53 protein-coding genes and 2 pseudogenes (2 of these 55 only partly in view) are annotated in these 55,816 nt (G+C 72.4%); 21 read left to right on the top strand and 34 right to left on the bottom strand.

Annotated features, from left to right (window positions below):
- Positions 1-260 carry the 3' portion of a beta-glucanase gene (locus AC3ET3_RS13125; protein WP_432135777.1) on the top strand. The gene continues 412 nt to the left of window position 1, outside the view, so the window shows 260 of its 672 coding nt (coding positions 413-672); the start codon falls outside the window, past its left edge; it ends in the stop codon at positions 258-260.
- A gap of 47 nt (positions 261-307) precedes the next feature.
- On the opposite strand, the gene AC3ET3_RS13120 is transcribed toward AC3ET3_RS13125, so the two are convergent.
- From AC3ET3_RS13120 to AC3ET3_RS13050, 15 genes are all read right to left on the bottom strand, one after another.
- Positions 308-1,048, bottom strand: a complete 741-nt coding sequence (locus AC3ET3_RS13120) for a sirohydrochlorin chelatase (protein WP_435612164.1) — start codon at positions 1,046-1,048, stop codon at positions 308-310.
- A gap of 6 nt (positions 1,049-1,054) precedes the next feature.
- Positions 1,055-1,963: an ABC transporter permease gene (locus tag AC3ET3_RS13115; protein ID WP_432135775.1), complete on the bottom strand. Its 909-nt coding sequence runs from the start codon at positions 1,961-1,963 to the stop codon at positions 1,055-1,057.
- A complete protein-coding gene (locus AC3ET3_RS13110; protein ID WP_432135774.1) occupies positions 1,950-2,735 on the bottom strand; it encodes an ABC transporter ATP-binding protein in 786 nt (261 codons plus the stop codon). Before AC3ET3_RS13110 ends, AC3ET3_RS13115 begins: the two co-directional genes overlap by 14 nt.
- A gap of 73 nt (positions 2,736-2,808) precedes the next feature.
- Complete coding sequence (locus AC3ET3_RS13105; RefSeq protein WP_432135773.1) at positions 2,809-3,915, bottom strand: aliphatic sulfonate ABC transporter substrate-binding protein; 1,107 nt, start codon at positions 3,913-3,915, stop codon at positions 2,809-2,811.
- Positions 3,916-4,120: 205 nt separating this feature from the next.
- Entirely contained in the window at positions 4,121-5,455 is a 1,335-nt protein-coding gene (locus tag AC3ET3_RS13100; RefSeq protein WP_432135772.1) for a sulfate adenylyltransferase subunit 1, read from the bottom strand.
- 2 nt (positions 5,456-5,457) lie between these two features.
- On the bottom strand, positions 5,458-6,393 hold the full coding sequence (gene cysD, locus AC3ET3_RS13095) for a sulfate adenylyltransferase subunit CysD (RefSeq protein ID WP_432135771.1): 936 nt from the start codon (positions 6,391-6,393) through the stop codon (positions 5,458-5,460).
- Positions 6,390-6,926 carry an adenylyl-sulfate kinase gene (gene cysC / locus AC3ET3_RS13090; RefSeq protein ID WP_432135770.1) on the bottom strand — a complete coding sequence of 179 codons (537 nt, stop codon included), beginning with the start codon at positions 6,924-6,926 and terminating at the stop codon, positions 6,390-6,392. Before cysC ends, cysD begins: the two co-directional genes overlap by 4 nt.
- Positions 6,927-7,033: 107 nt before the next feature.
- Positions 7,034-7,744: a phosphoadenylyl-sulfate reductase gene (locus tag AC3ET3_RS13085; RefSeq protein ID WP_432135769.1), complete on the bottom strand. Its 711-nt coding sequence runs from the start codon at positions 7,742-7,744 to the stop codon at positions 7,034-7,036.
- Entirely contained in the window at positions 7,741-7,929 is a 189-nt protein-coding gene (locus AC3ET3_RS13080) for a hypothetical protein (protein WP_432135768.1), read from the bottom strand. The genes AC3ET3_RS13085 and AC3ET3_RS13080 overlap by 4 nt, the downstream gene beginning before the upstream one ends.
- Positions 7,926-9,626, bottom strand: coding sequence for a nitrite/sulfite reductase (locus tag AC3ET3_RS13075; protein ID WP_432135767.1), 1,701 nt, complete (start codon positions 9,624-9,626; stop codon positions 7,926-7,928). Before AC3ET3_RS13075 ends, AC3ET3_RS13080 begins: the two co-directional genes overlap by 4 nt.
- Positions 9,627-9,770: 144 nt before the next feature.
- The gene (locus tag AC3ET3_RS13070; RefSeq protein ID WP_310739661.1) at positions 9,771-9,854 is read right to left on the bottom strand and encodes a putative leader peptide; all 84 of its coding nucleotides are present in this window, start codon (positions 9,852-9,854) and stop codon (positions 9,771-9,773) included.
- 151 nt (positions 9,855-10,005) lie between these two features.
- Positions 10,006-10,584, bottom strand: a complete 579-nt coding sequence (locus tag AC3ET3_RS13065) for a GNAT family N-acetyltransferase (RefSeq protein ID WP_432156278.1) — start codon at positions 10,582-10,584, stop codon at positions 10,006-10,008.
- A 17-nt stretch (positions 10,585-10,601) separates the two neighbouring features.
- Positions 10,602-12,032: a hypothetical protein gene (locus AC3ET3_RS13060; RefSeq protein ID WP_435612163.1), complete on the bottom strand. Its 1,431-nt coding sequence runs from the start codon at positions 12,030-12,032 to the stop codon at positions 10,602-10,604.
- Between the two features lie 165 nt (positions 12,033-12,197).
- On the bottom strand, positions 12,198-13,478 hold the full coding sequence (locus AC3ET3_RS13055) for a GAF domain-containing protein (RefSeq protein ID WP_432135764.1): 1,281 nt from the start codon (positions 13,476-13,478) through the stop codon (positions 12,198-12,200).
- Between the two features lie 358 nt (positions 13,479-13,836).
- Positions 13,837-15,483 carry an acyl-CoA dehydrogenase family protein gene (locus AC3ET3_RS13050; RefSeq protein ID WP_432135763.1) on the bottom strand — a complete coding sequence of 549 codons (1,647 nt, stop codon included), beginning with the start codon at positions 15,481-15,483 and terminating at the stop codon, positions 13,837-13,839.
- Between the two features lie 71 nt (positions 15,484-15,554).
- On the opposite strand from AC3ET3_RS13050, the gene AC3ET3_RS13045 reads away from it, so the two are divergent.
- From AC3ET3_RS13045 to AC3ET3_RS13035, 3 genes are all read left to right on the top strand, one after another.
- On the top strand, positions 15,555-16,718 hold the full coding sequence (locus tag AC3ET3_RS13045; protein ID WP_435612162.1) for a YihY/virulence factor BrkB family protein: 1,164 nt from the start codon (positions 15,555-15,557) through the stop codon (positions 16,716-16,718).
- 220 nt (positions 16,719-16,938) lie between these two features.
- Positions 16,939-17,880: an AraC family transcriptional regulator gene (locus AC3ET3_RS13040; RefSeq protein ID WP_432135761.1), complete on the top strand. Its 942-nt coding sequence runs from the start codon at positions 16,939-16,941 to the stop codon at positions 17,878-17,880.
- 120 nt (positions 17,881-18,000) lie between these two features.
- Complete coding sequence (locus AC3ET3_RS13035; protein ID WP_432135760.1) at positions 18,001-18,678, top strand: helix-turn-helix transcriptional regulator; 678 nt, start codon at positions 18,001-18,003, stop codon at positions 18,676-18,678.
- On the opposite strand, the gene AC3ET3_RS13030 is transcribed toward AC3ET3_RS13035, so the two are convergent.
- Positions 18,675-19,229 carry a VOC family protein gene (locus tag AC3ET3_RS13030; protein WP_432135759.1) on the bottom strand — a complete coding sequence of 185 codons (555 nt, stop codon included), beginning with the start codon at positions 19,227-19,229 and terminating at the stop codon, positions 18,675-18,677. The two genes, AC3ET3_RS13035 and AC3ET3_RS13030, sit on opposite strands and share 4 nt — an antisense overlap.
- Before the next feature lie 58 nt (positions 19,230-19,287).
- On the opposite strand from AC3ET3_RS13030, the gene AC3ET3_RS13025 reads away from it, so the two are divergent.
- The 5 genes from AC3ET3_RS13025 (at position 19,288) to AC3ET3_RS13005 (ending at position 22,519) form a co-directional block, all read left to right on the top strand.
- Positions 19,288-19,971: a hypothetical protein gene (locus AC3ET3_RS13025; RefSeq protein WP_435612161.1), complete on the top strand. Its 684-nt coding sequence runs from the start codon at positions 19,288-19,290 to the stop codon at positions 19,969-19,971.
- Positions 19,972-20,056: 85 nt separating this feature from the next.
- Positions 20,057-20,728, top strand: a complete 672-nt coding sequence (locus AC3ET3_RS13020; RefSeq protein WP_432135757.1) for a ThuA domain-containing protein — start codon at positions 20,057-20,059, stop codon at positions 20,726-20,728.
- 305 nt (positions 20,729-21,033) lie between these two features.
- The gene (locus AC3ET3_RS13015; RefSeq protein ID WP_435612160.1) at positions 21,034-21,798 is read left to right on the top strand and encodes a GNAT family N-acetyltransferase; all 765 of its coding nucleotides are present in this window, start codon (positions 21,034-21,036) and stop codon (positions 21,796-21,798) included.
- 123 nt (positions 21,799-21,921) lie between these two features.
- A complete protein-coding gene (gene infA / locus AC3ET3_RS13010; RefSeq protein ID WP_432135755.1) occupies positions 21,922-22,146 on the top strand; it encodes a translation initiation factor IF-1 in 225 nt (74 codons plus the stop codon).
- 172 nt (positions 22,147-22,318) lie between these two features.
- Entirely contained in the window at positions 22,319-22,519 is a 201-nt protein-coding gene (locus tag AC3ET3_RS13005; RefSeq protein WP_432135754.1) for an SCO3870 family protein, read from the top strand.
- Between the two features lie 99 nt (positions 22,520-22,618).
- Here the strand turns inward: AC3ET3_RS13005 and AC3ET3_RS13000 are convergent, their stop codons facing one another.
- A complete protein-coding gene (locus AC3ET3_RS13000) occupies positions 22,619-23,665 on the bottom strand; it encodes a LacI family DNA-binding transcriptional regulator (RefSeq protein ID WP_432135753.1) in 1,047 nt (348 codons plus the stop codon).
- Positions 23,666-23,936: 271 nt separating this feature from the next.
- Complete coding sequence (locus AC3ET3_RS12995; protein ID WP_432135752.1) at positions 23,937-24,950, bottom strand: hydroxyacid dehydrogenase; 1,014 nt, start codon at positions 24,948-24,950, stop codon at positions 23,937-23,939.
- Between the two features lie 470 nt (positions 24,951-25,420).
- Between AC3ET3_RS12995 and AC3ET3_RS12990 the strand changes: the two are divergent.
- Positions 25,421-26,797 (top strand): annotated as a pseudogene (locus AC3ET3_RS12990) (carboxylesterase/lipase family protein); the annotation flags it as partial.
- Positions 26,798-27,612: 815 nt separating this feature from the next.
- On the opposite strand, the gene mmuM reads toward AC3ET3_RS12990, so the two are convergent.
- Together mmuM and AC3ET3_RS12980 are read right to left on the bottom strand one after the other, a co-directional pair.
- The gene (gene mmuM, locus AC3ET3_RS12985) at positions 27,613-28,554 is read right to left on the bottom strand and encodes a homocysteine S-methyltransferase (RefSeq protein ID WP_432135751.1); all 942 of its coding nucleotides are present in this window, start codon (positions 28,552-28,554) and stop codon (positions 27,613-27,615) included.
- A 110-nt stretch (positions 28,555-28,664) separates the two neighbouring features.
- Entirely contained in the window at positions 28,665-30,899 is a 2,235-nt protein-coding gene (locus tag AC3ET3_RS12980; protein WP_435612159.1) for an autotransporter, read from the bottom strand.
- A 212-nt stretch (positions 30,900-31,111) separates the two neighbouring features.
- On the opposite strand from AC3ET3_RS12980, the gene AC3ET3_RS12975 reads away from it, so the two are divergent.
- Both AC3ET3_RS12975 and AC3ET3_RS12970 read left to right on the top strand, forming a co-directional pair.
- Positions 31,112-32,215, top strand: coding sequence for a glycoside hydrolase family 43 protein (locus AC3ET3_RS12975; protein ID WP_432135749.1), 1,104 nt, complete (start codon positions 31,112-31,114; stop codon positions 32,213-32,215).
- Between the two features lies 1 nt (position 32,216).
- Positions 32,217-33,629 (top strand): RICIN domain-containing protein, encoded by a 1,413-nt coding sequence (locus AC3ET3_RS12970; RefSeq protein WP_435612158.1) that lies wholly within the window; start codon positions 32,217-32,219, stop codon positions 33,627-33,629.
- Positions 33,630-33,653: 24 nt separating this feature from the next.
- Here the strand turns inward: AC3ET3_RS12970 and AC3ET3_RS12965 are convergent, their stop codons facing one another.
- Positions 33,654-35,393 carry a rhamnogalacturonan lyase B N-terminal domain-containing protein gene (locus AC3ET3_RS12965; protein WP_435612157.1) on the bottom strand — a complete coding sequence of 580 codons (1,740 nt, stop codon included), beginning with the start codon at positions 35,391-35,393 and terminating at the stop codon, positions 33,654-33,656.
- A gap of 366 nt (positions 35,394-35,759) precedes the next feature.
- Here AC3ET3_RS12965 and AC3ET3_RS12960 point away from each other — a divergent pair, with 366 nt between their 5' ends.
- From AC3ET3_RS12960 to AC3ET3_RS12950, 3 genes are all read left to right on the top strand, one after another.
- A complete protein-coding gene (locus AC3ET3_RS12960; RefSeq protein ID WP_435612156.1) occupies positions 35,760-36,800 on the top strand; it encodes a rhamnogalacturonan acetylesterase in 1,041 nt (346 codons plus the stop codon).
- Between the two features lie 192 nt (positions 36,801-36,992).
- Complete coding sequence (locus AC3ET3_RS12955; protein ID WP_435612155.1) at positions 36,993-38,813, top strand: DUF2264 domain-containing protein; 1,821 nt, start codon at positions 36,993-36,995, stop codon at positions 38,811-38,813.
- Entirely contained in the window at positions 38,810-39,175 is a 366-nt protein-coding gene (locus AC3ET3_RS12950) for a VOC family protein (protein WP_435612154.1), read from the top strand. The genes AC3ET3_RS12955 and AC3ET3_RS12950 overlap by 4 nt, the downstream gene beginning before the upstream one ends.
- A gap of 28 nt (positions 39,176-39,203) precedes the next feature.
- Here AC3ET3_RS12950 and AC3ET3_RS12945 read toward each other — a convergent pair whose 3' ends face one another.
- The 6 genes from AC3ET3_RS12945 to AC3ET3_RS12920 all read right to left on the bottom strand — a co-directional run bounded on the left by AC3ET3_RS12945 (position 39,204) and on the right by AC3ET3_RS12920 (position 43,785).
- Complete coding sequence (locus AC3ET3_RS12945) at positions 39,204-40,004, bottom strand: FkbM family methyltransferase (RefSeq protein ID WP_435612153.1); 801 nt, start codon at positions 40,002-40,004, stop codon at positions 39,204-39,206.
- Positions 39,935-40,954, bottom strand: coding sequence for a phosphotransferase family protein (locus AC3ET3_RS12940; protein ID WP_435612152.1), 1,020 nt, complete (start codon positions 40,952-40,954; stop codon positions 39,935-39,937). The genes AC3ET3_RS12945 and AC3ET3_RS12940 overlap by 70 nt, the downstream gene beginning before the upstream one ends.
- Positions 40,947-41,714, bottom strand: a complete 768-nt coding sequence (locus tag AC3ET3_RS12935) for a hypothetical protein (protein ID WP_435612151.1) — start codon at positions 41,712-41,714, stop codon at positions 40,947-40,949. Before AC3ET3_RS12935 ends, AC3ET3_RS12940 begins: the two co-directional genes overlap by 8 nt.
- Before the next feature lie 47 nt (positions 41,715-41,761).
- Complete coding sequence (locus AC3ET3_RS12930; protein WP_435612150.1) at positions 41,762-42,589, bottom strand: endonuclease/exonuclease/phosphatase family protein; 828 nt, start codon at positions 42,587-42,589, stop codon at positions 41,762-41,764.
- A gap of 75 nt (positions 42,590-42,664) precedes the next feature.
- Positions 42,665-42,814, bottom strand: coding sequence for a hypothetical protein (locus AC3ET3_RS12925; RefSeq protein WP_435612149.1), 150 nt, complete (start codon positions 42,812-42,814; stop codon positions 42,665-42,667).
- Between the two features lie 350 nt (positions 42,815-43,164).
- On the bottom strand, positions 43,165-43,785 hold the full coding sequence (locus AC3ET3_RS12920; RefSeq protein ID WP_435612148.1) for a TetR/AcrR family transcriptional regulator: 621 nt from the start codon (positions 43,783-43,785) through the stop codon (positions 43,165-43,167).
- Positions 43,786-43,872: 87 nt separating this feature from the next.
- On the opposite strand from AC3ET3_RS12920, the gene AC3ET3_RS12915 reads away from it, so the two are divergent.
- The 4 genes from AC3ET3_RS12915 (at position 43,873) to AC3ET3_RS12900 (ending at position 46,467) form a co-directional block, all read left to right on the top strand.
- Positions 43,873-44,364, top strand: a complete 492-nt coding sequence (locus tag AC3ET3_RS12915; RefSeq protein WP_435612147.1) for a nuclear transport factor 2 family protein — start codon at positions 43,873-43,875, stop codon at positions 44,362-44,364.
- On the top strand, positions 44,361-44,582 hold the full coding sequence (locus tag AC3ET3_RS12910) for a heavy-metal-associated domain-containing protein (protein WP_435612146.1): 222 nt from the start codon (positions 44,361-44,363) through the stop codon (positions 44,580-44,582). The genes AC3ET3_RS12915 and AC3ET3_RS12910 overlap by 4 nt, the downstream gene beginning before the upstream one ends.
- A 34-nt stretch (positions 44,583-44,616) precedes the next feature.
- Positions 44,617-45,021 (top strand): tRNA (N6-threonylcarbamoyladenosine(37)-N6)-methyltransferase TrmO, encoded by a 405-nt coding sequence (gene tsaA, locus AC3ET3_RS12905; RefSeq protein ID WP_435612145.1) that lies wholly within the window; start codon positions 44,617-44,619, stop codon positions 45,019-45,021.
- Positions 45,022-45,237: 216 nt separating this feature from the next.
- On the top strand, positions 45,238-46,467 hold the full coding sequence (locus tag AC3ET3_RS12900) for a trypsin-like serine protease (protein WP_435612144.1): 1,230 nt from the start codon (positions 45,238-45,240) through the stop codon (positions 46,465-46,467).
- 162 nt (positions 46,468-46,629) lie between these two features.
- Here the strand turns inward: AC3ET3_RS12900 and AC3ET3_RS12895 are convergent, their stop codons facing one another.
- Together AC3ET3_RS12895 and AC3ET3_RS12890 are read right to left on the bottom strand one after the other, a co-directional pair.
- The gene (locus AC3ET3_RS12895) at positions 46,630-47,217 is read right to left on the bottom strand and encodes a TetR/AcrR family transcriptional regulator (protein ID WP_435612143.1); all 588 of its coding nucleotides are present in this window, start codon (positions 47,215-47,217) and stop codon (positions 46,630-46,632) included.
- A gap of 69 nt (positions 47,218-47,286) precedes the next feature.
- A pseudogene (locus AC3ET3_RS12890) lies at positions 47,287-47,844 on the bottom strand (response regulator); the annotation flags it as partial.
- A 315-nt stretch (positions 47,845-48,159) separates the two neighbouring features.
- Between AC3ET3_RS12890 and AC3ET3_RS12885 the strand changes: the two are divergent.
- Positions 48,160-48,978 carry an ABC transporter permease gene (locus AC3ET3_RS12885; RefSeq protein ID WP_435612142.1) on the top strand — a complete coding sequence of 273 codons (819 nt, stop codon included), beginning with the start codon at positions 48,160-48,162 and terminating at the stop codon, positions 48,976-48,978.
- 160 nt (positions 48,979-49,138) lie between these two features.
- The gene (locus AC3ET3_RS12880; RefSeq protein WP_432136961.1) at positions 49,139-50,008 is read left to right on the top strand and encodes a potassium channel family protein; all 870 of its coding nucleotides are present in this window, start codon (positions 49,139-49,141) and stop codon (positions 50,006-50,008) included.
- A 10-nt stretch (positions 50,009-50,018) separates the two neighbouring features.
- Here AC3ET3_RS12880 and AC3ET3_RS12875 read toward each other — a convergent pair whose 3' ends face one another.
- The 5 genes from AC3ET3_RS12875 to AC3ET3_RS12855 form a co-directional block, all read right to left on the bottom strand.
- On the bottom strand, positions 50,019-50,411 hold the full coding sequence (locus tag AC3ET3_RS12875) for a GntR family transcriptional regulator (protein WP_432136962.1): 393 nt from the start codon (positions 50,409-50,411) through the stop codon (positions 50,019-50,021).
- Positions 50,412-50,413: 2 nt separating this feature from the next.
- Entirely contained in the window at positions 50,414-51,364 is a 951-nt protein-coding gene (locus tag AC3ET3_RS12870; protein WP_432136963.1) for a DUF1648 domain-containing protein, read from the bottom strand.
- 155 nt (positions 51,365-51,519) lie between these two features.
- Entirely contained in the window at positions 51,520-54,393 is a 2,874-nt protein-coding gene (locus tag AC3ET3_RS12865; RefSeq protein ID WP_432156263.1) for a glycoside hydrolase family 2 TIM barrel-domain containing protein, read from the bottom strand.
- A gap of 12 nt (positions 54,394-54,405) precedes the next feature.
- The gene (locus tag AC3ET3_RS12860) at positions 54,406-55,290 is read right to left on the bottom strand and encodes a carbohydrate ABC transporter permease (protein WP_432136965.1); all 885 of its coding nucleotides are present in this window, start codon (positions 55,288-55,290) and stop codon (positions 54,406-54,408) included.
- Positions 55,287-55,816 carry the 3' portion of a carbohydrate ABC transporter permease gene (locus AC3ET3_RS12855; protein WP_432136966.1) on the bottom strand. It continues 436 nt past the right edge of the window, so 530 of the gene's 966 nt are visible here — the last part of the coding sequence; its start codon lies off the right edge, out of view; it ends in the stop codon at positions 55,287-55,289. The genes AC3ET3_RS12860 and AC3ET3_RS12855 overlap by 4 nt, the downstream gene beginning before the upstream one ends.

Raw genomic sequence — 55,816 nt, 5'->3', positions numbered from 1 at the left:
ACGACGCCATCCGTCGCGGAGGCCTCATCGACGTGGGCGTGACCTTCGGCCGGCGCGACGTGGCGTGGTCGCTGAACGGCGAGGAGGTCTTCGCGGACGGGCGCGGCGTGGGCCGCGAATGGCACGCGTACCTCATCGTCAACCTCTCGGTGTCGGCGGGCCGCTACCACCCGCCTCCGGACCCTGACGTGACCGAGCTGTCGTACACGGTGGAGAGCCTCGTCGTGCACCGGCCCACGAGGTGGTGGCCGGCCCGCTGACGCCGTCCGGGCTCCAGAAGGCTCATGAAGATCTCTTCATGAGCCTTCTAGGCGCCGACCGCGGCCGCCAGCGGCAGGCGGGCGGTGTCGTAGCGGCGCAGCAGCAGGCGGGCCACCTCCGGGGCCGGGCCCAGGACCTCGGCCAGGACATCGGCGTCCGCCGCCCCACGCGCGATGCGGTCGGGGAGGAAGCCGGGCGCCAGGACGTACGGCGCCACCGCGACCCGCGCGCAGCCGAGCGCGCGCAGTTCCCGCACCGCGTCCTCGGTGCGCGGCGGGGACGCGGAGGCGAACGCGGGCCGCACGGCGCACCAACCGGTGTGCCGCCACTCCCGCGCGATTGCTGCGATCACCGCGCTCGCCTCCGGGTCGGAGGACCCCGCCGAGGCCAGCACGACCCCGGTCGAGGACTTGTCGGCCGGACTCAGCCCGGCCTCGTACAGGCGGCGCTCCAGAGCGGCCAGCAGCAGCGGCGACGGACCGAGCACCTCGGCCTGCCGGATCCGCAGCCGCGCCGGCGCCTGACGCAGCACCGCCGGGATGTCCGCCTTAGCGTGGAAGGCGCGGGTCAGCAGGAGCGGCAGCGCCACGACGTCCCGCACACCCTCCGCCGCCAGCGACTCCAGCACCCCCGGCACCGACGGCACGTTGAAGTCGAGGAAGCCGGTCTCCACCCGCAGACCCGGGCGCTGCGCGCGGACCCGCTCCACCAGGGCGTGCACGGTCGCGGCGTGCCGCGGGTCACGGCTGCCGTGTGCGACGACGAGAAGAACCGGCTGTCCGAACACGGGCGTTCAGCTCCTCGCCAGCAGACCGCGGCTGCGCAGCACCCACCGCTCCAGCGGACTGAAGATCAGCAGGTCGATCGCGATACCGACGAACAGGATCATGATGATCGCCTGGAACACCATCGCCATGGAACTGGCGTTGCGGCCGTTCTCCAGCAGCGCGCCCAGACCGACGCCCAGGTCGGGCGAGGAGGCGATGATCTCCGCGGCCATCAGGGAGCGCCAGGAGAAGGCCCACCCCTGCTTCAGACCGCCCAGGTACCCCGGCAGCGCGGCCGGCATGACGATGTGCCAGGCGCCCTTCAGCCCCGTCGCGCCCATGGTGCGGCCGGCGCGCAGGAACAGCGGCGGCACCTGGTCGATGCCGGAGACCAGGCCGTTGGCGATGGACGGCACCGCACCGAGCAGGATGACCGCGTACATCATCGAGTTGTTCAGGCCCAGCCAGATCACCGCCGGCGGCACCCACGCCACCGACGGCAGCGACTGCAGACCGGACAGGATCGGCCCGATGGCGGCGCGCACGAACTTCACCCGCGCCACCAGCAGACCCAGCGGCGTGCCGATGGCCAGCGCCAGCAGGAAGCCCAGCAGACCGCGCGAGACGCTGGTCCAGACGAACTCGTGGAGCGTGCCCTCCAGCCACGCCTCGCGGAACTCGGCGCCCACGTCGGCCGGCGAGGGCAGCTTGGTCGGGTCGTCGACGATCTCCAAGGAGATCAGCGCCTGCCAGGCGATCAGGACCACCACGACGGCGACGATCGGCGGCAGCACCTTGTCGATCAGGGTGCGGCGCAGCGGAGTACGGCTCGTCGTCGAGGTCTCCAGGGCGTCCAGGCCCGCCTCCAGACCGCCCAGCTCGCCGCCGCCGTCCTGGTCGCGCGCGGCCGGGTCGGTGGTCTCAGTGCTGGCCATGACGGCGGATCTCCCCACGCAGTACTTCGGTGATCTCTCGGGACAGTTCGGCCACCGGCGCGTCCTCGATCCGCCGCGGCTGCGGGATGTCCACCCGCCACTCACGGGCCACCCGGCCCGGCCGCGAGGACAGCAGCACCACGCGCTGCGCCAGCCGCACCGCCTCGCGCACGTTGTGCGTGACGAACAGCACCGACAGGCCGGTCTCCGCCCAGATCCGGGTCAGCTCGTCGTGCAGCACGTCCCGGGTGATGGCGTCCAGCGCCGCGAACGGCTCGTCCATCAGCAGCAGGTTGCTGTCCTGGGCGAGCGCGCGGGCCATCGCGACCCGCTGCCGCATCCCGCCGGACAGCTCGTGCACCCGCTTGCCGTACGAGCCCCCCAGCCGGACCAGTTCCAGAAGTTCCTCGGCGCGCCCGCGCCGCTCGCCCTTCGCGACCCCCCGGAGCTTCAGGGCGAGTTCGATGTTCTTGCCCGCGGTCAGCCACGGGAACAGGGCGTGCTCCTGGAACATCAGCGCCGGCCGGCCGTCGGTCGTGATGACCCCCGCGGACGGCCTGTCGAGCCCCGCCACCAGGTTCAGCAGCGTCGACTTGCCGCAGCCGGAGGCGCCCAGCAGCGTGACGAACTCGCCCGGCGCGACATCCAGCGAGATGTCGTCCAGGACGAGCTGCTGCCCGGCGGGCCCGGTGAAGGACTTCGATACGTGGTCGATTCGGGCGGCGTGCTCGACGGCCCGGGCGTCCTCGGCCTTGACGGTCGCGATGGCCATGGTCGTCACCTCCTGGGATCTTCGTTGGCTGCAAGCTGGACTGCGGGTCGGTCCGCGGGCTGGTGCACGGGGCTCACCCGGCGCCCAGGCCGGCGTCGTCGACGGCCGGCTCGCCGGCCGCCGCGAGGACCTTGTTGAGCGGCCCGAGGTCGTAGATGCCGGCCAGTTCGGGCCGTTCCAGCAGACCGGCCCGTGCGGCGTGCCGCGCCTGGACGGCGAGCGTCGCGGCCAGCGGGTCGTCGGTGAACCGGATGGACGCCCAGGCCGGGCCGAGCACGTCGGCCGGCAGCGGCTTTCCGGCGTCGGCCTTGAGCTGGGCGTTGGCCGCGGCCTTCGCCTCGTCCGGGTGGGCGTTGATCCACCGGTTGGTCTCGACCGACGCCCTCAGCACCGCCTCGACGGCCTTCGGGTGCTCCGCGAGGAACTTCTGCGACACGATGATGTTCGTGATCACGAACTTCTCGTCCGGCCACAGGTCGGACTCGTCCAGCAGCACCTTCGCGCCCTCGGCCACCAGCTTCGACGCGGTCGGCTCCGGCACCCAGGCACCGTCGACGGAGCCGGACCGGTAGGCGTCGGGCACCACCTTGTTGTCCGTGCGCACCACCGACACGTCGCCCTTGCCGCTCTGGGCGTCGACCGTCCAGCCCTGTTCGGCGATCCAGTCGAGGAGGGCCACGTCCTGGGTGTTGCCGAGCTGCGGGGTGGCGATCCGCCTGCCCTCGACGTCCGCCGGGGTCCTGATCTTCTCCGGGTTCACCACCAGCTTCACCCCGCCCGAGGCGGAACCCCCGATGATGCGCAGGTTGCGGCCCTCGGACCGGGTGTAGCCGTTGACGGCCGGGGACGGCCCGATCCAGCCGATGTCCAGGGAGCCCGAGTTCAGCGCCTCGATCTCGGAGGGTCCCGCGTTGAACACCTGGTACCGCGCCCGGGTGGCGCCGAGGGCCTTCTGGAAGAAGCCCTCGTGGTGCGCGACCAGGGCCGTCCCGTGGGTCAGGTTGCCGAAGTAGCCGATCCTCACGGAGTCGAGTCCGTCGATCTTCTCCGCCCCGGCCGCGATCTGCTGGCGGGCGTCGGCGTCGACGGCCTTGGAGCCGTAACCGCAGGCGGCGAGCAGCAGCAGGGGGAGCACGGCGAGCACCGCGAGCGTGCGGCGGGGCACGGGGGTGGCAGGCACGGGAGGGGTTCCTCTCGGTGGCCCGGCGGTCACGGTCTCAGAGCGTGGCCGGGAGGTCGGCAGGGCGTTTTCGTCGATGACGACGGCTGCGGGTGTACGTCATCGCGCACATCGCGCTACCCCGCCCTGCCCGCAGCCCAGAGCGCCGCTGCCGACGCGGCCGCCCTCCTTGGCGAACGTGGACCAGTAGTCGGTGGGATGCATGTCAGAAGTCCCACCCGTCGTCCTCGGCGCCGTCCCGGACGGGCTCCGGGGCGGCGAAGGACTCGCCGACCATGCCGGCGGTCAGCGTGGTGCCGTCGGCGGGGTCGATCAGGATGAAGGAGCCGGTGCGGCGCGAGTCGGCGTAGGAGTCGACCGGCAGCGGCTCGGCGGTGCGGATCTTCACCCGGCCGATGTCGTTGGCGGCCAGCTGCCCCGGGTGCGGGTGCAGCGACAGGTCGTCCAGCGTGAGCCGGGACGGGATGTCCTTGACGATCGCCTTGACCGTGCGGGTGCCGTGCTTGAGCAGCACCCGGTGGCCGACGGTCAGCGGCTGGTCGGCGACGTGGCAGACGGTGGCCTCGACGTCCTGCGTGGTCGGCGGCGCGTCCTTGCTGGGCACGATCAGGTCGCCGCGCGAGACGTCGACGTCGTCCGCCAGCAGCACCGTCACCGACTGGGTGGTCCAGGCGACGTCGACCGGGCTGCCCAGCAGCTCGATCCCGGCGATCTTCGTGGCGCGGCCGGACGGCAGGATCGTCACGTCCTCGCCGACGTGGAAGGTACCGGCGGCGATCTGGCCGGCGTACCCCCGGTAGTCGGGGTGCTCGGCGGTCTGCGGCCGGATCACGTACTGCACGGGCAGTCGCGCGTGGCAGTGCGCCAGGTCGTGGCTGACCGGGACGGTCTCCAGGTGCTCCAGCACCGTCGGGCCGCCGTACCAGTCCATGTGGGCGGAGGGCTCCACCACGTTGTCGCCCTCCAGCGCCGAGATCGGGATCGCGGTGACCTCGGGAACGCCCAGCTCGGTCGCGTACGCCGTGAACTCCTCGGCGATGGCCGCGAACACGGACTCCTGGTAGCCGACCAGGTCCATCTTGTTCACGGCGAGCACGACGTGCGGGACGCGCAGCAGCGCGGCGATCGCGGCGTGCCGGCGGGTCTGCTCGACGACCCCGTTGCGGGCGTCGACGAGGATCACCGTCAGCTCGGCCGTGGAGGCGCCGGTGACCATGTTCCGGGTGTACTGCACGTGCCCGGGGGTGTCGGCCAGGATGAACCGGCGGCGCGGCGTGGCGAAGTAGCGGTAGGCCACGTCGATGGTGATGCCCTGCTCGCGCTCGGCGCGCAGACCGTCGGTCAGCAGCGCCAGGTCGGGCGCTTCCTGGCCGCGGTTGCGGGACGCGTGCTCCACGGCCTCCAGCTGGTCGGCGAGGACCGACTTGGAGTCGTGCAGGAGCCGGCCCACCAGGGTGGACTTGCCGTCGTCGACGGAACCGGCGGTGGCGAACCGCAGCAGGGTGGTGGCCGAGAGCGCCTCGGTCGTGGTCGTGCTCATGTTTAGAAGTACCCCTCGCGCTTGCGGTCTTCCATCGCGGCCTCGGAGAGCTTGTCGTCGGCGCGGGTGGCGCCGCGCTCGGTGAGCCGGGAGGCGGCGATCTCGGCGATCACGGCGTCCAGCGTGGTGGCGTCGGAGTCGACGGCGCCCGTGCAGGACATGTCACCGACGGTCCGGTAGCGGATCAGCCGCTTCTCGACGGTCTCGCCGTCCTTCGGCCCGCCCCACTCGCCGGCGGTCAGCCACATGCCGTTGCGGGCGAACACCTCGCGCTCGTGCGCGAAGTAGATCTCCGGCAGCTCGATGCCCTCGCGGGCGATGTACTGCCAGACGTCCAGCTCGGTCCAGTTCGACAGCGGGAACACCCGCACGTGCTCACCGGGCGCGTGCCGGCCGTTGTACAGGTTCCACAGCTCCGGCCGCTGGCGGCGCGGGTCCCACTGGGAGAACTCGTCCCGCAGGGAGAACACCCGCTCCTTGGCCCGCGCCTTCTCCTCGTCGCGCCGGCCGCCGCCGAAGACCGCGTCGAACCGCTCGCTCTGGATCTTCTCCGTCAGCGGCAGCGTCTGCAGCGGGTTGCGGGTGCCGTCCGGGCGCTCCTTGAGGACGCCGCGGTCGATGTAGTCCTGCACGGAGGCCACGTGCAGCCGCAGCCCGTGCTCGGCCACCGCGCGGTCGCGGTAGTCGATGACCTCCGGGAAGTTGTGCCCGGTGTCCACGTGCAGCAGCGCGAACGGCACCGGCGCCGGCGTGAACGCCTTCAGCGCCAGGTGCAGCATCACGATGGAGTCCTTGCCACCGGAGAACAGGATCACCGGGTTCTCGAACTCCCCGGCCACCTCACGGAAGATGTGGACGGCCTCGGACTCCAGGGCGTCCAGGTGGGAGAGGGCGTACGGGCTTTCCGTGTCCTCGTGGACGGCGGCGACGGTCGTCATGCCAGTCCCCTTTCGGTGAGCAGGGCGTACACCGACGCCGCGGACTCCTGCACGGTCTGGTTCTGGGACTCGATGCGCAGGTCGGGCGTCTCGGGCTCCTCGTAGGGGTCGTCGACCCCGGTGAGTCCGGTCAGCTCGCCCGCCGCCTGCTTGGCGTACAGGCCCTTCACATCGCGTACGGAGCACACCTCGACCGGCGTGGCCACGTGCACCTCCAGGTACGCGGTGCCGCCCTGCTGGTGGCGCTTGCGCACGGCCTCACGGCTGTCGGCGTAGGGCGCGATCACCGGGACGAGCGCCTTGACGCCGTTGCGGGCGAGCAGTTCGGCGAGGTAGCCGATGCGCTGCACGTTGGTGTGCCGGTCCTCGCGGCTGAAGCCGAGGCCCGCCGAGATGAACTCGCGGATCTCGTCGCCGTCGAGCACCTCGACGCGGTGGCCCTCCGCGCGCAGCCGGCCGGCCAGTTCGTGGGCGATGGTGGTCTTGCCGGCGCTCGGCAGCCCCGTGAGCCAGACGGTGGCTCCGCTCGTCACGTGAGTCTCCTGAGTCGTGGTGGTCGTCTGCGCCGTGGGGCGCGTCACTTCGGTCACAGCAGTAACAGCCGCGGCTGTGGATGCCGTGTGTGCGCCGTGGGCGGCGGTCATGCGTGCAGTCCGCACTCGGTCTTGGCGCTGCCGGCCCAGCGACCGGCACGGGCGTCCTCGCCCGCCAGGACCCGGCGGGTGCAGGGCGCGCAGCCGACCGAGGCGTAGCCGTCCATCAGCAGCGGGTTGGTCAGTACGCCGTGCTCGGCGACGTAGGCGTCCACGTCGTCCTGCGTCCAGCGCGCGATCGGCGAGACCTTGACCTTCTGCCGCTTCTCGTCCCAGCCGACCACCGGGGTGTTCGCCCGGGTCGGGGACTCGTCGCGGCGCAGCCCGGTCGCCCACGCCTGGTAGCCGGTGAGACCCTCCTCCAGCGGCTGGACCTTGCGGAGCCTGCAGCACAGGTCGGGGTCGCGGTCGTGCAGCTTCGGCCCGTACTCGGCGTCCTGCTCGGCGACCGTCCGGCGCGGGGTGAGGGTGATGACGTTGACGTCCATCACCGCCTCGACCGCGTCCCGGGTGCCGATGGTCTCGGGGAAGTGGTAGCCGGTGTCGAGGAACACCACGTCCACGCCCTTCAGGACGCGGGAAGCGAGGTGGGCGACCACCGCGTCCTCCATGGACGAGGTCACGCAGAAGGACGTCCCGAAGGTGTCCACCGCCCACTGGAGGATCTCCAGCGCGGAGGCGTCCTCCAGGTCGCGCCCCGCCTGCTCGGCGAGTGCCTTCAACTCATCGGCCGTGCGCTCCTGCTGAGCCGCCGTCATGTCCGGTCCCCTCCGTTTTCGGCCTGCCGCAGACCCCGGGCGAGCAGTCCGAGGAACTTCAGCTGGAATGCGCGGTTGCAGGCCCCGCACTCCCAGGTGCCGTGCCTGCCCTCCCCGGCTTCGCTCGGCCGGAGGTCCTCGTCGCCGCAGTAGGGGCAGTAGAAGGGCGCCGCGCGCTCGCTCACGACAGGGCCTCCTCGGAGGCGCGGGCCGCCCAGGCGGCGAACCGCTCGCCGTCCTCGCGCTCGGCCTGGAACCGCTTGAGGACGCGCTCGATGTAGTCCGGCAGTTCCTGCGCCGTCACCTTCAGGCCGCGCACCTTGCGGCCGAAGCCGGGCTCCAGGCCGAGGGCGCCGCCGAGGTGCACCTGGTAGCCCTCGACCTGCTCGCCACGGTCGTCGACGACCAGCTGGCCCTTGAGACCGATGTCCGCCACCTGGATACGGGCGCAGGCGTTCGGGCAGCCGTTGAGGTTGATGGTGATCGGCTCGTCGAACTCCGGGAGGCGGCGCTCCAGTTCGTCGATCAGCGTCGAGCCGCGCTGCTTGGTCTCCACGATGGCGAGCTTGCAGAACTCGATGCCGGTGCAGGCCATGGTGCCGCGCCGGAACGAGGACGGCCGCGCGGTGAGGTCCAGCGCTTCCAGACCGTCGACCAGCGAGTCGACCTGGTCCTCCGCGACATCGAGGACGATCATCTTCTGCTCGACCGTGGTACGCACCCGGCCCGAGCCGTGCGCCTCCGCCAGGTCGGCGATCTTCGTCAGCGTGGCGCCGTCGACGCGGCCGACGCGCGGCGCGAAACCGACGTAGAAGCGGCCGTCCTTCTGACGGTGCACGCCGATGTGGTCGCGCCACTGCTGGACGGGCTGCTCGGGGGCGGGCCCGTCGAGCAGCTTGCGCCCGCCGAGGTACTCGTCCTGAAGGACCTGGCGGAACTTCTCCGCGCCCCAGTCGGCGACCAGGAACTTCAGCCGGGCCCGGTTGCGCAGCCGGCGGTAGCCGTAGTCCCGGAAGATCGAGATGACGCCCTCGTAGACGTCGGGGACCTCGTCGATCGGCACCCAGGCACCGAGCCGTACGCCCAGCTTGGGGTTGGTGGACAGGCCGCCGCCGACCCACACGTCGAAGCCCGGGCCGTGCTCGGGGTGGCGGACGCCGACGAACGCGACGTCGTTGATCTCGTGCACCACGTCCAGCAGCGGTGAACCCGAGATGGCCGTCTTGAACTTGCGGGGGAGGTTGGAGTAGGCCGGGTTGTTCAGCACCCGGCGCTTCATCTCCTCCAGGGCCGGGGTGGCGTCGATGATCTCGTCCTCGGCGATGCCCGCGACGGGGGATCCGATCATCACGCGCGGGGTGTCGCCGCAGGCGGTCACCGTGGACAGGCCCACCGCCTCCAGCCGGTTCCAGATCTCGGGGACGTCCTCGATCCGGATCCAGTGGTACTGGACGTTCTGCCGGTCGGTGATGTCGGCGGTGCCGCGCGCGAACTCCTGGGAGATCTCACCGATGACCCGCAGCTGCGCCGTGGTCAGCGCGCCGCCGTCGACGCGGACGCGCAGCATGAAGTACTCGTCGTCCAGTTCCTCGGGCTCCAGGACCGCGGTCTTGCCGCCGTCGATCCCGGGCTTGCGCTGGGTGTAGAGGCCCCACCAGCGCATCCGGCCGCGCAGGTCGCTGGGGTCGATGGAGTCGAAACCCCGCTTGGAGTAGATCGTCTCAATGCGTGTCCGCACATTGAGACCGTCGTCGTCCTTCTTGGCCTGCTCGTTGCCGTTGAGCGGGGTGAAGTGGCCCATGGCCCACTGACCCTCACCGCGGTGACGGCTCACCTTGCGGCGGGGCGCGGAGGCGGCAGGATTCTGCGGGGTGGCGGCCATCGTGAATACGTCCTTCGGGACTGTCGGGACTTCGAGAAAAACTGCAGAACGGCTCTGACCTGCGCATACGGGCGCACGAGTGCGTTGCCGTGCGCCTCGTCGCGCACAGGGAGACCAAAGGGGGATGCGGCGGTGCTGTGGGCGTCAGCTCGCCGGACAGATGGCGCTGGACATGCGGCCGAGGTCGACGTGCCGCCGACTCACCAAGGCAATTCCAGTTCCAGGCATGACGGAAGCGTGTCATGGCGATCTGGACACAGTCCAGCTTTGTCCAAAATGCGGACACCCTTGTCCCGAAGAGTGGGACAAGGGTGGTGTCGGTCACATGGCGCGGACGAGGGGTTGTCCGCGCAGGTCGGGCGCGGTAGGCGCCGCGGTCTCAGCCGGCCTCGGGGTGGGCGCCCGGCCACGGCCCCGGGGCCGCCACCGCGCGCTGCTCCTCCACCTTGGTGTCGAACAGCCGGAAACCGCGCCGCTGGTAATTGGCCATGGCGTGCTCGCCGTCCAGGCTGCAGGTGTGCAGCCACACCCGCTTGGTCTCGGCCAGCCCCGGCCAGCGCTCCGCGAGGTCCCACGCGCGGGCGGTGCCGTACGACAACAGGTGCCCGCCGATGCGCCGGCCCCGGAACGCCGGGATCAGGCCGAAGTACTCGATCTCCACGACCCCGTCGTCCCCCGGGGTCAGCTCCACGTACCCCGCCGGTGTGCCCCGCTCGTAGGCCACCCAGGTCTCCACCCCCGGACGCGTCAGGTGCTCCCGCCACCGGGCGTACGACCAGCCCAGCCGGTCCACCCAGCGGATGTCCCCGCCCACGGACGCGTACAGGAACCGGCTGAACTCGGGGGAGGGCACCTCGGCGCGCGTCACCACCACCTCCTCGTCGGGTGCGGCGGCGGGCAGCAGGTCGGCCGGGGAGGTCTGCTCCAGGGACCAGGTGGTCACGGGGATGTTGCTCATGCCGGTCAGACAACCATCTACTCGGCCGATCTGTCGATGTCCGCCAGCTCCAGCGCGAACAGCGTCCGCCCCGACTGCGCCCACACCTCGCCGGTCCGGGGCCAGTAGGACAGCGACCGGGTGAGCCCGCTCCAGCAGCGGTGGACACCCGAGCCGCAGGTCGGGGAGCGCGCTCCCGCTCCGTCCTGCCGCCACAGCGTGCCGTGCTCGTGCCCCGGGGCGGCCGCCCGCGTCACGTACCAGGCGCCGTCGCGGGCCAGTACCCCGCGCACCCCGGTCGCCTTCGTCTCGTACACCTCGTCCGGCACCGCCCGCCCCGCGGCGTCCGTGACGAGCGGCCCGGAGCGCTCCGGCACGGCGCTGAACGCGTAGCGCCACAGGCGCGCTCGCCCGTCGCCGTCCGGGGTGGTCCGCTCGGCGGCGACCAGGCTGGGCGGGGTGGTGCTGCGGTCCAGCGACACGGAGGCGGTGGAGGGGGTTCCCGGGCCTCCGGCCGGACGGTAGGTGCCGACCGCGGGCAGGACGAACCGGGCGTGGTGCGCCGACCAGCCGCCGGGCACCCGGCCCACGGCGTCGCCGGGCGCGGTGGCCCGGTGGATCCGGTTGACGTCGTACACGTACAGCGCCGTGCGGTCGCCCTCGTCGGCGGTCACCAGCAGCCGGTCCCGGAACCAGACCATCCCCGCCACCCGCGACTCCAGGGCCCGGTAGTCCCGGCCGCCCTCCACGGGCACGACGAGCAGCACCCACGTGTAGCTGAGCCGCTCCGGATCGTCCGCGTCGACGAAGGCGACCCGAGCCAGACGGCCGCCGCCGTCCCTGCCACCGGGCCCCGGCGCGCCGTCCGGTACGACGGCGTCCCCGGCCTCGGCGGCACCGCTCGCGCCCGCCTCGTCCGTCGTGCCGCCCGCCTCGGTCGTCGTGCTCCCCGCGTCGGACGTCCCGTCCGGCTCCGTCTCGTCGCCGACCGTCGACCAGCCCGCGAGGATCACCTGGTGCGCACCCCAGCGGCCGTCGTCGGAGGCGTCACCTGAGGTGGTGACGGCACCGGCGTGCCAGCCGCGGGTGTCCTCGGCGTCCCAGCAGTACGCCCGGGTGGCCGCCGGCGCCTCGGGCAGCGCGCCCCGCTCATCGGGGGCGCAGTCGTCGGCGCCGCGCAGCGTGTGGTCGGCGTCGGCCAGCACCTCCCCGACACCGAGGGGGCGCCCCATGGCCGAGGCCAGCCGGTCGAGGGCGGCGCGCGGCACCGGCTCCTCCGCCAGCCGCGCCGCGCCGGCCTCGGCGCCGGTGGCGGCGAGGGACCTCAGTGCCCCGGGATCGTCGGTGACCGTCGCCTGGGACGCGCTGATCAGCGTGGCGGCGCCGGTGAGCGCCAGAGCGGTTCCGGCCAGGAACGCGCGCAGCGCCCTGCCGCGCCTGCGCCGGCGGTGTCGGCCCCGATGCTTCATTCGTCCTCCCGAGGCGAGCCAACTGCGCCCGGTGGTCCGTACGTTGACACAGGAGCAGGTGGGGTGGCCCGTAGGGGGGATGCTACGGCAGGGGACCCGGGCCGCGGACGAAGACTGCGCAGATACCCGGAAGATGTCCCGGCGGCCGCCCGAATGCGATAGGAATCAGCCACGTTCGCGCCCGGCGGCCACCGTAGGTGCCGAGGAGTGCGTGAGCAGGTCCCGAGGGTCGTCGGGCAGCAGCAGCTCGACGTCGGCGTCCTCGCTGAAGCGGTACGGGCGATGCTCCAGCAGACCCCCGAGATACCGCCGCACCCGCGACATCTCGGCCCGCACCGTCACCGTCCGCCCCGGGTCGCCGAACACCTCCCCGGCCAGGTCGGCCGCGCTGCGCCCCCCGTCGCGCACCGCGAGGAGGTACAACAACTCCGCGTGGCGCGGGCTCAGTTCGTGCGACCAGGTGCCCGCCGCCCCGGACACGCGCACCGACCAGCGGCGCGGCCGGGTCAAATCCAGCACGATCCGGGTGGTGCCCGGCGGCAGCGGCTCGTCGGCGGCCCGGATCAGCCAGCCCCCGTCCAGCGGCTCCACCGCGCACACCCCGAGCGCGGGCAGCCACCGGCGGCCCGGCAGCGGCGGCTTGGGCAACGTGATCCGGCTGGTGTACGGCATCCCGCTGACCGCCGCCGTCCAGCCGTCCCGGTCCACCACCGCGGCCCGGCCGCCCAGCCGGGCGAGGATCGGCGCCGCCACCGCCCGCAGCCGCTCCAGCGCCACCAGATGCCTCTCGCGCAGCCGCGCCTCCGCCAGCTTCGCCACCGAGTCCACCCAGGCCAGAGTGGCCGGATGCATCGTCTCCAGGGGGCCGCTGACATCCACCACGCCGATCAGCCGACCGTCCCGCGGGTCCGTGATCGGGGCGCCCGCACAGGTCCACGTGGTCTGCGAGCGCACGAAGTGCTCGGAGGCGAACACCTGGACCGGCCCCCGCACCACCGCCGGGGTGCCGATGCCGTTGGTGCCCACCACGTCCTCCCGCCAGTCGGCGCCGACTTCGAAGCCCAGCACGTCCGCCCGGCGCAGCACCGGCACGCAGCCCTCCCGCCACAGCACCCGGCCGTCCTCGTCGGCGACCACCATGATGTGGTGCGCGGTGTCCGCCACCGACAGCAGTCCCTCCCGCAGGACCGGCAGCACCTCCTTCAGTGGCGAGGCGTCCCGGCGCCGGCGCACCTCCTCGGAGCTCAGCAGCCCCGACCGGCGGTCGTGCTCCGGGTCCACACCGTGGCGCAGCATGCGCTCCCACGACTGCTCGATCACCGGGCGGGGCGCCACCCGCGCCCGCTGCCCGGCGAGCCTGGCGTCGCGCACCTCGCTGAGCACGCGCGCCGCCCGGGCGGCGTCCACGGCCGCGAGCTGCGCCACGTTCACGGGCGACTTCGCCACAAGGGCCTCCCGAAGAGCAGAAGCGGTCCGGCACACAGGGTTCACCAGAGGACGCGGGCGGGTGTCAAGCCGTCGGGCCGACGGTTTCCGGCCGCTCCGGTGCGTCTCATACTGCCGCCCCGCACGCACGGAAGGGCACACTCCGGTCACACCGTCAGCAAGTTGCAACCCTCTGCAACCCTGGTGCGCCCCCGCGCCGCTGATTGAAGATTGAGCAACGCCGTCCCGAGCGGCGTTTCTGGCCTCGCAGGGCCAATCCGGCGGGGGTGGTGCCGTGTCGGCGCAGCACCACCCCCGCCCCCCCCTTCAGCGCCGCTCGCGGCTCACGGCCTCCGGCCGGGCGACCGCCCCCCACGGCTCATTCCGGCCGGGCCCGGGCCACCACGGACGCCACGTCCAGGGAGTGCGGCAACGACCCGAAGGACGCGCCCGCGTCCCCGCCCAGCCGGCCCGCGCAGAACGCGTCGGCGACCTCCGGGGGAGCGAACCGGACCAGCAGCGCCCCCTGCAACACCAGGGCGAACCGTTCCGCCAGCCGTCGTGCCCGGGCCTCGGCCCCCTCCAGATCGGCCAGCTCCGTCAGCAGGTCCTTGATCGCCGTGTCCAGCCGGTGGTCCGCCCCCCGCGCCAGACCGACCTCCCGCAGATAGGCGTCCAACGCCGCCGGCTCGCGCCGCAGCGCCCGCAGCACGTCCAGCGCCTGCACATTGCCGGCGCCCTCCCAGATCGAGTTCAGCGGCGACTCGCGCACCAGCCGGGGCATCCCGGACTCCTCGACGTAGCCGTTGCCGCCCAGGCACTCCGCGGCCTCCACGACCACCGGCGCGCACCGCTTGGTCACCCAGTACTTCGCGGCCGGCACCGCGACGCGCAGCAGCGCCCGCTCGCTCTCGCTCCCGTCGTCGCAGGCCGCCGCGAGCCGCATGGCCAGCGTCGTCGCCGCCTCCGACTCCAGCGCGAGATCCGCCAGCACGTTGCGCATCAGCGGCTTGTCGACCAGCTTCCCGCCGAACGCCTCCCGGTGGTCGCAGTGGTGCACGGCCTGCGCGACCGCCTGCCGCATCAGCCCCGCCGAGCCCAGCACACAGTCCAGACGGGTGGCCGCCACCATGTCGATGATGGTGCGCACCCCCCGCCCCTCCGGGCCGACCCGGCGCGCCCACGTCCCGTCGAACTCGACCTCGGCGGAGGCGTTCGACCGGTTGCCCAGCTTGTCCTTGAGGCGTTGCAGCAGGAACGGGTTGCGGGTGCCGTCGTCCAGCACCCGCGGCACCAGGAAACAGGTCAGACCGCCCTCTCCCGCCGACGGGGCCGCCTGGGCCAGCACCAGGAACCCGTCCGACATCGGCGCCGAGCAGAACCACTTGTGCCCGGTCAGCTCGTACGCTCCCGCCTCGGCGAGCGGCCGCGCCGACGTGGTGTTCGCCCGGACGTCGCTGCCGCCCTGCTTCTCCGTCATCGCCATGCCGAACAGGGCACCCGCCTTCTGCCCTGCGGGCCGCAGCTGCCGCTCGTACAGCCTCGACGTCAGCCGCGGCTCCCACTCGGCGGCCAGCTCCGGCTCGGCGCGCAGCGCCGGGACCGCCGCGTGCGTCATGGACAGCGGACAGCAGGTGCCGGCGTCGACCTGTGTCCACACCAGGAACCCGGCGGCCCGCCGTACATGCCCGCCGGGCCGGGTCCACGCGGCCGTCAGGCCGGCCCCGGCACCCTTGCCGAGCAGCCGGTGCCAGGCCGGGTGGAACTCCACCTCGTCGATGCGCCGCCCGTAGCGGTCGTGGGTGTGCAGCCGGGGCGGGTTCTCGTCGGCCTGCACGGCCCACTCCCGCAGCTGGGCCGACCCGGCGGCCCGGCCCAGGGCCGAGAGCTCGCTTCTCGCCTCGCCGAGCACCGCCGGGTCCAGATGTCGCTCGACGGCCGCCACCAGGGCACGATCGGCGCCGTAGACGTCGTATCCGATCAGAGGAGGGGGCTGGTTGATCACGGAGTGCGTGCTGCCTGCCATACCGCGAACCTACCCCGACGCAGGGCCCACCGGGGATGAGTGCACCCTCGTACGGCGGATACCTTTAGGACGTGCAGCCAGCAAGTCAGTCACCCGAGCAACCCGGAGCCGCCGCGGGGCGTCTGCACCGGGCGCGTGCCCTCTACCGGAACGTCTCCAAGCGACGGACCGCCTGGCTGCTCCTGAAGGACACGGTCAACTCCTGCATCGAGTACCGCATCCTCGGCCTCGCCGCCGAGGCGGCCTTCTTCACGCTGCTGTCCGTGCCGCCGCTGCTGCTCAGCCTCATCGGACTCCTCGGCTACGTCGACGACTGGACCGGCACCGACACCATCACCAGCCTGGAGACCAACCTGCTGGAGGCCTCCCGCACGGTCCTGTCCGACAAGGGCGTCCAGCAGATCGCCCAGCCGATCCTCGACGACGTGATGAAGGGCGGCCGGCCCGACGTCATCTCCATAGGGTTCCTGTTCGCCCTGTGGTCGGGTTCACGCGCGGTCAACGTCTTCATCGACACGATCACCGTCATGTACGGCCTGGACGGCGTCCGGGGCATCGTCAAGACCCGGCTGGTCGCCTTCCTGCTGTTCATCGCCGCGCTGCTGATCGGCTCGGTCGCGCTGCCGCTGATGGTGGCCGGGCCGGACGCCGTCGTGCGGCTCGTGCCGGGGTCGGCGACCCTCGTGCAGGTGCTCTACTGGCCGGTGGTCCTCGTCCTGTCGGTCGTCTTCCTCACGACCCTGTACCACGTCTCCGTGCCGGTGCGCTCCCCGTGGATCGAGGACGTCCCGGGCGCGCTGGTCGCCCTCGGCATGTGGGTGCTCGGCAGCTTCCTGCTCCGCCTCTACCTGCAGAGCACCATCGAGGGGGCCACGATCTACGGCTCGCTCGCCGCCGCCGTCGCCGTCCTGCTGTGGATCGGCGTGTCCGCCTTCGCCGTGCTGGTCGGGGCCGCCGTCAACGCCGCGATCGACCGTGTGTGGCCGGCCGCCGCGACCGCCGCCGCCCGCGCGGCCAACGAGCGGCTGCGGGAGGAGGAGGCCGCCGAGTACGTCGCCCGCATCGCCGCCGCCCGCGCCCACGAGGACCCGGACGACCCCGACATGCCGTCCGAGTTCCCCGAGCGCTGGTCCCGCTTCCTCCCACCCGAGGACGTCACGGGCCGCCTGCGCACGACGGCGCGTACGGCCCACAAGGGGGGTCCCGGGGACGGCGGCACGCCGAGGGAGAAGTAGCGGCGCCGGGGCGCGCCCGTCCGCAAGTCCCGGCCGGCCCGCCTGGGGCCGTGCGGGCCGCGGGGCGTGCGGGCCGCGGGTCCCCCGCCCCCGCGGGGGCAGTGCGGGCCGCGGGTCCACCGCCCCAGCCACCGCCGTGGCCCGTACGAAGGCCGTGGCCCGCGCCGCTCGGCCGCCCGCGCGTGCTTCCACCGCACGAGCGCGCGCATACGCTGACGCCATGGACGTACTCGCCGGGCTGCTGGACGGGCCGCGCGCCAGGGGCGCCTTCATGATCCGCGCATGTTTCGACCCGCCCTGGAGCGTACGGGTCGAGGACCGGGCCCCGCTGACGGTGATGCTCGTGGTGCGTGGCGACGCGTGGATCCTGCCGGACGCGGGGGAGCGGGTACGGCTGGCGGCGGGCGACCTCGCCATAGCGCGCGGGCCCGACGCCTACGCGTGCGCCGACGATCCCGGAACCGCCCCGCAGGCCGTGATCCTGCCCGGCGGCCGGTGCACCTACCCCGACGGGCGCTCGCTGAACGGGTCCATGGACCTGGGCGTGCGCACGTGGGGCAACCGGCTGGACGGGGAGACGGTCGTCCTGATCGGCACCTACCAGATGGCGGGCGAGATCAGCCGCCGGCTGCTGGCCGCGCTGCCGCCGTTGCTCCACCTGCCCGCCGACCGGTGGCCCTCCCCGCTGACGCCGCTGCTCGCGGAGGAGATCGTCCGAGAGGAACCCGGCCAGGAGGTCGTCCTGGACCGGATGCTGGACCTGCTGGTCATCTCCGCGCTGCGGGCCTGGTTCGCCCGCCCGGAGGGGGCGGCACCGGCCTGGTACCGGGCGCTCGGCGACCCCGTGGTGGGACGGGTCCTGCGTCTCCTCCAGGACGACCCGGCCCGCCCGTGGACGGTGGCGGCGCTGGCGGCCGAGGCGGGCGTGTCGCGGGCCGCCCTGGGCCGCCGCTTCACCGACCTGGTCGGCGAACCCCCGATGACCCACCTCACCGGATGGCGCCTGGCCCTGGCCGCCGACCGCCTGCGCGACACCGAGGACACCATCGGGGCGATCGCCCGGCAGGTCGGGTACGGCAGCGCCTTCGCGCTGTCCGCCGCGTTCAAGCGGGTCCACGGGGTGAGCCCGCAGGAGTACCGGGGCCGCCTGGTGGCCGTGTAGCGGCGCGGGACGGGCCCCCGTACGACCCGGGCCCGATCGGCCCCGCCGTACGGCCGGGCGGGCGGCCCCGCTGTACGGCCGGCCCGGGCGGACCCGCCGGAAGGGCCCTAGCCTGTCCGTGTGTACCAGGAGCGCCCCTCCCGACTTCCCGGTGCGGTCCTCTGGAGCAACGAGCCCTCGGCGGCCGCCCCCCGGCCGGTGCTGCCCGACGGCTGCATGGACCTGCTGTGGCACGAGGGCCGCCTCCTGGTCGCCGGCCCCGACACCCACGCCCACACGCCCGGCGGCCCGCCCACCCCCTGGTCCGGCGTCCGCCTCTTCCCCGGCACGGCACCGGACCTCCTGGGCGTCCCGGCCCACGAACTGCTCGACCGCCGCGTGGACCTGGCCGACCTCTGGCCGGCCGCCCGGGTACGCCGGCTGACCGCCGGGGTCGAGGCGGCCCCCTGCCCCGCCCGGGCCCTTGAGGAGATCGCCCTCGCGTACGCGGCCCCGCCCGAACCGGCCCTGCGCAGGCTGGTCACCGCGCTCGCCGAGGGCCGCCCGGTCGGCGCGCTCGCCGACGAACTCGGCCTCAGCGCGCGCCAGCTGCACCGGCGCTCGCGGCACGCGTTCGGCTACGGCCCGAAGACCCTGGCCCGCGTCCTGCGCCTTCAGCGCGCCGTGGCGCTGGCCCGCGACGGCGTACCCCTCGCGACGACGGCGATCCGGTCCGGTTACGCGGACCAGGCCCACCTCGCCCGCGACGTGCGGGAGCTGACGGGCCGCACCCCCAAGGACCTGCTGCGAGGGTCCTAGAGCCCTGCTGACGGATCCCCGTGGCGTCCCAGCGGCGCGAACAGATCCACCCCGTTGCCGTCCGGGTCGTGCACGACGGCGTACCGCTGCCCCCACACGGCGTCCCAGGGCCCCAGCTCACCGTGGTACCCGGCGCCCACCAGCTCCTCGTACACCCGGTCGACCTCCTCCGGACCGGCACAGAGGAACGCGAGCGAGGCCCGTCCGCTCCCGGACGGCGCACGCCAGTCCGGGTGGAAGGACCGCACACCCGCCTCGGTGTCCAGCAGCAGCCGCATCCCGCCGCCCAGGCCGGCCTCCGCGTGCGGCCCCTCCTCGGCCCCCTCGGGGAAGGCGAGTCCGAGCCGGCGGTAGAAGGCGACAGCGGCGGCCATGTCGGAGACGACGAGTCCGACGGCGTCGCACCGCGGAGTCACCCGTGAGGTGGTCCGCGCGGCCGCGCGCGAAGTCGTACGTGAACCCGTAGACGCACCTGTATGTGAACCCGTATGTGAACCCATACGCCGACCGTAGGCTGCTCCCGCCCTGCCGGTCTTGAACGAATCGGACACGTCGGCGGAGCCACACCCGGGCCGCCCTCGTGGAACCCCGGTGCGTCAGGATGGCCGCATGATCCGTTCCGTACGCGCCCTGCCGGCCCTCCTCCTGGTCGCCCTCCTGACCGCCGGCTGCGGCACCGAGGAGCCGGGCTCCCCGTCCGCCGCCCCGGCCGGAACCGGCGCCCCGACGGGAACCGCCACCCCGACCGGAACCGGCGCCCCGGCACCCGCAGACCCGGCCGAACTCGCGTCCCGAGCACAAGCGTTGGGCATAGCGCCGGAGCACGTCTACACCACCGAGGCACCCGGCTACACCCTCGCCCGGCAGTCCGTCGGCGTCTACGGCGGGGACGGCTTCTCCGCGACCTACGTCTCGCCCGGCACCGGCGCCCAGCTCCACCTCTACGTCGACCGGGGCACCCTGACCGCCGAGAACTGCCCCATCTGGCCCGCCACCGACGACTCCGCGGCCAGCACGCCCTGCACCCGCGACGGCGACGCCTGGGTCCGGGGCACCGGGAAGGCCACGGGCTACCTCGTCCCCCGTCAGGGCCACGTCGTCCGCGTCACCGGCGAGAACGTCCCCCGCGCCGTCCTGCGCACCGCCGCCACCCGCCTCCACCGCCCCACCGCCGAGGAACTCGACGCCCTCCTCCCGCCCGCCCCGGCGAGCGGCGGCGAGCCGGTGGAACGCGGAGACCTCCCGCCCGTGGGGGACGCAGCCCCCGACAACGACGTCAACACGGGCGGCTGACCGGGCGGGACGGCGGTCCGGCAGCCGGAACCCTCGCCCCGAGCGGAACGCCGGACGGGAGCGGGCGCGGCCGTAGGGTCGGAGCATGACCGCGCGACTGCTCGTGTACACCCGCACCACCGACTACCGTCATGACTCCATCCCGGCCGGCGTCGCCGCCCTGCGGGCGCTGGGGGAGTACGACGTCGACCACAGCGAGGAACCGGCGGCGCTGGAAGGACCGCTGGACCGGTACGCGGCCGTGGTCTTCCTGTCCACGAGCGGCGAGGTGCTGACCCCGGCGGGGCGGGAGCGGCTCGCCGCGTACGTGGAGGCGGGCGGGGCGTTCGTGGGGGTGCACGCCGCGGCCTGCACCGAGTACGGGTGGCCGTACTACGGGGAGTTGCTCGGGACCTGGTTCGAACGGCACCCCGACCACCAGCCGGGCAAGGCGGTCGTCGAGGACCACGACCACCCCGCCACCCGGGGGCTGCCCGCCGTCTGGGACCTCACCGACGAGTGGTACGACTTCCGCGGCAACCCGCGTCCGGTGGTCCGGGTGCTGCTGAGGGCGGACGAGACGTCGTACGAGGGCGGGGGGATGGGGCCTGACCACCCGCTCGCCTGGTGCCGTGACCAGGGCGCCGGCCGGGTGTTCTACACCGCGCTCGGACACGCCCCGGAAGCCTACGAGGACGCGCTGTTCCTCGCCCACCTGCGAGGGGGGATCGACTGGGCGGCGGCAGCCTCCGGGCGTACCGGCCGCGGGGGGCGGTGACCCGGGAGCCGGCCGGCGCATCCGGGGCCCGGTCCGGCACCGTTGCCGATGAGGGGGGCGAGGGAAAACACGGCAGCCGCGGCGCTGCGCAGGAGGACCGCGGCCGCACTCGCTGCCGGGAAAAGGGTTGGGCGGACCGACCGGCCGGCTGGTACGTTGCGAGGGACCGTGACTTCGCCGGAGGAGGTGAGACCCGTGAACGCTGTATCGAGATGGGTGCTCCCTCTCTCCGTCACGGTGTTCGACTGACCTGGGTGTCGTCGGGAGCGCCTGTGTGACAAGGCACTCCTGAGAGGCGAACACCCATGAACACCGTGATGATCACGCGGGTCACGCAGACCGAGTGGCAGGCCGTGGCCGACGACCGGATCGTCGGCCGGGGCGATGTCTCGCACCGGCCCGACGGACGGCGGTTCATCAGCATCGACGCATGGCAGGACGCGGCCTTCGACCGGATCGCCGCCGCGATGCTCACGGACCTCCCCGAGCCGCTGCACACCCTGGTCGGCGAGGCCGACGACGAGTCCCGAGATCACTGGGAACGGCTCGGCTTCGCCGTCGGACGCCGCGAGTCGGAGTACGTCCTGCCCACCGACCCCGGCGAAACCGGGCTCGGCGCCCTTCGACTCCCCGCCGGAGTGACGGTCCTGCCCGCCGGCGAGGCCGACGAGAGCCCGCTGCGCGCGCTGGACCGCGCGCTCCGTGAAGAGATCGAAGCCACCGTCGGCTGGCGTACCATGCCGGCCGAGGTACTGCCCCAGCCGGCCGTGCCCGTTCCGGTCGACCCGTCGAAGTACGCGGTGGCGGTGCGCGACGGCGCGTACGTCGGACTGGTGCGGGTCGCGCCGGTGCCCCGCCGGGCGCGGATCGGGCTGCTCGCCGTCGAGGCCGGTCACCGCCGGCACGGCATCGGGCGCGCGCTGCTGGCCCACGCCCTGGGCGAGCTGCACCGCGCCGGGCGCGACTCGGCCTGGGCCGAGGTGGACGCGTCCAACACGCCGGCGTCCGCGCTGGTCGAGAGCGCCGGCGCCCGGCGAACGGGCGGTTACCAGGAACTGGTACGCCGATGACCCCCCGTCCGCACACTCCCCCACGACCCTGACCTCACACGACCCATCGCCCCGCCCACGACCCACAGGACCCACAGGACCCACCGACCCCGCCCGACACACAGAATCGAGAAGCGAGAGACCTTGGCCAGAACCGCAAGCGGCCTGGAAGTCGAGGGCACCGTCCTCGAATGCCTGCGCAACGCCACTTTCACGGTGGAATTGGAGAACGGGCACCACGTGCTCGCACACATCAGCGGGAAGATCCGCAAGAACCGCATCAGGATCCTCCCGTACGACCGCGTCCTCGTGGAGCTCAGCCCCTACGACCTGACCCGCGGCCGGATTCTCTACCGGTACCGGAACTGAGCGGCGGCGACGCGCGCCCGTGCCCCCGGGCGCGCGTCGACCGCACGCCCCACCGCTCCCCGCGACAACGCCCTGATCGCCGATACCGCCCGAGTCCTGGTCGAGGCCCTGAACTCATCCGCGGAGTAGGCTCGATGGTGATCGATCGTCTGATGGCTTGGAGGAAGTACCCATGACGAAGGGCCCGTTCGTCGCCATGGCAGCCGCGACCACGGCGCTGGGGACCGTACTCGGTTCCCTGGCGCTCCAGTTGCGGGCACACGGCTATGAGCAGTACGTCGACTCCGTGGCCACCTTCAGCGTCCTGATGTACGTCACCGCGGCCCTGGTCGTGGTGACGTGGGTCCGAGACGGCCGACCGCACGCGAACTGAGGGCGCCGCCGGCCCGCCGGGGGTCGGCGGATCTTCGGCGGGACCGTGCTCTTGGGGGTTCGGCGAATCCTCTCGGGGGCGCCGTGCCCGCCCGGAGGTTCAGCTGCCCTCCGGCGGCGCCGTGCTCGCGCGTTGGACCAGGCGGGTCGAGAGTTCGGTACGGGTTCCCTCGGGGTGTTCGCCGTCCATCATGCGCACCAGCAGCCGCAGCGCCGTGGCCGCCATCTCGGCCAGCGGCTGCCGGACGGTGGTCAGCGGTGGACCCGCCCAACGGGACTCGGGAAGGTCGTCGAAACCGACCACGCTGATGTCGCCGGGCACGCTCAACCCCCGCTCCGCCACCGCCCCGTACACTCCGAGGGCCATCCGGTCCGAGCAGACGAACACCGCCGTCGGCGGGTCGGGCAGGTCGAGCAGTTCACGCATGCGGCGGCGGGCCACCGCCTCCTCGAACGCGCCGTAGCGGACGTACTCGGGCCGCAGAGGCAGACCCGCCGAGGCGAGCGCGGAACGGTAGCCGGCCACTCGGGCACCACTGCACATACGCCGGCGCAGCCCGGCGATCACCGCTATCCGCTCGTGGCCGAGGCCGATCAGGTGCTCGGTCGCGGTCACTCCGCCCTGCCAGTTGGCCGCGCCCACCGACACCACGCCGGACGGCGGCTCCGCCGCGGGGTCGATCATCACGAACGGGATGCGGTGCTGTGCCAGCCACGCGTACTGCGACTCCGACAGTTCGGCCAGGTTGAACAGAACCCCGGCCGAGCCGCGCGTGGTGAGCTTGTCCAGCCAGCCGCGCCGCGGCCGGTCGCCCTTGGTGCGGGCGAGGCCGGCGGAGACCACCACGTCCAGTCCGGCGTCGTGCGCGGCGGCCTCCACGCCGTGCAGCACCGCTCCTGACCAGGAACTCTCCAGTGAGTGCACGACCAGGTCGACCAGCCGGGGCGGCTTCGACGCGTCGAACCGCGGCCTGCGGACGTAACCCAGCCGCTCCAGCGCCTCCGTGACCCGGCGCCGGGTCTCCGGGGCCACGTCCTCACGGCCATTGACGACTTTGGACGCGGTGGGTACGGACACGCCGGCCTCGCGGGCGACGACCGCCAGCGTGGGTCCGGCCGTCGTGCTCGTACTCCCCGTGCGGCCCATCGGGAACCACCTCTCCGGCCCGCCCGAGGGCCAGCGAAAGCTCGACCAGCGCTGATGTCGCGACCGGGCGCATGTCGCCGGTCGACAGAAAGCGCTTGCTATCCTAAGGCGGTGTCAGCGCGGCGGGAAGACACCCGCCCTTGCCGGACCTTGAGGCCGGGAACTGCCGTCCCCTGGTGGGGAGGCGTGGGCAGGGGGGTGGGGGCGCGGTGCCGGATTCGGGGCGCGGGCCGCGGTGGGCAGGGCGGTGCGAGGGGGGCGGGGCGCGCCGTCACGCCATCCGGGCCAGGTCCGCGAGGCGCACCTGATGGGCCAGCGGAGCGCCCGCGGCCAGCCGCTCGGCCTCCTCGACGACGATCCTGCCGAGACGCTCCAGCTCGTTGCCGAGTGAACCCGCGATGTGGGGGGTGAGGAAGACGTTGGGCAGTGCGTAGAGCGGGGAGTCGGCGGGCAGCGGCTCGGGCTCGGTGACGTCCAGCACGGCGCGCAGCCGCCCCGAGACCAGCTCGGCGGTGAGCGCGTCGGGGTCGATCAGGGCGCCGCGCGAGGTGTTGATCAGCACGCCGCCGTCCCGGATGAGGGCGAGCCGCCCGGCGTCGAGCATGCGGTACGTCTCGGGGATGTCGGGGGCGTGCAGGCTCACGATGTCGCTCCGTCGCAGCAACTCCTCCAGCGACACCGCCTCGGCGCCCAGCCCGACGGCCTCGGCGGGGGTCACGTACGGGTCGTGCAGGAGAACCGTGAAGTCGAACGGGCGCAGCAGTTCGAGCAGCCGACGGCCCACGCGGGACGCGCCGACGACCCCGACGCGGCGGCCGACGTTGCCGGTCGCGGCGGTGTCGGCGGGGGTCGGGCAGGCGTGCGTGGCGCGGAAGCGCTCGCGGTGCGTGAAGACGTCCTTCCCGGCGAGCAGGATCATGGCGAGGGTGTACTCGGCGACCGGCAGCGCGTTGCCGGTGACCGCGCTGGAGACGGCGACACCGCGCTGCCACAGGGCCTCCCCGACGAGCGAGCGGACCGAGCCCGCCGCGTGGAGCACGGTGCGCAGCCGGGGCGCCGCTGCGAGGACGCCCGCGTCCAGTGGGGGGCAGCCCCAGCCGGTGATCAGGACGTCCGCGTCGGCCAGCGCGCCGGCCACCGCCGGGGCGGCGAAGTCCCGTACGACGAGCTCCGGGTCGATGGCGGACGCCTGCCGCAACCGGGCCATCAAAGGCGCGGGGAAGAGCAGGGGCAGGTGCACCGGATCCATCGCGAACACGGCCCTCGGAGGCTGGGGGTGGGGCATGACCCTCCTGACGCGGGGGTGACGGGAACCGTCTTGGGGAGAAAGCGCATTCTAAAGTAGCTCGGTGGTGGCGGGAAGCGCCGGTCGCTGCGGGGCTGCGGGGCTGCGGGGCTGCGGGGGTCGCGGGGGCGTGCGAGATGTCTTATGCGGGTGGTCGGGATTCGGCATACGACATACGACATACGGCGAACGGCATGCTGAATGCGAAAGACGGCATGCGGCATGCGGCATGCGGTGTCGTGCCCACACCGACGCACGGGAGGTGACGGCCGACGCATCTGAAGGAGCCGCTGTACGCCGAACGGCCTCGTGCCGAGCCGGCGGGCCGGAATACCGGCTGCGGATGTGGTGCTGTGGGTATACGCGGTGCACGAGCGCGGTGAAGGGCTGGTGGGCGCATGACGGCGGACCAGACGGACCACCCCGGGGGACCTGCGGCAGTCCCGGGTGTGAACCCGGGCGCGGCCCCCGTGGTAGACACCCCGTACGGGGCCGTGCGCGGCCGGTACGAGCGCGGCGTCGCGGTCTTCAGGGGGATTCCCTACGCGGCACCCCCGTTCGGTCCGCGCCGGTTCCGGCCGCCGGTGCCGCCCGACCCCTGGGACGGCGTGCGCGACGCCGGCTCCTTCGGCCCCACGGCGCCCAAACCGCCGTACTCCGAGGCCTTCGACAAGTACCTCTCCGACCCGGTGGTGCCGGGCGACGGATGTCTCAACCTCAACGTGTGGACCCCGGAGCCGGGGCCCGCTGCCCGGCTCCCGGTCCTGGTGTGGCTCCACGGCGGCGCCCTGACCAGGGGATCCTCGGCCGTCCCGGTCTACGACGGCCACGCCTTCGCCCGGGACGGCGTGGTGTGCGTCTCGGTCAACTACCGGCTGGGCGTCGAGGGCTACGGCCTTTTCCCGGACGCCCCGCCCAACTCCGGCCTGCGCGACCAGCTCGCCGCCCTGGAATGGGTCCACCGGTCGATCGCGGCCTTCGGCGGCGACCCCGACCGCGTCACCCTCGCCGGGCAGTCCGCGGGCGCCATCAGTATCGGCGCCCTGATCGCGGCGCCCCCGGCCCAGGGCCTGTTCCGCCGGGCCGTACTGCAGAGCGGTCCGCCCGAAGCCTCCGAACGGGACAAGGTGCGCCGCATGGTCCGCCGGATGGCCGCCCGGCTGAAGGTGCCCGCCACCGCCGAGGCGTTCGCCGCCGTCGACCGCGCGTTGCTGCTGCGCGCCCAGACCGAGGTCGGCAGACTCAGCAGCCCCGTCCTGGGCGGCCCCGCCTTCGGCATCGTCGTCGACGGCGACCTCGTCCCGCGCAACCCGCTGGAGGCACTGATCGAGGGGGCCGTGGCACGTGACACCGAGTTGCTGATGGGCTGGACCCGCGATGAGTACCGGCTCTGGCTGGTCCCCGGCGGACTGCTGGAACGCGTCGACCGGCTCGGCCCGGTCGCCGTGGCCGGTGCCATGGCCCGCTGCCACTGCGGGCACGAGGTGCCGCGCGGCTACCGTGCGCTGCAGCCGCGTGCCGGCACAGCCGAGATCATCGGGCAGATGGTCACCGACCACCTCCTGCGCCGACCGCTGCGACGGCTGGCCGACGCCCGGCCCGGCAGCTCGTGGCTCTACGAATTCGCCTGGCCGTCCCTGCTCCCCGGCCTCGGCGCCTGCCACGCCCTCGAACTCGGTTTCGTCTTCGACACCGGCGAGGTCCCCGAGTCCACGAAGCTCGCGGGCCGGGGCGCACCGCAGGAGCTGGCGGAGGCGATGCACGGGGCGTGGGTGCGGTTCGCGGAGACCGGAGATCCGGGGTGGGAGGCGTGGGACGCCCGGCATCCGGTGCGGGTGTTCGGGGATGCGGCCGGTCTCGGTGGGCCCGACCTCGACGGAGCCGGACTTGAGAAGACAGGCTCTGAGGAGATCGGCCTCGTCGGGGGCGGCTTGGGTGAGGGTGGCCTTCGTGCGGTCGGCCTCGGTGGGGACGGTCGTGAGGGAACCGGACTCGGTAAGGCCGGCCACGATGCCACCGACGGCGGTGGAGCCTACCGCGATGTCACCCAGCGTGATGGAGTCGACCTCGCTGGAGCCGAGCTCGGTGGGGCCGGCCTCGGTGGTCCGGATCGCAGCGGGGACGGAGAAGGTGGGCGGTACGCGGGCGACGGCGAGCGGTATACCACCTGTCGCAGACCGTATACCGCATACGGTCTGCGAGATGCCGAACTGAGCCTGTGGACCGCCGCCGAGTCGCCGACGACGCCACCCGGCACCGGCAGTGGCGACCCGGCGACGGTCGCCCCGTCACCGACGGACGCCGTCCCGGCGGCGGAGGCGACGGCGTCGGAGGCTGCCGTGGCAGAGATCGAGGGAATCGCCCCACCCGACGCGGCCCCCACCGAACCCGGGGGCGCCATGCGTTCCCTGGAACTGCGGGCCGCGGTGCGCCGACTGCGCCGGGCCACCGGGACCCGGCGCCGCTGACGGGTCAGCGGGCCCGAAGCGACAGCGCTCGCTCGGCAGGGATCGATCCTGGCAGAGGCAGAGGCAGAGGCAGAGGCAGAGGCAGAGGCAGAGGCAGAGGCAGAGGCAGAGGCAGAGGCAGAGGCAGAGGCAGAGGCAGAGGCAGCCGCGCTCGCAAGGGGCCCCGACACGAGGCGATGACCCTCGGTGGGCCGTCAGTCCCTGCGGGCGGGCCGCAGGCCCCGGGCGATGGCGGCGACCGCCTCGGGCCCCACCCGGCAGCAGCCCCCGATCAGCCGGGCTCCGGCCTGTTCCCAGCCGCGCACCTGCTCCGGGGAGAAGGTGGCGCGGCCTGTCCAGGCGCGGGCCCGGGCGTCCCAGCCCTCGCCGCTGTTGGGGTAGACCACCACGGGCTTCCCGGTCACTCGCCGGGCGGCCGCCACAGCCGCGTCCACGTCCTGTGGGGCGCAGCAGTTCACCCCGACCGCGATCACCTCGTCGGCGTCGGCGGCCGGCGCGAACGCTTCCTCGAGCGGCTGACCGGCCCGAGTCCGGCGACCGTCGACGGTATACGAAAGCCAGGCGGGTGTATTCAGTCCACGGACCGCCCGCAGCAGTGCTCGCGCCTCCTCCACGTCCGGCACCGTCTCCAGCGCCAGCACGTCCGGCCCGGCGGCGGCCAGCACCTCCAGCCGGGGGCGATGGAACCCCTCCAGTTCGGCCACGCTCAGCCCGTACCGGCCCCGGTACTCGGAGCCGTCCGCGAGCATCGCACCGTACGGCCCGGCCGACGCTGCGACCCACAGCGGGCGCGTCACGCCGCGGGCGTACGCCTGCCCGGCCGCCGCCCTCGCCAGCTCCACGCTGCGGCGCAGCAGCCCGGCGGCCTCCGCACGGCCGGTCCCGCGCCGCGCGAAGCCCTCGAAGGTCGCCTGGTAGCTGGCGGTGGTCGCCACGCTCGCCCCCGCCAGGAAGTAGGCGAGATGTGCCTCGGTGATCGCCTCCGGCGTGTCCGCGAGCAACCGTGCCGACCACAGCTCGTCGCTCAGGTCGTGCCCGGCGGCTTCCAGCTGGTTCGACATACCGCCGTCGAGTACAACGGCCCCGGCGCCGATCGCCTCGGCGAGGGAGGGGCGGACGGGAATGCGGCTGGTCATGCGACGACGTTAGCCGACGGGGAGCTGAGGTCCCGCGGCCACTGGCGGCCCCTCCACGGTCGGACTCCCTCGCGACGCCACGCCTGCCCTCACCCCCGAGACCGATCGGCTCAGCCCTCGGCCCGCCCCCGCCCGTGCCCCCGCCCGTCACGACGCGCAGGCCGGGTGCCGCTCCGCCCCGGCCGTCGTCGGCCGTTGCCGCTGGTCCGCAGGGTCGCCGGGACGACCAGTCCGCCCAGCATGCCGAGCGCCAGGACGTACGGCCACCATCCGAATTGCTCGCTCCCGGCCGAGCCCGCCCCCTGTGTCGCCGGGAAGCCCGCGCCCGCGGAGCCGGGCCCGTGCCGGAGGCCGGTGGGGGTGTCGGTGACGGCGGTCAGTACCACGTCGTTGCCGTCGCCGCCCCGGTAGCTGATCCGGTACACGGCGCCGGCGAGCCGCACCTCCGCCCCCTCGGGCAGTCCGTCGAAGGTGCCGGTGGTGGCGGCGGTGCCGGCATGGTCGAGGACGGTGACCGGGGGACGGGCGGTGGGCGAGGTCGCGGAGGTGGAAGCGGAGCCGTGGGCGGACGCGGTACTGCCGGAGGACGCGGTACTGCCGGCGGACGCGGTGGTAGCGGCGGGGGCGGCCGCCGGCAGGTCGAGCCCCCCGGCCAGCCGTGCCTTGCCCCGCACCCGCAACGGCACTCCGCTGAACCGCAGTTGACCGCTGGCGGTTTGCGTGTAGTCACCGGTCACCGTCAACCCGCCGTTCACCACACCCTCGTTGGCCACCCCGCCCAGTACGCTGCCCACTCCGCTGAGCGAGCTGGTGACCCGTAGTGCCCTACCGCCGGTGTCCAGTCGCGCGCCGGGCGAAGTGAGCTCGATCGCCCTGGTGTTGGCGAGCGTGGCGCCGTCGCGCAGAGCCAGAGTCCCCTTCTCGACCGTCGTCGTGCCGGTGTACGTCACCGCCGCGCCGGACAGCGTCGTCGTCGCCGTTCCGGATTGCACGAACGACCCGGAGCCGCCGACCCGGGACAGCGTCGCGGGTGTGGAACGGTTCTGCGCCACCAGGGTGCCGTTGTTCACCACGCGGCGGCGGTCGGTGCCCATCAGCAGCGAGCCGTCGCCCCGTTCGGAGCCGAGCCGCAGCACCGCGCCCTTCTCCACGGTCGTGGAGCCGTCGTAGTACTGGGCGGCGGCGAACGTCACGTCGTTGCCGGGCGTACCGGCGATCAGGACGTCCCCGGCGCCGGGAGCGGAGAGCGTGTCGTGGAAGACGCCCCCGCCGATGGGGGCGCCCAGGGTCACCGGTCCGTCGTAGTCCAAGGTCAGCTTCGAGCGTGTGCGGGCGGCCAGCAGGTTTATGTATACGGTCTCCGCCGTGCCCGGCATGAAGATGCGGTGTGTGGAGCCGTCGCCCCAGTGGACGTCAGCACCCTTGATGTTGATGCCGCGCTTGTTGACGTGCTTGGGCGCGGGCGTCCAGTTCAGGGCCGGGTCGCTGAGCGAGGGGTCGGTGTCGCCGCCCCGGTCCGACCAGCTGTACTGGCCGGTGAGGATCACCTTCCCGCCGGGCCGCGACTGGATGTTGATGTCGCTGCCGTACTCGCGCTGGTAGAAGTCCATACCCATGGTGACGGTCTGGCCGAGCGGGGTGTCCACGGTCCAGGTGCCCTGGTTGAGGACCTTGCGCACGCCGGGCAGCGAGGTCGCGAACTCCGGCCGCCCCGCGTTGACCTGCGTGCCGTTGTCGATCACTCCGGTGAAGGGGTGGGCCCCGGACAGGTCCCAGGTGCCCCAGAGGAACCGCGGCTGGGTGATCAGCCCGGAGCCGGTGATGGTCCCCAGGTTGTAGGCGCTCTTCAGGGCCAGCCGCAGGGTGCCGTCGACGCGGATGTTGTCCTGGTTGAGGTGGAACGCGGGGGTGTCGTAAGGGAAGTGGCCGATCAGCCCGGTCGTACCGCCGTCGCCGTACTGGAGCGTCGCGCCGCGCTCGACGATGACGGCGGGCGGGTCGGGGGCGGTCGTGGTGACGTACGGGTGGTTGCCGCCGCGGATCCGCACGCTCTGGTGCCGCCGTGACGGCGGCAGGGTGAAGTCACTGTCCTTGAGGAGGACCAGGGCGCCGGTGCCGCGCACGGTGAGCGTGCCCTCGCCGCGGAACACCCCTGCGTACGTCGTCGTCCCGGGTGGCAGGCTGACGACCGTGTCGCCGGTGAGGGTGACGTCGCGGCCCGCGAGCACGTCTTCGGTGACGTCACGGGGGCCCGCCGCCCACGCCGGGGGAGCGGTGAGGGTGAGGCCGACGGCCGTGGCCAGCGCGCCGACGGCCGCCGCTGTCTTCTGGGTGAGGCTGTGCACGCCCTGGGAGACGCGCGGGCGACCGGCCGATAACAGAAATTCGACGACTGTTCCCTCCGCCCGGGGCAGCCGTGTCCCCCGTGCGGTGAAAGCGCTGTCTGTCAATCACGTCGGACCCGTTGACCTCCCCCTGGCGCACCCTTACCTTTTCGGCGTTCGTAATGGCAGATGGTGTCCGTGATCTCGAACGAACGAAGGAAAGGCAGCCCCCCATGAGCCGCGAGGACGACCTGCCCGAGCTCCCCCACACCCCCACCCGACGCGTGATGCTGAAGGGCGCCCTGGCCGCGGGCGCTCTCGCCGCCGTGACCTCGGCAGAGGCGAGCGCCGCCCCCGACCACCGGAAGGCGGCGCCCTACCTGAACCCGCTCGTCCCCCACCGCGCCGACCCGCACATCCACCGGCACACCGACGGCCACTACTACTTCACCGCCACGGCACCGGAGTACGACCGGATCATCCTGCGCCGCTCCCGCACCCTGAACGGCCTGTCCACGGCCACCGAGTCGGTGATCTGGCGCGCCCACCCGACCGGGGACATGGGCGCGCACATCTGGGCGCCGGAACTGCACCGGATCGACGGCAAGTGGTACCTCTACTTCGCCGCCGCGCCCGCCGAGGACGTCTGGCGCATCCGGATCTGGGTGCTGGAGAACTCCCACCCCAACCCGTTCAAGGGCACCTGGATCGAGAAAGGGCAGGTCAAGACCGCGTGGGAGACCTTCTCCCTGGACGCCACCACCTTCACCCACCGCGGAACCCGCTACCTGTGCTGGGCCCAGCACGAGCCCGGCATGGACAACAACACCGCGCTGTGGCTGTCGGAGATGGCGAACCCCTGGACGCTCAAGGGCCCGCAAGTCCGGCTGTCGACCCCTGAATACGACTGGGAGTGCATCGGATACAAGGTGAACGAGGGCCCGTACGCGCTCCGGCGCAACGGCCGGATCTTCCTCACCTACTCGGCCTCCGCCACCGACCACCACTACTGCGTCGGCCTGCTGACCGCCGACGCCGACGGCGACCTGATGGACCCGGCCGCCTGGGCCAAGTCCCCGACCCCCGTCTTCACCGGCAACGACACCACCGGGCAGTACGGCCCCGGCCACAACTGCTTCACCGTCGCCGAGGACGGCCGCACCGACGTCCTCGTCTACCACGCCCGCCCGTACAAGGAGATCGTGGGCGACCCGCTCGACGACCCCAACCGCCACACCCGCATCCAGCGGTTCGGCTGGCACCCGGACGGTACCCCGGACTTCGGCATACCGGTCGCGGACACCATGGCGGGGGACGCCGCGAAGGGACGTGTGTGACATGAGACGTGTGTACGCGGTTCTGGCCGCCCTCTGCCTGGCCCTGGCCGGTGCCCTCGCCGGCGCCGGACCCGCCCAGGCCGCACCCCGGACCGTCCTCAGCGGCACCCAGTTCACCGACACCGCGGGCAGTCCCGTGCACGCACACGGCGGTGGCGTCCTGAAGGTCGGCGCCTACTACTACTGGTTCGGCGAGCACCGCGACGCCGACAACACCTTCCGCTACGTCGACGCCTACCGCTCGACCGACCTGCGCACCTGGGAGTTCCGCAACCACGTCCTGACCCGGGCCGGCAGCCCGGAACTCACCACCGCCAACATCGAGCGGCCCAAGGTCATGTACAACGCCTCCACCGGCAAGTTCGTGATGTGGATGCACAAGGAGAACGGCACGGACTACAGCGAGGCCCGCGCGGCCGTCGCCGTCTCCGACACCGTCGACGGCGACTACACCTGGCGGGGCAGCTTCCGGCCGCTCGGGCAGCACATGTCCCGGGACATCACCATCTTCGTCGACACCGACGGCGCGGGCTACATGGTCTCCGCCGCCCGCGAGAACTACGACCTGCACATCTACCGGCTCACCGCCGACTACACCGGCGTCGCCGGCCTGGTCGCCAACCCGTGGCCCGGCGGCCACCGCGAGGCACCGGCGCTGTTCAAGAGGGGCGGCGTCTACTTCATGCTGACGTCCGGCGCCACCGGCTGGAACCCCAACCAGCAGCGGTACGCCACCGCCACCAGCCTCAGCGGTCCCTGGTCGGCGATGCGTGACGTCGGCGACTCGACGGCATACGGATCGCAGACCGCATACGTTCTGCCGGTGCAGGGATCCGCGGCCACCTCGTATCTCTACCTGGGAGACCGCTGGGGCAACTCCTTCGGCGGAACCGTGAACGACTCCCGCTACGTCTGGCTGCCCCTGACCTTCCCGTCCGCCACCTCCCTCTCGATGTCCTGGGCCCCGGAGATCACCGTCGACACCACCGCGGGGACCGTCACCGGCACCTCCGCCGCCTACCGGACGCTGATTGCACGGCACTCCGGCCGGTGCGCGGACGTCGTCAGCCGGTCGCAGTGGCCCGGGGGCCGGATCAAGCAGTACGACTGCAACGGCGGCGGCAACCAGAGCTTCTGGTTCCGGCCCGTCGACGACGGCTCCTACCAGCTGATGGCCCGTCACAGCTCGCTGTGCGTGCAGGAGAACGCCACCGACGTCACCCAGGAGACCTGCGACGCCTCGGTCACCGCCCAGCAGTGGACGCTCACCACCACCGGCGGGTACGTGAACGTCAGGTCCCGCGCCACCGGGGAGTGCCTGGACGTGAGCGGCGCGTCCACCGCCAACTCCGCCGCGATCATCACCTATGCCTGCAACGGAGGGACCAACCAGCAGTGGACGCGCGGCTCGTGACGCCCCGGCGGTCCGGACGGGGTCTCAGTCCAGAAGGTCTATCGCGTCGATCGCCGTCCCCGCGCTGAGGTAGGACGTCAGCCCCGACCCGCTCACCACGTTGATCCTCAGCTGGTTGTACTGACCGTCCGTGCGCCAGGCGGACGCCGGGATGTCATAGGTGAACGTGTGGTTGTTGCCCCGGTACGAGCCGTTGGTCAGTGACCTGGTGTTCGGCTGGGTGGGCGGGGAGGGGATGGCGGACGTCCAGGTGTCGTTGACGACGATCTGCGGACGGCCGTTGGCGTACGCCGTCGTCACCCCGATGCGCAGCGTGTGCGCGGCGGCGGCCTGGGCGGCGGTCAGCCGGAAGTGGACGACGATGCCGCTGTTGACGTCCTTCCACAGGTAGCACGGGAAGGCGGAGGTCTCGGAACCGCTGCCGATCACCACATTCCCGGTCCACGGCGCGGCTCGCACATCGGAGGGGTGCGCGTACGTCATCAGCTCGGCGTTCTTGAAACCGCGCGGGGTACCGTTCCAGTCGCCGATCCGCCAGATCGCCCGCGCGTGGGAGGGGTCGGCGGCGGGGGAGAGCGCGATGGTGTGGAGCGCGGTCGTCCGACCGGCGGATACCGTCACCTGCATACTGTGGACAGCCAACTCGTCCTTGTAGACGGTCAGCGTGTACGTCCCGGGCAGCACGCCCGCGACCGAGAAGTAGCCGTCCGAGGTGCGCGCCGGGCCCCAGTACTGCGCGTTCGCGTTGGCGAGCCCCACCGTGTACGGGTACGCAGGATCCCGCCCGCTGATGCCGACGCCCGCGACCCTGCCCCGGCCGGTGGCGCCGACGTATCCGGGGATCCCGAGATCGTCCGCCCACGGTGTCGTGAGCGTGCCCGGGAACGGTGCCGAGGAGGGGGCGCCACCGTCGGTGAAGGCGATCACGTACGGGCCCTGGAGGCCGAAGCGCTGGGCCTCGGTCTGGTTCTGGCCGTAGTACAGGATCTCGTACAGGCCGCCGCCGTCGGCGCTCTGGTGGCGCAGCAGCGAGCGGTAGAACGGCCCGCCGGAAGCCTTCTCGTGGTTGCTGCGGACGATCCACAGGCCGACGCCGCCCGCGCTCCAGCCGATGTGGTCGTAGTCCATCACGCGCAGCCGGGAGTAGTGCTTGGAGCGGGTCTGCCCGTCGTTCTTGCGGAACACGTCCGACGCCTCGATGGTGGTGGGCGCGTAGGTGTAGGAGTCCGGCTCGTCGTTGAGGAACATGCCGGGGCGCGTGCGGACGATGAAGCGGGTCGCCGAGACCGAGGTGTCGGCCTTGTGGGTCCACAGGTAGACGTTGTTCTCGCCCTTGCGCGCCGCGTAGTAGTGGCGCAGCGTGCCGTACGCGACCGAGACCAGGATGGTCGATCCGGACTGGCGGATCGTCACCTGCGAGGTGCCGAGACCGGATTCGATGTGCGAGTTCTTGCCGCCGTAGCCCTGGTACTCCGTGCCGCGGTAGACCAGCGAGCTCAGGTCGCCGTTGGACTTGCGGACCTTGAGGACGAGGTCGGCGCCGGTGTCGACGACGTAGTTCGTACCGTCGTCGCGCCAGCCGAAGGAGGCGGTGGAGGCGGCGGTGGCGGCGGTGGCGAGCGGTCCGGTGAGGGCGGCGGAGCCCGCGGTGGCCGCGGTGCCGAGGACGAAGGCACGGCGGCCGACCGGTGCGCCGGGTACGGGGGAGCCGTCGGGGGACGGTGGCGGGGGTGGGGACGACGGTCCGTGCGGGGATGTGGACATGGGGTTCCTCCTTAGGGGAGGTGCGTGGGGAGTGCGGGTGCGAGTATCGGTGCCCGAGGGGCGGCGCGGGCCGGCACGAGTGCGATGCCGTACGAAGACGGCGGCGCCGGCGTCCTCCGGCGCCCCGCGCTCCCGCGCACGGCGGCCGCCCGCTCGCCGGTGGCGGGCGGGTGGCGGCACCCGACGGCGGCCCGGTCCGTCGGGGCAGGCAAGTGCAGGGTGACAGTTGAATCGATTTCGCGAAAGGGCTTTCGAGGAGTGGGTGTCGGAGGTGAGGGGAAATCTGGTCAAGGGGTGGAAAGCGCTTGTGGCAACCGGTACGGTCCCCACCGCCGGGCACTGTAGCCGTGACGGAGGAGCCGGCAAGTGAGACGATTCAACCTCGCCGTGCTGACCGCGGTGAGCATGACCACCGCCCTGACGGCCGTGCCGGCCCACGCCGGTGAGGGCGGCAGGCCTCTCGGCATCGCGAACTGCACCGCCACGGCCTGCCACTTCGACGTCCCGCCCGGCACCTACGACGTGAAGGTGCTCCTCGGCGGCGAGGAGGCCTCCAGCACCAGCATCGCCGGTGAGACCCGACGCGCCCTGCTCCCGGAGACCGCCGCGTCGGCCGGTGGACGCGTCGCCCGCAGCTTCACCGTCGACGTCCGCACACCCGAGGGCGAACCGACCGGAGCCGCCGGGAGCCCCGGCCTGGACCTCACCCTCGCCGGCACCGCTCCCGCGCTCGCCGCGATCAGGGTCACCCCGGCCCGGCACGCCCGCCAGATCTTCCTGGTCGGCGACTCCACGGTCTGCGACCAGCCCGGTGAACCGTATACAGGATGGGGTCAACAGCTGCCGGAATACCTACGGCGAGGACTGTCGGTCGCCAACCACGCCGACTCCGGCGAGAGCACGGTCAGCTACCTCGCCGACCCGCTGCTGTGGGACACCGTCGCACCCAGGATCCGCCCCGGCGACCTCGTCCTGATCCAGCTCGCCCACAACGACAAGCAGACGGACGAGACGACGTACCGGACGAACCTGGAGACACTGGTGGCGGGTGTCCGGGCCGAGGGTGGCCGGCCGGTGCTCGTCACGCCGATCGTGCGCCGCTGGTTCAGCCCCGACGGCACACTCGACAACGACATCGCGCTGCTGGTCAACGGCCTCGGCGTGAACCACCCGGCGGTGATCCGCGCGGTGGCCGCGGCCCGGCACGTACCGCTGATCGATCTCACCGCGAAGACCAAGACGCTGGTGGAGGCTCTCGGCCCGCAGGACTCCAAGGCGCTCTACCTCTACAACGAGAAGCGGGACAACACCCACACCTCCGTGCACGGGGCCACCGTGTTCGCGGGCCTGGTCCGCGACGCGCTGCGTGACCAGCACCTGGTACCCGGGGGGCTGGTGCGGCAATGAGCGCGGCGTGAGCACCCGGGGCCAGGCCACCGGCCCGGTCGACCCCGGGACCGTGCCACGGATGATCCCCGTACGAGACCCTGGGGCGCGCGACCGGAACCGGAGCGCCACGGGCCCCTGCCGGCAGGACCGCCCCTCCCGGCAGGCCCCCCGCCGGGAAGACCGCCCCCCGCCGGAAGGACCGACTCACCCATGCACCTGCCTCCGCCCGCCGCCGACCGTAGCCCGTACACCGGATACACCCGGGCGCACTGGGAGTCGGCCGCCGACGCTCTGCTCGCCGCCGCGGCCCTCTACGCCGACCGGAGCCGGGCGCTCTACCACTTCCCCGGCGACCGCGTGAGCTGGGCCGGCCGGTTGTCCGACGGCCTGGAGGGATACGCGCGGACCCTACTGCTCGCCGCGTTCCGCCGCGACGAGACGGTGCTCGAACGGTACGCCGAGGGCCTCGCCGCCGGCACCGCGGGCGTGTGGCCCCGCATCGAGGACCGCGGCCAGCCGCTGGTGGAAGCCGCCTCCATCGCCCTGGCGCTGCGGCTGACCCGGGAGTCGCTGTGGGACCGGCTGGACGACGCGGTGCGGCAGCGGGCGGCGGCCTGGCTCGCGGACGCGCTCACGGCCGAGGCCTGGCCGTGCAACTGGGAGCTGTTCCCGGTGACGGTCGGCGGGTTCCTGGAGTCGGTCGGATACGAGGCGGCGGCGTCCCGCAAAGCGGTGGAGCGCGGACTGGAGCGGATCGAACGGTGGTATGTCGGCGACGGCTGGTACACCGACGGTGACGGCCGGAAGTTCGACTACTACAACGGCTGGGCGATGCATCTGTATCCGGTGGTGCATGCATGGCTGGCGGACGACAGTGACCTGTTGTCTGTACACGGTCCGCGGTTGTCCGCCCACCTCGCCGACTACGCCCGGCTCTTCGGCGCCGACGGCGCACCGATGCACCAGGGCCGCTCCCTGACGTACCGTTTCGCCACCACGGCCCCGCTCTGGCTCGGCGCGCTGACCGGTCACACCCCACTGTCCCCGGGTGAGACCCGCCGACTGGCCTCGGGTGCGCTCAGGTACTTCCTGGAGCGCGGCGCGGTCGACGACCGGGGCCTGCTCACCCTCGGATGGCACGGCCCTGACGAGCGCGTCCTGCAGGGGTACTCGGGTCCCGCCTCCCCCTACTGGGCCAGCAAGGGCTTCCTCGGCCTCCTGCTGCCGCCCGACCACGAGGTGTGGACGGCCACCGAGGAACCCGGCCCGGCCGAACGCGAGGACGCGGTCACCCCGCTCACCGCGCCCAACTGGCTTTTGCAGACAACCTGTTCGGACGGGCTGGTGCGGCTTCACAACCACGGCAGCGAGGACGTCCGCTACGACCCGTACTACACCCGCCTCGCCTATTCGACCGTGACCACACCCTCGGCGTCGAACGACAACAGCGTGATCGTGGGAGGGGATCCGGGCCGCACGGGGATCGTTCCGCTCGGCGCCGGGACGACGTGGGCGGCTTCCCGGCACACCGCGGCCGGCGGCACCGCCGAGGTCACGACTCTCGTGGTCGCGTCCGGCGCGACCGAGGTACGGGCGCACGTGGTGACGGGCGCGCCCGCCGGGACGCCGGTACGGATCACCGGGTGGGCGCCGGCGGAGGGCGTACGGACTGAGCTGCTGCCGGTGACCGGGATCGGTGCCGAACTCACCGTGGAGACCGACCCGTCGGGCCTCCCCTCCGTGACCGGCCGCACCGGCGAGGCCGTTGCCGTGACCGGCCGCACCGGCGAGGCGTCGGGCGGGGGTGCGGGCGCAGACCCCACCCTCTTCGTCACCCTCGCCCGTCTCACCGCAGAACCGGAACCGGCCCCGCTGGAGCGGACGGTGACGGTGGAGGTGTGCGAGGCGCACGAACTGCACCTGAGCTGGTCCGACGGCGGGCGGGAGTGCCACCGGCTGCCGCTCGGTCCCGGCCGGGAAGGGAAAACCTGTCGCTTTCCGTCCTCGCCCGCCGAAGAATTCCCGGCATGACATCTCGCATCCACCACGCCACCGTCGACTGCGCCGACGCCTACGCCCTCGGCCGGTTCTGGGCCGAGGTACTGGGACAGCCGGTCCACGACGACGACAAGCCGGGCGACCCGGAAGTGCTGATCGAGGGGGCCGGACTGCTCTTCGTCACCGTGCCGGAGGGCAAGACGGTGAAGAACCGTGTTCATTTCGACCTCCAGCCCACCGACCGCACGCGGGAGGAGGAGGTCACCCGCCTCCTCGCCCTCGGCGCCACCCTGGTGGCCGACCGCCGCAACGCCGACGGCACGGGCTGGGCCCTCCTCGCGGACCCCGAGGGCAACGAGTTCTGCGTGGAACGGAGCGCGGCGGAGCGGGGGTGAGGGAGCGGGAGGTGAGGCAGGGCGTGGTTCAGCGCGCTGAAGCAGTAGTCGCCGTGAGGGCGAGGACGTGACGCGAGGCGTCATGGCGGGAGCGAGAGCGGGAATGGGGCCGACGAGCAAGCGACTGTACGGTGTAGCCCGCCGACGTGAGGAAGTCGTGCGTCTCTTCCCCTGTGCCGTGAACCTCGCAGATGATCGCCGGCCGAGCCTCCGCCAGGGTGTCGGCCATCCCTCGAAGGACGCTGAGTTCCGCACCCTCGACATCGATTTTCACCACGTGCGGCAACCTGATCTGACCGTAGCGGACCAGTTTGTCGATGGACCAGCAACGGACAGGAATCGCAGCGCGGGCCCCGGGTGGCGGCGGTAGCGAGTTCAAGCGTGCCCAGAAGGGCTCACGAGCCGGTGCCAGCATGGCCGTGCCGACGCGGTCCGTGATGGCGCACGGCATCACGGACACGTTGAGTGAGCTGGAGATGCGGACGTTGTGGCGGAGAGCCTCCACGTTTCCGGGCAGCGGTTCGAAGGAATACACGCGCCCCTCTGATCCGACTCGTTGGGACCCGAGGACTGTATGGAAGCCGACGTTGGCTCCAATGTCGTAGAACACGTGACCGGGCTGAAGCAGGTCGTGAAGCGTCGCTTGGACATGGGGCTCACTGGTGCCCAGGGCGAAACTCGGTGCAGACCCGCCGGCGTTGAACGGTGTGCCTGAGCAGGCCCCGAAGGGGATGATCACGTCGCGTCGGCGAAGTGGACTTAGCAGTTTTCGCGCCAGGGCGGCTCCACGTGTATCGCCGAACCGTGGACTGACCAGGCCCAGGGCCATCCGGGGTGGTACGAGCCGGACGAACCGCAGGAGCATTCCGCTGTCGGCGGGAACTCGACCGGCTCCGGTCTCGCCGGGCTCATGGTGCCTCCGCGCGCCTTCCGGAGTGGGACGCATGTGACCTCCCTATTCACGTCCAACGTGGCGCCCCGCAGTATCCGCCACACGGAAGCCCATCGCCTGACGGCCTTCAGGTCGAGGGAGCGGCGGGCCCGATAGGCGTTGAGGTATGCCCGGGAGAACGCCCAACGCCCCGCCGGTGCCGCTGCACAGGCCCATCGAGGGGCCGACTCGGGTATGGCACCGCATGCGATCGTAACGAGTGTGATCGCCACGTCGGCGGCGGAGTTGCCGCGGACGGCACCGGACCAGTCGACGGCCAGCCACTCGCCGCTCGCGGGCCGTCGCAAGAGATTGGCCGGGTTGAAGTCACCGTGCAGGAGCCGATTGCCGGTGGGCAGGGTGCGCATGAGCTCGCCGAGGATTTGCCGGGCGCTCCGCGGTAATTGACGGCACGCGATGTGCGAGAGCACGACCTCATGCGCCGTAGGCAGCATCGCGGGTGCTGTCACGTCATGGATTGCCGCGTGGACGGTTCCCATGATGCGGCCGGCCGCCATCACGGACCATGGGGCCGTGCTCATACTGTGCAACAGGTGAGAAGGCTCCAGGCGTTCCATCACCAATCCATAGTGGCCGCCTATGTTGGCGGGTCCGTGTGGCCGGGGTACAGGAGCTCCACGATCCCACGCGGTGACGTGGGCCTTGAACGCCCAGTCGTCAGGACCGCTTCCGCGGCGGCTCACTCGGAAGACGCTGTCAGCGTCCAGGGCGAACACCTGAGCTTCGCTTCCCTGGCCGATGAGGATGCCCGCTGACGACGCGCCAGGTTCTGCGTCGGACCGAGCCAACCGACCGAGGGTGAGTGTCGCGGACGCCGGGTCATCCACGAGACCGCACCGAGGTCAGCCAGTCCGCGCTGGGCAGGTGCGGCAACGTGTCACGATACGGTTCCCATGCCTGATCGGGTTCCGCCGCATCCCGCCAGAGATTCTCGAACACGCGCCTGTAGAGGTGTATCAGGTGCTGCCCCCCGGAGCTGCTCGCGGTGGTGATGACAAGTGAGTTGGAGGCGCCGGACAGCGGTCGGCCTCCAGGGTCGGCGAGTCCGCGATCGTCGTAGGAGTACCAGCCGACCGCCAGGACTTCGTCGGCAAGCAGTCTTCCCCGTAACGAGGCAGTTGCCGAATAGCACTTGAGCTGCAGTCCGATGCTCCGAGCGCGGTCCGCCGGGATACGGTACGCAAGCGCGCGGAGTCCCTCCGCGAGCCGGTAGTCCCGCTGGTAGTCACTGATCGCGGCAGACGGGTGAGCGACAAGGAGCCGTATTTGCTGAGTGCAGCCCTCCTCGCCGAGTTTCGCGAGTAGCGGAAGAGCGCCGAATGCGCTGTATTCCAGCATATCGACTGTCCGGGGCCGCTCACGGACGACATGGGCGATCAGGTACGGCACGGCCTCGTCGTCATTCTTGCAGGCTGTGACCTCGTAATGCTGCACGGCCCGGCCCTGCAACGTGATCTCGAGCAGCATGGTGAGCAGAGTGAGGTCAGCGCCGATCATGACGGCCAGACTGGCGGACAGACTCAGGGCTCCGACCGCCGATGCCACCACCGAGGCGACCGGGGGAAGGACGAGGCAGCCGAGCAGCATACGCCGGACTCTGCGGTTCTCCAGCCGCGACGGCTCTGCAGTACCTGTCATGGCGACTCGGCGTGTTCAATGTCCAGGCGACTGACATCTATGTCGACCACGATGGGGTAGTGGTCGGATATCTGGTCGGTTTCGGCGTTCTTGAGTACCCGGTAGTCGGTGACAATCGCTGCCAAGGGTTCTGTCGCGTAGCAGTAGTCGAGTCGCAGCCGGGGAAAGGAAGGTCCTGGTAGGGGCAGCGGGGTCGGTAAAGTGTGGCCGGTCGAGCCGCGAAGACGCCCCACATCCACCAGGCCTGCGGATTCCAGACATTCAAGGGCGCGAGCATCCACTTTCCCACTGCCATCCGACGCCAGATAGCGGGTTCGGATCCGGAGCTGCGCCTTCGCGAACGTGGACGTGTGATCTGCATGAGGTTCCGGCGAGTTCAGGTCGCCGACGACCAAAGCGGGCTCATCGCCGCGCAACAGCCTTATCAGATGCTCTGCCTCGGCCAGCCGGATTTCTGGAGAGTCCGGACACCAGTGTGCACCCAGGGCGTGCAGTACACCCCCGTTAGGGAGAGGGATTCGAATACTGATCAGGGCATGGAAGAAGTCGGGGCGGCCGAAACGCGCACATGTGGCGCCGAGTTCATGTCGCACAAAGGCGGCGACGTGGTATCCGCTGTCTGCAGTGGAGAGGAATCCGGCCAGTCGCAACCGACGTCCCACGTCGTTGAGGAGGCGGTTGTCCTGCGCGTCGAAGTTGCGGGCTTCCTGGAGGAAGACAAGGTCAGCCTCACAGGACCGGATGATATCGACAGCGCGGCCCAGTCGGTACCGATCGCCATTGTCCTGGCCGCCGTTGAGTAGATTCCAGCTGATGATCCGCATGCGTGGAGCGCCCCCGCATCAGCCCGTTCCTGCAATAGGGAGAATTCTGGATCGATGAGACAGGCCAGTCAACCCTCACGCATCGGACTCCTCCAGCCCATGCGGACGCAGCGTGGCCCTGGCGATGTTGTTCGGCGTGGGGTCGGGCTTCGTGCAGAGGACCTCGCGGGCTTGGTCCGCCGCCCGGGCGGGGCTCTCGCAGACGAAGCCGAGGAATCGGACCATGTTCCGCAGGCGGGTGGAGGCGGGTGGAGGCGGGTGTGGCCGAGCTGAGGACGCCCGCGCCCTGCCGAGCGGTCGCGGCTACCTGTGCTTTGTCGCGGGCGCTGGTCGTCATCGACTGGTGCATGAGGTGGTCGTCGGCGACATAGCGCTCGCCGCGCCGGTCGTCGCGCTCCCGCCGGGCTGACAATCCGTGCGACCACCTCATACAGAGACATCGTCGCCCGCAGAGTGTGAAGGCTTGTCCGTCCCGCTCCAGGTCGGCCCCGGAGTGAGGAACCGGCGGAATGGGCGGCTCCCCGGTCGAGTGGACCGTCGTCTCAGTCCGGGCCTGGCAGGGAGCACGCCCCAGTTCACCGGGAACGGGAGGGGGGTGAGCTGTCCGGTCGTGCGGTCGCGCCGAGCAGGCGGAGCAGGCTGGTGCGGAGGGCGTTCTGGGCGGCCGTGGCGGTGAGCCGGCCGGCGTCCTGTTCCTCGCTCGCGGCGTGGCCGAGTCTGATGGCCGCCGCGACCAGCCAGTTCACGGGGAGCCGGTCGTCGAACTCCCCGCTCTGACGGCCGCGCCGGATGACTCGTTCGATGCGGTCGGCGACGGGCGTATGCCGTTCGCGGTCCTCCTCCGCGCCGACGGGTTGGCTGCCGATCAGCCGCAGCAGTACGGGATAGCGGCCGGTCACTTCCGCACCTGCGTCGAGCATGCGCAGCAGGGTGTCCGCGGCGGAGCCCGTGTCGAGGTCGGCGGCGTCCATGGCGGCGACCGCCTCGTCGGTGATCCGGCCGACGACGGCCTCCAACAGCCTTTCCCGCGACGGGAAGTGGGCGTAGACGGTCGGGCGGGTCACGCCCGCTGCGCCGGCGATCGTCTCCAGACCGGCGTCGGGATCGGCGTTGAGGACCCGGGTCGCGGCGTCAAGGATGGCGGCCCTGCTGCGAAGGGCGTCGGCGCGGCGGTTGCGGGCGGGCGAAGACATCATCTCTTACATGTTGCCAAATTTGTCGAGCGCTGTATATTTTACAGGCTGTAAAAGATCCTGGGTGAGCAGCAGACTGACGGGAGCGACATGCGTCCACGCGGCAAGACACCTGACAGGACGAACGGCAACACGAACGGCGATACAAGCGACCACACACCCGGTGGGACATCCGTCACGACCGACCCCAAGCAGTTCATCGCCGACTTCTTCACCTCGTTCACCGAGGACCTCCTGCGGTCCGACGAGGACGCGGCGCTGATCGTCGACCGCTATCACACCCCGGACATCGTCGAGATCGCCGACGGCCACCGGATGGACCGCGACAAACTCGTCGCGCACACCCGCCCGGTGCGCAAGAACCGGCCCACCATCCGCGTGGAGGTGCACGACGCCGTCGCCGAGGCCGACCGGATCGCCGCCCGCTACACCCTGCACTCGTCGCAGCGCGGCAAGAACCTCGCGGTCGAGGTCTACTTCTTCGGCAGGTTCGCCCCGGACGGCCGGATGCGCCAGGCCCACATGGCCACCCGCATCGTTCCGGCTGCCGACGGCCCCGAGCGGGCGCAGGCGCCGTCATGACCGGAACCGCCTACACCGTCACGGGTATGGCGTGCGGGTGCTGCGCGGCTGCCGTCACCGAGGAACTGGAGCGCATCGCCGGTGTCACCGCCGTGGCGGTGGACGTCGACACCGGTACCGTCGTGGTGACCAGTGACAGGGAACCGAGGACGGCGGACGTGCGTGCGGCGGTCGAGGAGGCCGGCTACGGACTTGCGGCCGCGGACGGGGCCAGGTGACCGGCACGCCGGCCGTGGAAGGGAGGCAGCTCTCATGACCGCCGACAGGTTGCGCCCGGTCGGGCGCGTCGAGTCGTCGCTGACGGACCGCGCCGCGGCGCCCCGGCAGCCCGACGAGGGCGCACCCGAGGCCTGGCTCGTCTTCGACGCCCGGTACGCCCCGGCCCTCGACGGTCTGGCCCCGGGCACCGACGTCCTGCTGCTCACCTGGCTCGACCGTGCCGATCGCGACACGCTCGCCGTGCACCCGCGGGGGGACGCCGCCCGGCCGCTCACCGGCGTATTCGCCACCCGGGCCCCCGACCGGCCCAACCCGATCGGCCTGCACACCGTCCACATCCTCGCCGTCAATGGCACGCGCCTGCACGTCCGCAACCTCGAAGCGCTCGACGGCACCCCGATCCTGGACGTCAAGCCCCTCCTCACCCCGGACCGTTGACCCTCCTCGCGGGCGCTTGAAGATGGCCAGGAGGTGACGGGGATGCGACGGGGCGATGCCATCTGTCTCCGGTCGGTCGTGCGGTGGTTGTACGGGGCATCCGCAGTGGGCACGATGGGGTGATCACTGAGCGCCTGTGCCGCAGGGGGGTTCCGAGCCCCTGGGGGCGCGAGGTGCTGCGCGAGTCACGTCCGCCGAAGTCGCTGGGGGAGAGCCATGAGGAGAAGGACGAGAGCGGGCCACGGGGCCCTGGCCGTGGGGCTGTTGGCCGCGACCGGGACGCTGGGCGCGGGGCACGCCGAGGCGGTCGTGGGGGACCCGGCCGCCGACGGGGTGATGCCGTACACGGCGAGGATCGAGATAGGCGACATGGACCGGGCCTGCTCGGGCGCGCTGATCGAGGCGCGGTGGGTGGTCACGGCGGCGAGCTGCTTCGCCACCGACCCCGCGCAGCCCACGACGGTCGCCGCGGGCGCGCCCCCGCTGCCCACCAGGGCCGTCGTGGGCCGCACCGGTGCGAGCGGCACGCCCGGGCAGGTCCGCGACGTCGTGGAACTGGTGCCCCGGGCGGACCGGGACCTGGTCCTGGCGCGGCTGTCCGCACCGGTCCGCGACATCGCCCCGGCGACCCTCGGCGCCCAGGCGCCGGCGGCCGGCGAGGAGCTGACGGTCGCCGGCTACGGCCGCACCCACGACACCTGGGTGCCCGACCGCCCGCACACCGGCGCGTTCACCGTCACCGGCACCCGCAGCGGAGAACTGGACATCGACACACAGAGCGGCGCGGTCTGTCAGGGCGACGCCGGCGGTCCGGCGGTCCGGACCGGCACCGGGGAACTGGTCGCCGTCAACAGCCGTTCCTGGCAGGGCGGCTGCCTCGGCTCGGACGCGACCGCGCGCGGTGCCGTCGAGACCCGCCTGGACGACATCACGGACTGGATCGGCGCCCACGTCGCCCGCTGGTCCCTGAAGTCGCTCGTCAACGGCAAGTACGTCGCCGCCGAACTGAACGCCACCGGCACCCGGGAGGGCGCGCTGCGCGCCCGCAGCGACACCGCGGAGGGCAGCTGGGAGCAGTTCACCCTGCACACCGGCGACGCCGGTACCACGGTGTCCCTGCGGTCCGTCGCCAACGGCCTGTACGTCAGCACCGAGAACAACGAGACCGGCGCCTACGAGGGCATGCTCCGCGCCCGCACCGAGGTCCCGCACGGGTGGGAGCGCTACACCCTGGTCCCGCAGGGCGCGCAGAACTACGCCCTGAAGGCGGCGAGCAACGGCAGGTACGTCGCCGTGGAGGCCAACTACACCGGCGCGGACGCCGGTCTGCTGCGCGCCCGCTCGGACAGCGTCGCCACCTGGGAGCGGTTCACCTTCCAGCACGCCGACAACTTCCGCGTGGCGGGCGTCGCCCCGGCGGCCCCGGCCCCGCTGCCGCTGGGCTGACCCGCGCGTCGGCGGCGACGCCCCGGCCGCCATCCGCCGCCCCGGCCCGCATCGGCCCGCACCGGTCAGCGGCGTGGAGCGGCACCGCACCATCGCGTGCGGTGCCGCCACCGGAGCGCCGCCGGGCGGGCGCCGGTGCGGGCCGGGCGGGCACCGGCCGGCTCAGAGGTCCGTGGGCTGTCCGTCCCGCGGCCAGTGCAGCAGCGTGACGTGCAGGGCGTCGACGGCCCGGTCCCAGGACCGCTGGACATCGCGGGGTGCGTCGAAGCCGCCCGACGACTCCAGGACGCAGTAGCCGTGGAAGGTGCTGCGCAGCAGCCGCACGGCGTCGGTGAGGTCGGGTTCCGCCAGGCCGTAGGGGCGCAGCAGACCGTAGACGAAGTCGGCGGTGCGGCGCATCACGAGGGAGCCGGCCACCGGGTCGGGGTCGACGCGGCTCTGGGTCGCCGCGTACCGTCCGGGCCGCTCCAGGGCGTACGAGCGGTAGGCGCCGGCGAACGCGGCCAGCGCCTCCCGGCCGGTGCGCCCGTCCACCGCCGCGGCGATCCGGTCGACCATCTCGCCGCCGGCCAGCAGCGCGACCCGTGCCCGCAGATCCCCCAGGCCGCGCACGTGCGAGTACAGACTCGCGTCCCGCACGCCGAAGCGCCTGGCCAGCGCGGACAGCGTGACCCGGTCGAAGCCCACCTCGTCGGCGAGGTCGGCGGCCGCCGCCGTGATGCGGTCGGCGGTGAGTCCAGCGCGGGCCATACGATCTCCGACTCCCGGGAGGAAAACCTAGAGCACCCGGGAAAGATAGAGGGCCCCGCGTCCGGCCGCCTAGCGGCCCGGCCTGACCAGTCCGGTCTCGTACGCCAGCACCACCGCCTGCGCGCGGTCCCGCAGCCCTGACTTGGCGAAGATGCGGGCGACATGGGACTTCACGGTGGCCTCGCTCAGGGTCAGCCGGGCCGCGAGTTCCGCGTTGGACAGACCGCGGCCGAGAAGCGTGAGGACCTCCCGCTCGCGGGGCGTCAGCGTCGCCAGCGCGGCGGTGCCTGCGGACGGGCCGGCCTCCGGTTCCGCGGCGTAGCGTTCCACCAGACGGCGGGTGATGGACGGGGCCAGCAGCGCGTCACCCGTGCCGACCAGGCGTACGGCCGCCACCAGGTGCTCCGGTGTGACGTCCTTGAGGAGGAAACCGCTCGCCCCGATCGACAGGGCCGTGTACACATAGCGGTCCAGGTCGAAGGTGGTCAGCATCAGCACCCGGCAGTCGCGGGACCGGGCCAGGATGCGGCGGGTGGCGTCCAGTCCGTCCATGGTGGGCATCCGGATGTCCATCAGCACGACGTCCGGGCAGAGCCGCCGCGCCATCGACACGGCCTCCACGCCGTCCTGCGGCGGCGCGGGCGATCAGCGCGGGCAGCGCTCCCGGAACCGCACGCGCCCGCGGCGTCCAGCTCCGGCTCGCGGGAAGCCGGCTGCCGCGCCCGGTGAGCCTGGGCCTGGGGCTGCCGTTCGCGCGGCCCGGCCGCAGCGCCCTCACCCTGGCCGCCGTCGTCCTCGGCGTCACCACGGTCACCTTCGCGACCGGCCTGGCGACCACCATGAACCGGCTGGGCAGCGCCGGACGGGACGCCTACCAGGTCACGGTCTACGCGACCCACTACCGCGACGGAGGTCACCGCCCGGGGCGATGTGGAGGTGAGCATGACCGGGTCCGCGTACAAGGTGATGCTGGAGGGGCGTCGCGGGGACCGCCCCCGGCTGGACAGCGTGCTGACCGGGGGGCGCTGGACGCGCTCGCCCGGTGAGGCCGTCGCCGGGTCCGCCTTCCTGCGGCAGAACGGCCTGCGGATCGGCGACCGGATCCGGCTGGAGAAGGGCGGACGCGGTGAACGGCTGCTGATCGTCGGGGAGTTCATGGCGAGCGACGCGCGGATGCTGGTCACGGACTGGCCCACCTTCGCCCGGCTGGCCCCCGCGGAGAAACCCATCGCCTACCACGTACGGCTGCGCGACGGCACCGATCCCGCCGCCTACGCCCGCGCGGCCCGAGCCGTCGACCCCGCGCTCAGCCCGCACCCGCGGGGCGGCAACGCCGTCACCGCGACCGTCGTCGGCTCCGCCGGCGCTCTCACCCTGCTGCTCGCGTCCGTCGCCGCCCTCGGCGTCTTCAACACGGCCGTCCTCAACACCCGTGACCGGCGGCGCGACCTGGGCATGCTGAAGTCCATCGGTATGACGCCGGGGCAGGCGACCGCGATGACGGTGACCTCGATGGCGGTCCTCGGTGCGATCGGCTCGCTCCTCGGCGTCCCCCTGGGCATCGCGGGATACGAACTGGTCGTGCCGCGCATGGCCGATGCGGTGGACATGAGCCTCCCGGCGTACATGACCGACGTGTGGCGTGCTCCGGCGCTGGGCGGCCTCGCGTCGGCCGGGGTGGTCATCGCGGTGGCGGGGGCCTACGTGCCCGCCCGGCGAGCGGGACGGCTGACCATCGCCCAAGTGCTGCGCAACGAGTGAGCCGGGACCGGGCACGTGGTCGCTGACCGGCCGTACGGCGGCGGTCTGCCCCGGTCCGCCGCTCGCGCCCGGCCGGTGGGGACACCGTGCGGATGTGCTCGGTGCGGATGTCCGGGCGACCGCATGCTGGTGCCCTTGCCGGTCGGGTCGAGGAGGGCGCATGAACTGGGTGGTCACGCTGGTCGGCGCGGTCATCGTGATGATCATCCTGCGGGACGTGTTCCACACGCTGTGGCACCCGACCCGGCACGGCGGACTGAGCCGGGCGGTGATGATGACACTGTGGCGGCTGTCCGCGCGGGGCCGGCGCGGTGGCGGCTCGGCGGGGGTGGCAGGACCGCTCGGCATGGGCTGCGTGGTGGCGATGTGGGCCGGCGGCGTCGCCGTGGGCTGGGCGATGGTGTACTGGCCGCACATGCCGCACGGCTTCGTCTTCTCCGGCGAGCTGGAGGCGGAGCGGCACTCACGGCCGGTGGACGCCCTGTACGTCTCCCTGGTGAACCTCGGCACGCTCGGCCTCGGCGACATCGCGCCCGCCCGGGACTGGCTGCGGATCGTCGCGCCGCTGGAGGCACTGGTCGGGTTCGCGCTGCTGACCGCCACCGTCTCCTGGGTGCTCGGCATCTTCCCCGCGCTGGCCCGGCGGCGCACGCTGGCGCTGCGCATCCGGCAGATGCGCCGGGCGGCCCGCGAAACCGGGGAGACGGACGCCGGGCCGGAGGCCGCCGAGCTGCACGGGCTGGCCGCCGACATCGCCCGGGTCAGCGTGGACTTCGCCCAGTACCCGGAGTCGTACTACTTCCACGACGGATCCGGAGACACCGCGCTGGCCGGCGCGATCGGCCACGCCGCCGAACTCGCCGACCGGGGACGGCGGTCCGCCGACCCGGGCGTGCGCAGGGCGGCGGCCGTGCTCGCCGCCGCCCTGGACGACGTCGCCGCGACCCTCGACGTGCGCTTCCTGCGCACCGGCGGTACCCGGTGCGAGGTGCTGGCCGCCTACGACCGTGACCACCGGGGGGCGCGCTGACGCCCGTGGGTCATGCCCCGGGCGCGGCCGGCGGGGCGACCGGGGCCCCGGTCAGGCCGTCGCGGACCAGGGACAGGAACTCCTGGTCCGTCAGGCCGAGCCGGCGGGCCTGGGAGACCAGCCGGTGCACGCCCTCGGTGAGACGGGCCCGGTCGACGACGCCGGGCCCGGCGGTGATCGCCGCCCCGCGGCCGCGCCGCAGCTCGATCAGGCCCTCGTCGCGCAGCCGCCCGTAGCCGCGCAGCACCGTGTGCACATTGACGCCCAGCGACGCGGCGACCTCCCGGGCGGGCGGCAGCCGTTCGCCGGGCGTGGCGGTGCCGTCGGCGATGGCACCGCGCACACAGGCGGCGATCTGCTCGCCCAGCGGCACCGGCGAGTCGGGCAGCACGCGGAACAGCATCGCTAGCCACGCTCCCGTGCGCGGCGTTCGACCAGGCCGTTGAGCAGCGCGGCCGCCGTCGCCGCGTCGTCCACGGTGACGACGTACTCCGGGCCGTCGGCCGTGCGGACCGCCAGCGCCTCGCCCGAACGCAGCACCACGCCCCGCTTGTGGGGGCGGATCCGGTAGCCCCAGCCGCCGAAGTCGCCCATCGCGTCGACCTGGACGCTCGCGGCGTCGGCGACGCGGTCGAGCGGTACCGTCAGCCGCGGCCCGGGCAGCACCGCGGAGGCGACCGTCAGACCGCGCCGGTCGACGGTGACCCGGACCCGCGCGAAGGCCAGGCAGAGCAGGCTGAGGACGAGCGGCACCGCCCCTGCCCACCAGGGGCCCGCCACCAGGCCGGACACCCCGCAGAGCGCGATCACGGCGGCGGCCGGCAACAGGGCTCGGGAGGACGTCGAGCGGCTCCAGGCCGCCGCCTCGCCGTCGGCCAGCGGCAGCGTGGGCGACGCGGGGCGGCCGGCCGGCTCCGGGCCGGCGCCGATCACCCACCAGGCCGCGGCGCCCGCGGCCAGGGCCGCCGGGACCAGGACGGCCAGGTGCCACAGCGGCATGCCGGCCCGGGCCGGATCGTCGATGTCCGTGTTGACCAGGACGATCCCGAGGAGCGGATACCCGACCGTGACGGCCGTGCCGACGGCGGTCGCCGCAGTGAGCCGGGACCCCGCCGAGCCGCCTGCCCTGAGCGTCAGCAGGGTGAACAGCACGCCCAGCCCGACGAGCAGCCCGCCACCGAGCCACAACGCCCCGGCCCGGCTCATGAAGCCGTCCGCCGAGCCGTCCCCCGAGTAGTGCGTGGCCATCCGCTCCGGCAGCCGGTCGTACCGGGCCAGGAACACCGCGACGTAGCCGACGGCCACCGCCCCGAACGGCAGACCCGCCAGTGCGGCCCTGCCTCTCGTGTTCATCATCGCCCCCCCTGGGATTGTTCGCATTGAAGTAGAACAACCTCAGCATACGGCGTCTGTCTCCGGCGGGCGTACCGGGCGGCCCGATCGACGGCCCGGTACGCCGCCCTTCCCGTGGGGGGAGGCCCTGGAGGACAGGAGAACAGGGGGAGCGGAGATCAGCCGGCCGTGGAGAAGACGAACGAGAACTCGGCGGGAGCGACGGTCAGGAAGTACCGCGGCAACGGGCCGGGGCCGCAGGACTGGGAGCCGACGCCGTGCTGGCCGTGATCGAGGTTGACCCACACCGTCTCCCCCGGCACCAGGTCCGTGCGGTGCCGGGCGGCGTCCAACTGCTCGGTGGTCCAGCGGCGGGCGGTGAACCAGAACGCGGGATCGCCCTCCACCCGCAGGCCGCCGAGCTCCGCCCAGCGCACGTCGGCGCGGGCGCCGTTCTCCTGCGGACGGACGTACGGCGTCTGCAGATCGTCCACGGTCGACCGCCAACTGCCGACCATCGACGCCGTCCTGCTGTCCGGATAGGCCTCACCGGGCCCGCCGCCGAACCACCGCACCGCGTCCGCCGAACCCGGCAGACCGAACCGGACGCCCAGCCGGGGCAGCGGCACCGTCCAGTCGCCCTCCGGCGCCACCGACACCGTCAGCCGCAGCCGGTTGCCGTCCGACGTCCAGCGGTAGACGGTCGACAGACCCAGCTCCCAGGCGGCGGGCGCCACCCGGGTGCGGACCGTCAGCGCGTCGTCGCCGGTCTCGACCGCGTCGAGCCGGTGCCGCATGCGGTGCAGGCCGAGCTTGCGCCACAGCAGCCCGTGCCGGACGTCCGACTGCCAGGGCGCGCCGTCGTCGTTGTCGGTGGGCGCCCGCCACACGTCCAGCCGCAGCCCGGTCACCGGCACCGACCCGATGCTCCGCAGGGCACCGGTGCGCGCGTCGAACGCGGCCGGGCCCAGCGTGATCACCCCGTCCGCCACGACCGGCCCGTCGGTCGCCGCCACCGACGGCACCGCGCGTGCGGCGACGGGCAGCCGGCCCCACGCCACCACATGACCGCGCCCGGCCCACGCGGTGTCCTCGGCGAGCACCGCCCGGACCGTCCACGCCGTCTCCGCGCCCGGCGGGACCTCCGCCGGCGGCTCGGGCAGCTTCACCTCGGCCGACCCGCCCGCCGCCAGCACCGGGACGGACAGACCGCCCGACTCCGCGGTCTCCCCGTCCACCTGGAACGCCCACTCGAAGCGGAGCGCCGACAGGTCGGCGAAGTCCTGCTTGTTGGTGACGCGGACCGTGCCGCGGGGGCCGTCGCCTTCGATCGCGACCGGCTCGATCACCTTCTTGTACTCGACCAGACCGGGCGACGGCGTCCGGTCCGGGAACACCAGGCCGTCGCAGACGAAGTTCCCGTCGTGCAGTTCCTCGCCGAAGTCGCCCCCGTAGGCGAAGCCGTGGCGGTCGTCCTCGATGCCGTGGTCGATCCACTCCCAGACGAACGCGCCCTGCAGCCGCTCGTGCGCCTCGAAGATCCGCTGGTAGTCGGCGAGCCCGCCGGGCCCGTTGCCCATGGCGTGCGCGTACTCGCAGAGGATGAACGGCAGTCCGCGCCGCTTGTGGGTGCCGCCGTCCAGGCGGCGGCCGATCCGCTCGACCTCCTCGTGGGAGGCGTACATGCGCGAGTACACGTCCGTGTCCCGGCAGTCGGGGTCGCCCTCGTAGTGCAGCAGCCGGGAGGCGTCGCGGCCGCGGATCCACTCGGCCATCGCCGTCAGGCCCCGGCCCGTGCCGGCCTCGTTGCCGAGCGACCAGACGATCACCGACGGGTGGTTCTTGTCCCGCTCGACCATGCGGGCGGCGCGGTCCAGGAGCGCCGGCGTCCAGCGGTCGTCGTCGACGGGGTTGTCCCGCCAGTCCTGCTCGACGAAGCCGTGGGTCTCCAGATCGCACTCGTCGATCACCCACAGGCCGTACTCGTCGCACAGGTCGAGGAAGGCGGGGTGCGGCGGGTAGTGCGAGGTGCGGACCGCGTTGACGTTGTGCCGTTTCATCAGCAGCACGTCCTCGCGCATGGTCGCCAGGTCGAGCGCGCGGCCCTTCTCGGGGTGCCACTCGTGCCGGTTGACCCCCTTGAAGAGGATCGGCCTGCCGTTGACCTTGATCAGGCCGTCCTCCAGGGCGACCGTGCGGAAGCCGATGCGCAGCCGCACCCGTTCGCCCTCGGTGGCGAGCACGCCGTCGTACAGCTTCGGCGTCTCGGCCGTCCACGGCCGGACGGTGGCGGTCGCGGCCTCGCCGGTGGCGATGTCGATGCCGAGATCCGGGACGGTCACCCGGCCGTCGACGTCGGAGTCGACCCGCAGCGTGCCCTGACCGGTGGTGTGGTCGTAGGACGCGTGCACGAAGAAGTCGAGCGCCGAGCCCGCCGGGCGGTGCAGCAGTGTCACGTCGCGGAAGATGCCGGGCAGCCACCACTGGTCCTGGTCCTCCAGGTAGGAGCCTGCGGACCACTGGTGGACGCGTACCGCCAGGACGTTGCCGGCCGGCTTCAGCAGATGGCCGACCGCGAACTCGTGCGGCAGCCGGGAGCCCTTGAACTCGCCGACGTCCGTGCCGTTCAGCCAGACGCGGGCGCAGGACTCCACGCCGTCGAAGCGCAGCACGGCACCGCCGTCGGTGAGGTCCGGCCAGTCGGCGGGCAGGTCGAAGACGCGGACGTGGTCGCCGGTGGGGTTCTCCGTGGGCACCCGGGGCGGGTCGACGGGGAAGGGGTAGAGGTGGTTGGTGTAGATGGGGGAGCCGTGCCCCTGCAGCACCCAGTGGCCCGGGACGGCGACCTCGGCCCAGTCCCCGCTTTCCCGGCCGTCCGCCGCGAACGAGTCGTCCTCGGCGTCCGCCGCCTGGGACAGTCTGAACCGCCAGGTGCCGTTCAGCGACAGCGACTTGGCGTCGGAGGAGGCGTACCAGGAGCGCGGTGGCAGCGCTCCCGAGCCGGGGGAGACGTCCTCGACGTAATCGATGGCCGTGGTCGTGCGGAAAGACATCGGTCTCCTAGGTCAGCCCTTGATGCCGGTCTGCGCGATCCCCTGCACCAGCCAGCGCTGGAGGAAGAGGAACACGAACAGCAGGGGCAGGATGGAAATGGCCGTGGCCATGAAGATCAGGTGGTAGTTGACGGTCTGGTTGGTCATGTACGACGACAGCGCCACCTGCACCGTCCAGGCGCTGGGGTCCTGCCCGATGACCAGCGGCCACAGGAAGGCGTTCCAGCCGTTGATGAAGGTGATCGTCGCGATGGCCGCGAAGAAGTTCAGCGAGTTGGGCACGACGACCCGCCAGTACGCGCCCCAGTAGCCGAGTCCGTCCACGCGCGCCGCCTCCTCCAGCTCCCTGGGGAATCCCAGGAAGTACTGCCGGAAGAGGAAGCAGGTGAAACCGCTGAACAGGCCGGGGACGATCAGGCCCCGGTAGGAGTCCACCCAGCCCAGCGACGACACCAGCACGAAGCTGGGCACGAAGGTGACGGCCGCGGGGACCATCAGGGTCACCAGCACCGCGTAGAAGATCTTGTTGGCGTGCCGGTAGGGGATCCGGGCGAGGCCGTAACCGGCGAGCGAGCAGACCAGCAGCACGCCGACCGTGTGCAGGACGCCGACGATCAGCGAGTTCCCCATCGACTGGCCGAAGTCGACCGTGGTGTCCTCGAACGGCTCGGTGATGTTCCCCCACTGGATGTCGGTGGGGAAGAACTTCCAGTTCTCGCCGGTGATCTCCGGGTCGGTGGAGAGCGAGTTGCGGATCAGCAGATAGAACGGGACCAGGAACAGCGCGGCGGCGACGCCGGTGGCGACGTACAGGCCGGTGGAGCCCATCACCCCGCCGCGCCGGTTGCCGCGCGGCCCGCCGGCCGCCCGGTCGGTCTCTGGTGCGGTCGTCGTCACTTGGACTCGTCACCCCTTCCGAAGCCCATGATCCGGCCCTGGAACAGGGTCACTACGCAGATCAGCAGGGTGAGGATCACGGCGCCCGCGCTGCCGCGCCCGTAGTCCTGCTCCTGGCCGAGGGCGGTGTAGTACAGCTCGACCAGGGGCGGCCGGCCCCAGGTGGTGCGGTTGAGCAGGTTGAAGAACTCGTCGAAGGCCTGGTAGGCGGCCACGAGCAGCAGCAGGATCACGGCCGTCGAGGTGGCGCGCAGCTGGGGCAGTGTGATGTGCCGGAACGTCTGCCAGCCCGGCTTGGCGCCGTCGATCGCGGCGGCCTCGTACAGCTCGCCCGGGATGTTCTGCAGCGCGGCCAGGAAGAGGATCATGTAGAAGCCGGACTGCAGCCAGAGCCGGGCGGTGACGATGACCAGCCAGTACCACGGCGGGTCGGGGTTGGCGAGCCAGGCGACGTTCTCCACGCCGAACCAGCCGAGCACGGTGTTGGCGAGGCCGAAGCGGACCCCGTTGAAGAGGGACATCTTCC

The organism is Streptomyces sp. bgisy159, from assembly GCF_057707805.1.
Note: the sequence above shows the minus strand (reverse complement) of the source record. Positions and strands in the feature narration are given on the sequence as shown.

Excerpts from the sequence above, each read along its gene's own strand:
- AC3ET3_RS13115 (WP_432135775.1), bottom strand. The coding sequence starts at position 1,963 with ATGGCCAGCACTGAGACCACCGACCCGGCCGCGCGCGACCAGGACGGC.
- AC3ET3_RS13110 (WP_432135774.1), bottom strand. The coding sequence starts at position 2,735 with ATGGCCATCGCGACCGTCAAGGCCGAGGACGCCCGGGCCGTCGAGCAC.
- AC3ET3_RS13100 (WP_432135772.1), bottom strand. The coding sequence starts at position 5,455 with ATGAGCACGACCACGACCGAGGCGCTCTCGGCCACCACCCTGCTGCGG.
- cysD (WP_432135771.1), bottom strand. The coding sequence starts at position 6,393 with ATGACGACCGTCGCCGCCGTCCACGAGGACACGGAAAGCCCGTACGCC.
- AC3ET3_RS13085 (WP_432135769.1), bottom strand. The coding sequence starts at position 7,744 with ATGACGGCGGCTCAGCAGGAGCGCACGGCCGATGAGTTGAAGGCACTC.
- AC3ET3_RS13075 (WP_432135767.1), bottom strand. The coding sequence starts at position 9,626 with ATGGCCGCCACCCCGCAGAATCCTGCCGCCTCCGCGCCCCGCCGCAAG.
- AC3ET3_RS13070 (WP_310739661.1), bottom strand. The coding sequence starts at position 9,854 with ATGCCTGGAACTGGAATTGCCTTGGTGAGTCGGCGGCACGTCGACCTC.
- AC3ET3_RS13065 (WP_432156278.1), bottom strand. The coding sequence starts at position 10,584 with ATGAGCAACATCCCCGTGACCACCTGGTCCCTGGAGCAGACCTCCCCG.
- AC3ET3_RS13060 (WP_435612163.1), bottom strand. The coding sequence starts at position 12,032 with ATGAAGCATCGGGGCCGACACCGCCGGCGCAGGCGCGGCAGGGCGCTG.
- AC3ET3_RS13050 (WP_432135763.1), bottom strand. The coding sequence starts at position 15,483 with ATGGCAGGCAGCACGCACTCCGTGATCAACCAGCCCCCTCCTCTGATC.
- AC3ET3_RS13040 (WP_432135761.1), top strand. The coding sequence starts at position 16,939 with ATGGACGTACTCGCCGGGCTGCTGGACGGGCCGCGCGCCAGGGGCGCC.
- AC3ET3_RS13025 (WP_435612161.1), top strand. The coding sequence starts at position 19,288 with ATGATCCGTTCCGTACGCGCCCTGCCGGCCCTCCTCCTGGTCGCCCTC.
- AC3ET3_RS13020 (WP_432135757.1), top strand. The coding sequence starts at position 20,057 with ATGACCGCGCGACTGCTCGTGTACACCCGCACCACCGACTACCGTCAT.
- AC3ET3_RS13015 (WP_435612160.1), top strand. The coding sequence starts at position 21,034 with ATGAACACCGTGATGATCACGCGGGTCACGCAGACCGAGTGGCAGGCC.
- AC3ET3_RS13005 (WP_432135754.1), top strand. The coding sequence starts at position 22,319 with ATGACGAAGGGCCCGTTCGTCGCCATGGCAGCCGCGACCACGGCGCTG.
- AC3ET3_RS13000 (WP_432135753.1), bottom strand. The coding sequence starts at position 23,665 with ATGGGCCGCACGGGGAGTACGAGCACGACGGCCGGACCCACGCTGGCG.
- AC3ET3_RS12995 (WP_432135752.1), bottom strand. The coding sequence starts at position 24,950 with ATGCCCCACCCCCAGCCTCCGAGGGCCGTGTTCGCGATGGATCCGGTG.
- mmuM (WP_432135751.1), bottom strand. The coding sequence starts at position 28,554 with ATGACCAGCCGCATTCCCGTCCGCCCCTCCCTCGCCGAGGCGATCGGC.
- AC3ET3_RS12975 (WP_432135749.1), top strand. The coding sequence starts at position 31,112 with ATGAGCCGCGAGGACGACCTGCCCGAGCTCCCCCACACCCCCACCCGA.
- AC3ET3_RS12970 (WP_435612158.1), top strand. The coding sequence starts at position 32,217 with ATGAGACGTGTGTACGCGGTTCTGGCCGCCCTCTGCCTGGCCCTGGCC.
- AC3ET3_RS12965 (WP_435612157.1), bottom strand. The coding sequence starts at position 35,393 with ATGTCCACATCCCCGCACGGACCGTCGTCCCCACCCCCGCCACCGTCC.
- AC3ET3_RS12955 (WP_435612155.1), top strand. The coding sequence starts at position 36,993 with ATGCACCTGCCTCCGCCCGCCGCCGACCGTAGCCCGTACACCGGATAC.
- AC3ET3_RS12950 (WP_435612154.1), top strand. The coding sequence starts at position 38,810 with ATGACATCTCGCATCCACCACGCCACCGTCGACTGCGCCGACGCCTAC.
- AC3ET3_RS12945 (WP_435612153.1), bottom strand. The coding sequence starts at position 40,004 with ATGGCCCTGGGCCTGGTCAGTCCACGGTTCGGCGATACACGTGGAGCC.
- AC3ET3_RS12935 (WP_435612151.1), bottom strand. The coding sequence starts at position 41,714 with ATGCTGCTCGGCTGCCTCGTCCTTCCCCCGGTCGCCTCGGTGGTGGCA.
- AC3ET3_RS12930 (WP_435612150.1), bottom strand. The coding sequence starts at position 42,589 with ATGCGGATCATCAGCTGGAATCTACTCAACGGCGGCCAGGACAATGGC.
- AC3ET3_RS12925 (WP_435612149.1), bottom strand. The coding sequence starts at position 42,814 with ATGGTCCGATTCCTCGGCTTCGTCTGCGAGAGCCCCGCCCGGGCGGCG.
- AC3ET3_RS12920 (WP_435612148.1), bottom strand. The coding sequence starts at position 43,785 with ATGATGTCTTCGCCCGCCCGCAACCGCCGCGCCGACGCCCTTCGCAGC.
- AC3ET3_RS12915 (WP_435612147.1), top strand. The coding sequence starts at position 43,873 with ATGCGTCCACGCGGCAAGACACCTGACAGGACGAACGGCAACACGAAC.
- AC3ET3_RS12910 (WP_435612146.1), top strand. The coding sequence starts at position 44,361 with ATGACCGGAACCGCCTACACCGTCACGGGTATGGCGTGCGGGTGCTGC.
- tsaA (WP_435612145.1), top strand. The coding sequence starts at position 44,617 with ATGACCGCCGACAGGTTGCGCCCGGTCGGGCGCGTCGAGTCGTCGCTG.
- AC3ET3_RS12900 (WP_435612144.1), top strand. The coding sequence starts at position 45,238 with ATGAGGAGAAGGACGAGAGCGGGCCACGGGGCCCTGGCCGTGGGGCTG.
- AC3ET3_RS12895 (WP_435612143.1), bottom strand. The coding sequence starts at position 47,217 with ATGGCCCGCGCTGGACTCACCGCCGACCGCATCACGGCGGCGGCCGCC.
- AC3ET3_RS12885 (WP_435612142.1), top strand. The coding sequence starts at position 48,160 with ATGACCGGGTCCGCGTACAAGGTGATGCTGGAGGGGCGTCGCGGGGAC.
- AC3ET3_RS12880 (WP_432136961.1), top strand. The coding sequence starts at position 49,139 with ATGAACTGGGTGGTCACGCTGGTCGGCGCGGTCATCGTGATGATCATC.
- AC3ET3_RS12875 (WP_432136962.1), bottom strand. The coding sequence starts at position 50,411 with ATGCTGTTCCGCGTGCTGCCCGACTCGCCGGTGCCGCTGGGCGAGCAG.
- AC3ET3_RS12870 (WP_432136963.1), bottom strand. The coding sequence starts at position 51,364 with ATGATGAACACGAGAGGCAGGGCCGCACTGGCGGGTCTGCCGTTCGGG.
- AC3ET3_RS12865 (WP_432156263.1), bottom strand. The coding sequence starts at position 54,393 with ATGTCTTTCCGCACGACCACGGCCATCGATTACGTCGAGGACGTCTCC.